Consider the following 57,671-nt stretch of genomic DNA (forward strand, 5'->3'; position numbering starts at 1 on the left):
AGCACCCAGCAACAGTCGCCATTTACCCATCTGCTCAAGCCCAAGGCCGGTGGCGTGGCGTTTGTGCTGGCGGCGATGGGCGAACAGCTGGATGCCATTCTTGACGTGACAGTGGTGTATCCGCAGCAGATGATTCCGGGTTTTTGGGATTTGATCAGCGGCAACGTGCCGAAGGTCATCATCGACATCCAGACCCGCGAACTGAACCCGGCGTTATGGCAGGGAGATTACGAGAACGATCCGGTGTTTCGCGAAACGGTCCAGAACTGGGTCAACCAGCTCTGGATCGACAAGGACCGGCGCATCGACGCGTTGCGCGCCGAGCGCCGCTGAATCAGCTACCGGAACCGGCGCCCCAGATACCGCCCAGGCTTTCCAGCAATGGACCGCCAACGCCCTGGCCGCCGAGGTACTGGAGGATCACCGGGGCAAATTGGCCGACCATCCCGCTGTCCATGCCCAGGGCGCTGAACGCACTGTTCAGGTCATTGGTGTTTTTCACGTTGCCCAAGGCATTTTCCAACCCCGCCGACTTACCGGACGAACCGAGCAATCCGCTGAGGGCGCCCAATTGACCGCCACCCGAGAGCTTGTCCAGCCCCGGTACGCTTTTGGCCAGTTGCGTGTAATCGGTGTTGCTCAGTTGATTCTTCGCCAGCCCCAGCATCGCCCCGGTGCCGCCGACGGCTTGCTGTGGGGTGACGTTCAATTGCGACGTCAGCGCGCCGAGCAGACCGGCGGTTTCCTGCGTCGGGGCGGCGGCAGTGGCGGCGTTACCACCCTGCATGCTCGAAGCCGCTTTGGTCACATCGTCCAGGCTGAACCCGGCGAAGACCGGGCTGGCCGCCAGGGTCATAAGCGAAGCCAGTACAAAACCGCGTGAAATCTTCATCGAGACAACCTCTTTAGGCATAAACCACCCACCCATGGGCGGCGAAAAACTGTGCGTTCGACTGGTATCCCCGAGGAATGTTCCCAACCCCCTGTGGGAGCGGGCTTGCTCGCGAATGCGGTCTGACATTCAACACACAGGGTGACTGACACAACGTTTTATGTAGGAGCTGCCGCAGGCTGCGATCTTTTGATCTTCAGCGCTGTCAGTTCCGCCCGACATCAGGATCAAAAGATCGCAGTCTGCGGCAGCTCCTACAGGGTGAGCGGTTGCCGTCAGAGCTGCGTGCTGAAAAAGAATGCCTGCGCGCCGCATCCAGTCTAGCCCCACCCACGTATATCAAGCACGGACAGACACCTCCGGCCGACTCCCACCCTCAAGGCCTCCCACGTGAATGGAACAACCGCGTGCCGTGAACTAACCTCTTCGCAACCCACCGTCGCGCCCTCGATTGCCTGGAGAACCGTTATTCCCATCGCCGACACCGATCAGCTCCGGCAGCTTCTGGCCCAGTGTTCACTCGGGGATCGCCGCGCGTTCGAGACGCTTTACCGCAGCGTCGGCCCGCGCTTGTATGGCGTTGCCCTGCGTTTCATGGGCCACCATGAACTGGCCGAAGAAGTGCTGCAGGAAAGCTTCGTGCGCATCTGGAATAACGCCTCGCGCTATGAATCGCACCTGTCGGCGCCGCTGACCTGGATGATCAACATTACCCGCAACCAGGCCATCGACCAGTTGCGCAAACACCGCGACCGGCCGCTGACCGATCTGGAAGAACTGGCGCTGGTGGATGAGAGCCCCTCGGCCCACGAATTACTGAACCGTTCCCGCGAGGCCAGCGCCCTGAACCGCTGCCTGGAAAGCCTCGAAGGCATGCAGCGCCAATCGATTACCGTCGCCTACTTTCAAGGGCTGTCCTGCTCGGAACTGGCCGAACATTTGGCCGCGCCGCTGGGTTCGGTCAAATCCTGGATCCGCCGGGGCATGGAGCGCCTGCGCAGGTGCCTTGAATCATGAACTACCAAACCCCGACTCTGCGCCGCGCCCTCGCCGCCGATTACGCCATCGGCTTGATGCCCGCTGCGGCTCGTCGGCGTTTTGAACAGTTGTTGCTGGAAGACGCGGCTTTGCGCGCAGAACTGGCGCATTGGCAGGACAGCCTCATCAGCCTGACCGAATCGCTGCCCGAGCAACCGGTGCCGGAACATGTGTGGCAGGGCATCACTGCGCGGATCGAACCGCAGCATCTGCATGTGCCCGAAAAGCGTTCGTTCTGGAACTGGATGCGGGTGACGGTGGCCGTGTGTTCGCTGGTGGTGGTCGTGTTCCTGAGCATGCTCTACAACCGCGATGAGGCTCGTTACAGCGCGACCCTGCTCAGCGCCAGCGCACAGCCTGCGTTGAAAGTTGAGGCTCACGAGAACTATCTGAAAGTCGAGCCGCTGACATTGGCAGCCGTAACACCGGAGCAAAGCCTGGAGCTGTGGGCAATTCCGGCGGATGGCAAGCCGATTTCCCTCGGCGTGATTCCGCGCGGCGGCAAGGGCAAGGTTGAGCTGAGCGAGGCGCAGAAGGCGTTGATCGGCAAACCGATTGCGTTGGCGGTGAGTCTGGAGCCGAAGGGCGGCTCGCCGACCGGACAGCCGACGGGGCCGGTGTTGTATCAAGGAGCGTTGGCGGCGCTTTGATGATTTGTGATCGACTGGAAAACCACCCCTCTCCCTAACCCTCTCCCCACAGGGGCGAGGGGACTGACCGAGGTGTTCCTGGAGCTGCATCGACCTGAAATACCGAGTCGAACTCAAGCTCTGGAAATACAATTTCGAGCCAAACATAAACATCGACAACACTGGAGATCGGCTCCCTTTCCCCCTCTCCCCTCTGGGGAGAGGGCTGGGGTGAGGGGTGGATTTCAAACACAACAAATGTCCAAAGCTGCAAACAAAAAACGGCGACCCAAAGGTCGCCGTTTTGCATTGCCGTAAAGCCTTACGCCGCGCTGAACAACTTGTGCGGATCGATCACAAACTTCTTCGGTACGCCGGCATCGAACTCGCCGTAGCCACGTGGCGCGTCATCCAGGCTGATGACTTCCACGCCGACGATGTCAGCAATGTGGATGCGGTCCCACATGATTGCCTGCATCAGTTGGCGGTTGTACTTCATCACTGGCGTCTGGCCGGTGTGGAAGCTGTGGGATTTGGCCCAGCCCAGACCGAAGCGAATGCTCAGGCTGCCCATTTTCGCGGCGGCGTCCACAGCACCCGGATCTTCCGTCACGTACAGGCCCGGAATACCGATTTTGCCGGCAACCCGTACCACGCCCATCAGCGAGTTGAGCACAGTGGCCGGAGCCTCGTGTTTCACGCCGTCATGGCCGTGGCCGCGCGCTTCGAAGCCGACGGCGTCGACGGCGCAATCCACTTCCGGTTCGCCCAGCAGCGCGGCGATTTGCTCGTGCAGCGGGGTGTCGAGGGACAGGTCAGCGATTTCGAAACCTTGAGCCTTGGCGTGGGCCAGGCGTACGGTATTGACGTCACCGATGATCACCACCGCCGCGCCCAGCAGGCGAGCCGAAGCGGCAGCGGCCAGACCGACCGGACCCGCGCCCGCGATGTACACGGTGCTGCCTGGGCCAACGCCAGCCGTCACTGCGCCGTGGTAACCGGTCGGCAGGATGTCGGAGAGGCAGGTCAGGTCGCGGATTTTTTCCATCGCGCGATCACGGTCCGGTAGTTTCAGCAGGTTGAAGTCCGCGTACGGCACCATCGCGTATTCAGCCTGGCCGCCGGTCCAGTCGCCCATGTCGACGTAACCGTAAGCACCGCCGGGGCGGGCCGGGTTGACGCTCAGGCAGACTCCGGTGTGCATCTCTTTGCAGGAACGGCAGCGCCCGCAAGCGACGTTGAACGGAACGGACACCAGATCGCCGATTTGCAGGTTCTCGACGTCGCTGCCCTTCTCGATCACTTCACCGGTGATTTCGTGCCCCAGGACCAGGCCGGTTTGAGCGGTGGTACGACCGCGCACCATGTGCTGATCGGAACCACAGATGTTGGTAGACACCACGCGCAGGATGACAGCGTGGTTAATCTTCCTGCCACGCGGGTCCTGCATTTTCGGATAGTCGATTTTCTGTATTTCGACCTTGCCATTGCCGAGATACACCACACCACGATTGCCAGACATGCTTTCACCTCGCTGTTGTTTTTATGTAGCGGTCGCGTCGCCAGACAGCGGCGGCGCGTTGATTGCTCTGGGTTGTGCTTGTGTCTTTGTCTTGTGTTGTTTGTCAGGGCCTCTTCGCGAGCAAGCCCGCTCCCACATTGAAGCTTGGGTGTGACTGAGATTTGGGGGCAGACACAAATCCCATGTGGGAGCGGGCTTGCTCGCGAAAGCTATCTAAAGAACGACGGTTCTGTTGGCGTTGAGGAAAACCCTGCGTTCAATGTGATAACCAACGGCCCGCGCCAACGTCAGCCCTTCAATATCCCGCCCCTTGGCGATCAGGTCTTCCGGGTAGTGACTGTGGTCCACGACCTCCACGCCCTGGGCGATGATCGGGCCTTCGTCGAGGTCGTTGTTGATGTAGTGCGCCGTGGCGCCGACCAGTTTCACGCCCTTGTTGTAGGCCTGGTGATACGGCTTGGCGCCCTTGAAACCCGGCAGCAGGGAGTGATGGATGTTGATCGCCTTGCCGTCGAGTTTGCGGCACAGCTCCGGTGACAGGACTTGCATGTAACGGGCAAGGATCACCAGTTCGGCGCCGGACTCTTCGATCACCTGCAACACCTGGCGCTCTTGCGACGGTTTGTCGTTCGGGTCCAAGGGGAAGTGGTAGTACGGAATCTGGTGCCAGTCGGCCAGCGGCTTGAGGTCCGGGTGGTTGGAGACCACAGCGGCAACGTCCATCGACAACTGGCCGATGCGCTGGCGGTAGAGCAAATCGTTGAGGCAGTGATCGGCCTTCGACACCATGATCACGACTTTTGGCCGGTAGTTCGGTGGGGTCAGTTCGAAGATCATGCCGAAGTTGGCGCCACGCTCTTCGAGCCCGGCGCGGAAAGCCTGTTCGTCGAAGCCGTCAGGCTGGCGGAACTCCACGCGAATGAAGAAACGACCCGAGAGCCGGTCATCGAAGGAATGGTGCTCGGTGACGTAGCAGCCCTGCTCGAACAGAAAGCGGGTCACCGCATCCACGGTGCCGAGGACGCTTGGGCAGTCGGCGGTCAGAATCCATGTGTCTGGGGCGCGGCTCATAGTGCGGTGACTCCTGTTCATTGTGCGGGGTGTCAGGGAAATCCACCCCTCACCCTAGCCCTCTCCCCAAAGGGGCGAGGGGACTGACCGAGTTGTTCTTGGCGCTACATCGACCTGAAACACCGAGGTGAACTCAGGCTCTTTAAAGTGATTTCATGTCGACAACAAACACCGAAAACACTGAAGATCGGCCCCCTTCCCCCCTCGCCCCTCTGGGGAGAGGGTTGGGGTGAGGGGTCGATCCAAAGCCAGCCTCAATAGCAAGGCCAACTCAAACTGCTTTAAGCTTGAACGCTCAGCCCGTACTCAGCCGCCGCATCCTGCAACCACAACCACCAGTAATCCGAGAAGCTGCGGCGAATCAACAGTTCCCAGGTGTCTTCGGCGGTGTGGCGGATCACCAGTTGCGACTTGGCGAACACGGTGCCCACAGCCTTGCCCACCGGGAAGCTGTTCGGATGCACGTCGTAGCTGGTGGATTTCATCAGCACCTGGCGCACGTTCGGGCCGCTCAGTTCGAGGATCTGCTGGCCGCCGCTGACGTTGACGATCTGGATGTGCAGGTCGCCCAGCGCATCACGCAGCTTTTGCTCGGCAGCGCATTCTTCACCGGTCGGCACGATCAGCAGCCATTCATCCGGCCCCATCCATTGCAGACTGGTTTCGCCTTTGACGATGACGCTCAACGCGCCGGGCAATTCGATACCCAAAGCCTTGTGCACGCCAGCGCTGAACGCGGCATCGTGGCCATCGCCACGAATGGTCAGGTGGCCGAGGAGTTTTTTCTCACGCACGATCACGCCGGCGTTTTTACGCCCCTTGCCCACCAGGCTGGCGAGGTCGGCATGATGCAGCGACGACTCGGCCTTGGCCCCGGTGGTTGGGCGTTGTTGGTACACATTGGCTGCGGTCATAAAGCACCTGTCCTGAATTCTGTTGTGCGGTTGGTCTCAACCCTTGTGGTGACTGGGCTGCCGTCTTCGCGAGCAAGCCCGCTCCCACATTGATTGATGCCTGACTCAAATTCTCTTAACGCCTCCGACCCTGTGGGAGCGGGCTTGCTCGCGAAAGCGCCAGCCAGCCCACCACAGGACCCGAGACCATCAGATGTTCTGGCGATCACCCTTAGGATCGAAGAACACCGAAGAAACAATCTCCGCCTCGATCACGCTACCATCGGCCAGCGGTGCGAACACCCGCTCGCCCATGCGCTTCAAGCCGCCCTTCACCACGCCCATGGCAAACGAATAGCCGAGGGAGTTGTGCGCATAGCTGGAAGTCACGTGACCGACCATGGTCATCGGGATGGTTTGCTTGGTGTTGAACACCAGTTGCGCCCCTTCCGGCAGCCATTTGGTCGGATCGATCGGCTTCAGGCCCACCAGTTGTTTGCGTTGATCACGCACGCAGTCTTCGCGATTCATGCCACGCTGGCCGATCCACGAGAACGGTTTGGTGCGACCGACACACCAGCCCATGTTCAAGTCGTCCGGGGTCATCGAGCCGTCGGTGTCCTGGCCGACGATGATGAAGCCCTTCTCGGCCCGCAGTACGTGCATGGTTTCAGTGCCATACGGCGTCAGGTTGTATTGCTTGCCGGCGGCGACGATTTTCTCGAGCACGCCCATCGCATAGTCGGCCTGCACGTTGACTTCGTACGACAGCTCACCGGTAAACGAAATCCGGAACACCCGCGCCGGCACACCGCCAACCAGGCCTTCTTTCCAGGTCATGAACGGGAAGGCTTCGTTGCTCAGGTCAATGTCGGTGACTTCGGCGAGCAGCTTGCGGCTGTTCGGCCCGGACAGGGTCATGGTTGCCCAGTGATCCGTCACGGAGGTGAAGTACACCTTCAGGTCTGGCCATTCGGTCTGTTGGTAGATTTCCAGCCATTGCAGCACGCGCGCCGCGCCGCCGGTGGTGGTGGTCATCACGAAATGGTTGTCGGCGAGACAGGCAGTTACGCCGTCGTCGAAGACCATGCCGTCTTCTTTGCACATCAAACCGTAGCGCGCCTTGCCCACGTCGAGCTTGGTCCAGGCGTTGGTGTAGATGCGGTTCAGGAACTCCCGAGCATCCGGGCCCTGGATGTCGATCTTGCCCAGGGTCGAAGCGTCCAGCAGGCCGACACTGTCGCGCACGGCTTTGCATTCGCGTTTGACGGCGGTGTGCAGGTCTTCACCGTTTTTCGGGAAGTACCACGGGCGTTTCCACTGACCGACGTCTTCGAATTCCGCACCGTTTTTCACGTGCCAGTGATGCAGCGCGGTGAAGCGTACCGGTTCGAAGATGTGCCCACAGTGACGACCGGCCACGGCGCCGAAGGTCACCGGCGTGTAGTTCGGGCGGAACATCGTGGTGCCCATCTGCGGGATGGTCACGTTCAGCGAACGGGCGGCGATTGCCAGGCCGTTGACGTTGCCGAGCTTGCCCTGATCGGTGCCGAAGCCCAGCGCGGTGTAGCGTTTGACGTGCTCGACCGACTCGAAGCCTTCGCGGGTCGCCAGTTCGATGGCGGCGGCGGTGACGTCGTTTTGCAGGTCGACGAATTGCTTCGGCGCCCGTGCGGTGTTCTTCTCGTGCGGTACCTGGAACAGCGCCAGGGTCGCCTCTTCGAGGCGGCTCAGGGCTTTCGGCAAGGTGCCTTCGACCACGCTGAAACCGGCTTCGCTGGCCGCGCGCACGCCGCCTTCAAAACCATCGGCCAACGAATCGCCGAGGCCATAGACGCCGTTGATGCCACCGACGCACACGCGTTTCTGCGGTGCTTCGCCCGGTACGAAACCGAGGATGTCTTCACGCCAGGTCGGCTTGCCGCCCAGGTGCGAAGCCAAGTGGACCACCGGGCTGTAACCGCCGGACGTCGCCACCAGATCACAATCGAGCCATTCGCCAGGACTGGTCACGGCGTGGGCCTTGACGTCTATCGCCGCGATGCGCGCCGCGGTCACGCGCTTGGTGCCACGCGCCTCGATCACGGCGCTGCCAGTGAGGATGCGGATGCCTTTGGCGCGCGCTTCTTCAACCAAAGCACCGCGCGGGTTACTGCGGGCGTCGGCGATCGCGACGACTTGCAGACTGGCATCAAGCCAATCCAGAGCCACGCGGTAGGCGTGATCGTTGTTGGTCGACAGCACCAGTTTCTTGCCCGGTGCCACGCCGTAACGGCGCACGTAAGTCGAGACTGCGCCGGCCAGCATGTTGCCCGGCACGTCGTTGTTGCCGTAGACCAGCGGACGCTCGCAAGCGCCGGTCGCCAGTACAACGCGTTTGGCACGAACCCGGTGGATGCGCTGACGCACCTGGCCAATCGGCGCGCGGTCGCCGAGGTGATCGGTCAGGCGTTCGTGAATGGTCAGGAAGTTATGGTCGTGGTAGCCGTTGACCGTGGCGCGCGGCAACAGCAGCACGTCCGGGGTGTCTTTCAGTTCGGCGATGACGCTGGCGACCCATTCGGTCGCCGGTTTGCCGTCGAGGCTTTCACGAGAGTCGAGCAGGCTGCCGCCGAACTCTTCCTGCTCATCGGCCAGGATCACCCGGGCACCGCTGCGCGCAGCGGCCAATGCAGCGGCCAGGCCAGCAGGGCCGGCGCCGACGATCAGCACGTCGCAGTGCTGGTTCATGTAGTCGTAGGTGTCCGGATCGTTCTCGGTCGGCGAGCGACCCAGGCCGGCGGCCTTACGAATGTACTTCTCGTAAGTCATCCAGAACGATTGCGGGTACATGAAGGTTTTGTAGTAGAAACCCGGCGGCATCAGCTTGCCGCCGACCTTGCCGAGAATCCCCATCATGTCGTTATTCACGCTCGGCCAGCCATTGGTGCTGGTGGCGACCAAACCCTGGTACAGCGCTTGTTGCGTGGCGCGCACGTTGGGGATTTGCGTGGCTTCAGTGGCGCCGATCTGCAGCACCGCGTTCGGCTCTTCGGCACCGGCGGCGAAGATGCCGCGCGGACGGGAATACTTGAAGCTGCGACCGATGATGTCGACGCCGTTGGCCAGCAGTGCAGCAGCCAGCGAGTCGCCTTCAAAGCCTTTGTAAGCCTGGCCGTTGAAGGTGAAGCTCAGCACTTTATTGCGGTCGATCCGTCCGCCGTTGGACAGGCGATTGATCTGGCTCATACCTTCTCTCCCAGAGCCGTGGCGGCCGCTTTCGGGCTGTCGGTCTTGTCGGTGAATTGTGGCTTGGTGCCGATCTTGTAGGTCTCGAGAATCTCGTAGGTCACGGTATCGCGGGTCGCGTTGAAGTACTGGCGGCAACCGGCGGCGTGGATCCACAGTTCGTGATGCAGACCGCGCGGGTTATCGCGGAAGAACATGTAGTCGCCCCACTCCTCATCGGTGCAGGAAGTCGGGTCCAGTGGACGCGGGATATGCGCCTGGCCGGATGCGTGGAATTCCTCTTCGGAGCGCAGCTCGCCGCAGTGAGGACAGAAGATATGCAACATGGGGATTTCTCCTGTTAGTGGGCAACCGCAGCAGCGCCGTGTTCATCGATCAACGCACCGTTGTGGAAACGGTCGATGGAGAAAGGTGCGGCCAATGGATGCATTTCACCCTTGGCCAGACTCGCGGCAAACACGTTGCCCGAGCCAGGTGTGGCCTTGAAGCCGCCGGTGCCCCAACCGCAGTTGAAGAACATGTTCGGCACCGGCGTCTTGGAGATGATCGGGCAGGCGTCCGGCGTGGTATCGACGATGCCGCCCCACTGCCGGTTCATGCGTACGCGGGACAGCACCGGGAACATCTCGACGATGGCCTGGATGGTGTGCTCGATCACCGGGTACGAACCGCGCTGGCCGTAGCCGTTGTAGCCGTCGATACCGGCGCCGATCACCAGGTCGCCCTTGTCGGACTGGCTGATGTAACCGTGCACGGCGTTGGACATGATCACGCTGTCGATAATTGGCTTGATCGGCTCGGACACCAGCGCTTGCAGCGGATGGGATTCGATCGGCAAGCGGAAACCGGCGAGTTTGGCCATGTGCCCGGAGTTACCGGCAGTGACCACGCCGACGCGCTTGGCGCCGATGAAGCCCTTGTTGGTTTCAACGCCGATGCACACGCCGTTTTCCTTGCGGAAGCCGATGACTTCGGTCTGCTGGATCAAGTCCACGCCCAAGGCGTCGGCGGCACGGGCAAAGCCCCAGGCCACGGCATCGTGACGAGCGACGCCGCCACGGCGCTGGACGGTTGCGCCCAAAACCGGGTAGCGCGTGTTCTTGGAGCAGTCGAGGTACGGAATCTCGTCGGCCACTTGCTTGGCATCGAGCAGTTCACCGTCCACACCGTTGAGGCGGTTGGCGCTGACCCGACGCTCGGAATCACGAATGTCTTGAAGCGTGTGGCACAGGTTGTAAACGCCGCGCTGGGAGAACATCACGTTGTAGTTCAGGTCCTGGGACAGGCCTTCCCACAGTTTCATCGCGTGTTCGTACAGGTGCGCCGACTCATCCCACAGGTAGTTGGAGCGAACGATGGTGGTGTTGCGCGCGGTGTTACCGCCGCCCAGCCAGCCTTTCTCGACCACGGCCACGTTGGTGATGCCGTGTTCCTTGGCCAGGTAGTAGGCGGTCGCCAGACCATGCCCGCCACCGCCGACGATGACCACGTCATAGACCTTTTTCGGGGTCGGCGTGCGCCACATTTTCTGCCAGTTTTCGTGATGGCTGAGGGAGTGTTTGAAGAGGCCGAAGCCCGAATAGCGTTGCATAGTCATTTACTCCAAAACCGCGCTCAGCGATAAACCGGGAAGTCCGCGCACAGGGCTGCCACTTGCTGCGCCACATTCGCTTCAACGTCGGCATCGCCGAGGTTGTCGAGGATGTCGCAGATCCAGCCGGCCAGCGTGACACACTGGGTCACCTTGAAGCCGCGCGTGGTGACCGCCGGGGTGCCGATGCGCAGGCCCGAGGTCACGAACGGCGACTGTGGATCGTTCGGCACAGCGTTCTTGTTCACAGTGATGTGGGCGCGACCGAGGGCGGCGTCCGCGTCTTTGCCGGTGAGGCCCTGACGGATCAGGCTGACCAGGAACAGGTGGTTGTCAGTCCCGCCGGACACTACATCGTAGCCGCGTTTGATAAACACGCCGGCCATGGCCTGGGCGTTGTCGATCACTTGTTGTTGGTAAGCCTTGAACGTTGGCTCCAGCGCTTCCTTGAAGCACACCGCTTTACCGGCGATGACGTGCATCAGCGGGCCGCCCTGTGCGCCGGGGAATACGGCGGAGTTGAGCTTTTTCTCGATCTCTTCGTTGGCCTTGCACAGGATCAGGCCGCCACGTGGACCGCGCAGGGTTTTGTGGGTGGTGGTGGTGACCACGTCGGCGTACGGCAGCGGATTCGGATACAGACCGGCGGCGACCAGACCGGCCACGTGGGCCATGTCGACGAACAGCAGCGCACCGACCTTGTCGGCGATCTGGCGGAAACGCGGAAAGTCGAGGGTCTTGGAGTAAGCGGAGAAGCCGGCGACGATCATTTTCGGCTTGCACTCGACGGCCAGACGTTCGACTTCGTCGTAATCGATCAACCCGGTCTTGGTGTCGATGCCGTACTGCACGGCGTTGTAGAGCTTGCCCGAGGACGACACTTTGGCGCCGTGGGTCAGGTGGCCGCCGTGGGCCAGGCTCATGCCCAGAATGGTGTCACCCGCCTGGATCAGGGCCAGGTAAACGGCGCTGTTCGCGGAAGAACCGGAGTGCGGTTGCACGTTGGCGTAATCGGCACCGAACAGTTGCTTGGCGCGTTCGATGGCCAGGGCTTCAACCTTGTCCACGTGCTCGCAGCCACCGTAGTAGCGCTTGCCCGGATAGCCTTCGGCGTATTTGTTGGTCAGGCCACTGCCTTGCGCTTCCATGACGCGTTTGCTGGTGTAGTTCTCTGACGCGATCAGCTCGATGTGATCTTCCTGGCGTTGCTCCTCGGCATTCATCGCCGCCAGCAGTGCATCGTCGTAGCCCTTGATCTGGTCTTGCTTGCTAAACATCGCGTCTCTCCCAGCGGCGGCTTGTGCGCCTTTCGTCTCGGTGAGGCACGTACCTTTCGGCAGTGCCCTTTGGATGCGATGGTATGACCGGCGCAGACAGGTCAAATGCCTATGGACGCCACGCAAAGGTGCGTTTACGACATGGGGTGAAATGGCTTCGCCGAACAGACAGAGATCCCCTGTGGGAGCGGGCTTGCTCGCGAATGCGGACTGACATTCAACACATGCGTTGACTGACACGACGCCTTCGCGAGCAAGCCCGCTCCCACAGGGGGTTAGGCGATGATTTGGCGTATTGCGAGCAGCAGTAAGAAGTGCGCGGGATAGAGCGCATACGCCCAGCGCCGCATCGGCGGTGGCTTGAGCCGCCCGGCATGGCGCAGTAGAAGCACGCCGGCCAGCGGCGCAACCAGACAAGCGGCAATTCCGAAAATCGCCGCGCCATTACCCATCCGCGCAGCGGCATACAACACCTGCCACTGATTCGCCACCACACACACCAACCCCGGCAACAGGCTGAAATACCAGGGACAGCGAATCACCAGCAGCATCGACAGCGGCAACAAAACCCCAAAGAAACCGAACATCAGTCGCTCCGGGAACAGCACCGCGAGCAACACGGCACCCACCGCCAACAGGCGCGATGGCAGAGTCGGCTGTTGCCAGCCCCGCGCCACCAGCAACCCGAGAACCAACGTGGGCATCACGTTTAAAGTGTCGGGATCAGGAATGAACAACCGGTAGGGAATTTCGCTGACCGCACTAAACAGCATCAACCAACCCAGATACCGCCACTGACCTTGCCCCATCACCGCGCGCGCCCGCGACAAGTTCGCCGCCATCGCCAGGCAAAACCACGGAAACGCCAGCCGACCCGGCACATACAGAAAATCGACGGAGTAACCGACATATCGCAGGTGATCGAGCACCATGCTCAGCAGCGCCAGCCACTTGAGCAGATCCAGCGCGCCGTCCCGTTGCGTCATGTGCATAATTGCCCGTCAATTGTGTAAATTTCTGACAGCATCACCGCGTGTGCTCCCCGGACGATCTTCGGTAAAGTGCGCACCATCATTGACCACAAGCCCCTTCACCATAAGGGGCTTGAACACGGAATCAGGCCATGACCGATAAGAGCCAACAATTTGCCAGCGACAACTATTCCGGTATCTGCCCTGAAGCCTGGGCAGCCATGGAACAGGCCAACCACGGCCACCAGCGCGCTTATGGCGACGACGAATGGACCGCTCGCGCGTCCGACGATTTCCGCAAACTGTTTGAAACCGACTGCGAAGTGTTCTTCGCGTTCAACGGCACTGCCGCCAACTCATTGGCCCTGTCGTCGCTGTGCCAGAGTTACCACAGCGTGATCTGCTCGGAAACCGCCCACGTTGAAACCGACGAATGCGGCGCACCGGAATTCTTTTCCAACGGTTCCAAACTGCTGGTCGCGCGCACCGAAAACGGCAAGCTGACCCCGGAATCGATCCGCGAAGTGGCCCTCAAGCGCCAGGACATCCACTACCCGAAACCCCGCGTCGTGACCCTGACCCAGGCCACAGAAGTCGGCAGCGTCTACACCCCGGAAGAAATCCGCGCCATCAGCGTTACCTGCAAAGAACTGGGCCTGAACCTGCACATGGACGGCGCGCGGTTCTCCAATGCCTGCGCATTCCTCGGCTGCTCCCCAGCGGACCTGACCTGGAAGGCTGGCGTCGATGTGTTGTGCTTCGGCGGCACGAAAAACGGCATGGCCGTGGGCGAGGCGATTCTGTTCTTCAACCACAAACTGGCGGAAGACTTCGACTACCGCTGCAAACAGGCCGGGCAACTGGCCTCGAAGATGCGCTTCCTCTCGGCACCGTGGGTCGGCATCCTCGAAAACCACGCCTGGCTCAAATACGCCAAACACGCCAACCACTGCGCGCAACTGCTGGCGGAACTGGTCAGCGACATCGAAGGCGTGGAACTGATGTTCCCGGTGCAAGCCAACGGCGTATTCCTGCAACTCTCCGAACCGGCCATCGCCGCCCTCACCGCCAAGGGCTGGCGCTTCTACACCTTCATCGGCAACGGCGGCGCCCGCTTCATGTGCTCGTGGGACACCGAAGAAGAACGCGTGCGGGAATTGGCAGCGGATATCCGCGAAGTCATGTCCCGCTAAGCAACACCCCAGCCCTGCAGGGACCTGTAGGAGCTGACGAGTGAAACGAGGCTGCGATCTTTTGATCTTAAAAAATCAAAATCAAAAGATCGCAGCCTCGTTTCACTCGGCAGCTCCTACGGGTCTACATTGTTTGTCGAGCCTTCGCTCACACAACAATAATCAGGAGCGCACGCATGTCCTTACAAGGCAAAACCCTGTTCATCACCGGCGCCAGCCGTGGCATTGGGCGCGAGATTGCGCTGCGTGCCGCGCGGGACGGGGCCAATATTGTGATTGCCGCCAAAAGCGCCGAGGCGCATGCCAAGTTGCCCGGCACGATTTTCAGTGTGGCCAAGGAAGTCGAAGCGGCGGGTGGCCAGGCGTTGCCGTTGCGGGTGGATGTGCGTGATGAAGTCGCGGTACGGGAGGCGCTGGCCCAGGCCAATGAGCATTTCGGCGGCATTGATGCGTTGATCAACAATGCCGGGGCAATCAAGTTGACCGGGGTTCAGCACATCGAGCTCAAGCGCTTCGACCTGATGCACCAGATCAACACCCGCGCCGTGTTGCTGTGCAGCCAGGCAGCCCTGCCCTATCTGAAAAAATCCAATGGTCACATCCTCAACCTGTCGCCACCGTTGAACCTGGCGACCAAATGGTTCGCGCAATACAGCCCCTACACCGTGACCAAATACGGCATGAGCATGCTCACATTGGGGATGAGCGAGGAATTCAAGAATTACGGGATCAGCGTTAATTCATTGTGGCCGCAGACGATGATCGCCACAGCGGCCATCGAATTTCAGCTAGGCTCGCGGGAGTCCTTCAAACACGCACGAACGCCGGCGATCATGGCGGATGCTGCGCACGTCATTCTGGACAGCAGTGGTCGCAGCATGACCGGGCGGTTGCTGATTGATGAGGAGATTTTGCGGGAACAAGGAGTGACGGAGTTTGAGGGGTATCGGTTTGAACCGGACTCGACCGACACGTTGATGCCTGACCTGTTTGTCGACTGAGTATTCACAACCGCCCTGTAGGAGCTGTCGAGTGAAACGAGGCTGCGATCTTTTGACTTTGATTTTTTAAAGATCAAGATCAAAAGATCGCAGCCTCGTTTCACTCGACAGCTCCTACATAGCTCCTACATAGTTCCTACAGGGTTATTGGGCGGCTATCAGAACTCGATCCGCACATCCCCCTTCGGCACGCTGCAGCACGACAGGATGTAACCCTCGGCTTCGTCTTCCTCGGTAATCCCGCCGTTGTGGTCCATCTCGACTTCGCCGCCCAACTTCAACACCTTGCAGGTTCCGCAGATCCCCATCCCGCAAGCCTTCGGAATCAGCAGACCCAGCTTGGCAGCAGCGGCGTGGACGGTTTCACCCGGCGCCACACGAATGCTTTTACCGGACGAGATGAATTCGACCTGGTGCAGGTCCGCCAGATCGACTTCCGGTGCGTCTGCGGCTTGTTCGGCTTGTTCCACCGCGTCGGCGCGGGCTTCCGGCGGTGTGGCGCCGAAGGATTCCTCGTGATAACGGGTCATGTCGAAACCGGCCGCTTCGAGCATGCGCTTGACTGCGTTCATGTACGGCGTCGGGCCGCAGCAGAACACTTCGCGCTCCATGAAGTCCGGGGACATCAGTTCGAGCATTTTGTGGTTCAGGTAACCGCGATAACCGGCCCACGGTTCGCCCAGGCCATGCTTCTCGCAGATCAGGTGCAGGCTGAAGTTGTCGATCCGCGACGCCATGTGTTCCAGCTCGCGGTGGTAAATGATGTCTTTGGGCGAGCGGGCGCTGTGGATAAACACCATGTCGACGTTGCCATTGGTGTCGTAGAACCAGCGCGCCATGGACATGACCGGTGTGATACCGACGCCGCCGCTGAGGTACAAAACCTTCGGCGCAGTGAAATCCATGGCGTTGAACAGCCCGACCGGCCCGTGCACCGCCAGCTCCTGACCTTCATGCAAGGTGTCGTGCAGCCAGTTTGAGACCTTGCCGCCCGGTACGCGCTTGATTGTCACCGAAAAGCTGTACGGCACCGACGGCGAACTGGAAATGGTGTAGGAGCGCATGATCGGCACGCCTTCGATTTCCAGCTCCAGGGTCACAAACTGCCCGGGCTTGAAGAAGAACAAAATCGGCTGATCGGCCATAAAACAAAAGGTGCGCACGTCCCAGGTTTCCTGGATGACTTTGACGCAACGGACGGTGTGTCGACCATTGGCCCAGGTCTGGGTGGTTACCGGATTCAGGAAGCTGTTGGACATGCTGTTCTCCACCGCCGATGGTCGGCCTTATGTTGGCGATTCTGCGTATAGCGCGAGCCACCCATTTACCTATCTGCGACATTCACATACTTATCGCGACCAGCCCCCAACTACCGGGGGTTGCGCGTCGGGAACAGATTGGGCCATGTCGCCCATGGATAAGGTTCTGGGCAGCGCCGGCCCCACACTCGCTCCATACCAAGACACATTCTTTACACCCTTGCGTAGCAAACCTGATTAGTCACTTTCGCCGGCCACACAGAATGGCCTTGAGGATCACATCGATGGACGTCACCGCAAAAATCAGCCTGGGCGATCCGCTGGAACCCGCACGCAAGGCCACCGCGCAGATGCTGCAAGAACGCGAGCGCACTTACTCGCTGCCGCAGCCGTTTTACTCTGACGAGCGGCTGTTTGATATCGATATGCAGGAGATCTTCCAGAAAGAGTGGTTGATCGCCGGCATGGCCTGCGAAATCCCGACCAAGGGCAACTACCTGACCCTGCAAGTCGGCAAGAACCCGATCATCGTGATTCGCGGCGCCGAGGGCGTGGTGCATGCGTTCCACAACGTCTGCCGCCACCGTGGCTCGCGTCTGTGCACCAGTGAAAAAGGCAAGGTCGCCAAACTGGTCTGCCATTACCACCAGTGGACGTATGAGCTGGACGGTCGCCTGCTGTTCGCGGGCACCGAGATGGGCGCCGACTTCGACATGAAGCAATATGGCCTCAAACCGGTGAATGTGAAAACCGCTGGCGGCTACATCTTCATCAGCCTGTCGGAGAACCCGCCGGCCATTGATGACTTCCTGTCGACGCTGAACCATTACATGGAACCGTACGACATGGAGAACACCAAGGTGGCGATCCAGACCACGTTGTTTGAAAAGGCCAACTGGAAACTGGTGCTGGAAAACAACCGCGAGTGCTATCACTGCAACGCGTCGCACCCGGAACTGCTGAAAACCCTGCTGGAATGGGACGACGTCACCGACCCGCGCGCCGACCAGGCGTTCAAGGACCACGTTGCCGCGTCCGCCGCCGCGTGGGAAGCCGAGAAGATTCCTTACGCCCACGCCAGTTTCGGCCTGCGTAACCGCATCGTGCGCATGCCGCTGCTCAAGGGCACTGTGTCGATGACCCTGGACGGCAAACAGGGCTGCGCCAAACTCATGGGCCGCATCAAGAACCCGGACCTCGGTTCGATGCGCATCCTGCACCTGCCGCACTCGTGGAACCACTGCATGGGCGACCACATCATCGTCTTCACGGTGTGGCCGATCAGCGCTCAGGAAACCATGGTCACCACCAAGTGGATCGTGCACAAGGACGCGGTTGAAGGCGTCGACTACGACGTGGACCGCATGCGCCAGGTCTGGGATGCGACCAACGACCAGGACCGTCGCCTGGCCGAAGAGAACCAGCGCGGGATCAACTCCACGGCTTACCAGCCAGGGCCTTACTCCAAGACCTATGAGTTTGGCGTGGTGAACTTTGTGGATTGGTACAGCGAGCGGTTGCTGAGCAATTTGGGGGCTGAGCCTGCGCCTTACCTCAAAGGGGTTCCGGTCCAAGGCTAACGTCAAAAGCTTCGCGAGCAAGCCCGCTCCCACAGTTGACCGTGTTGTTCACACAATTTGTGCACGACACAGATCCAATGTGGGAGCGGGCTTGCTCGCGAAAGCGGTTTCACATTCACCCCATCAAATGGAAGACCACCGCACACTCCCATCCTCCCCGATAAACGTCTCCTCGATGTTCTCCCCCACCAATCGCACCTTCACATAACCATTCAACACCCTTAACGGGTACGCCTCGTCCCGCGCATTCTGGGTTTCCGACCACAACACCCGCGAATGCCCATTCAACTCGCTGGCGTTGCCATACGGAATCGCCCCGTGCCCGGCGCAACGCGCATTTAACCGGCCCTGGGCGGCGTAGCAGATGCCGTTGTGCAAATGCCCCCAATACCAGTAATCCGGCTCACGCCCCAAGGCCTCACACACCGTTTTGAACAGCGGCGTGGTGTTGTGCCCGGAGATATCAAAGCCCTGGTGATGGCTGAGCACCATGATCTTCTTGCGCTGGGGCAAGTCTTTCATCCAGGCGATTTGTTCCTTGTTCAGCGTGCCGTCCATGTACAGGTTGATCGCGTCCGAGGCGTAGGCGCTGTCGAGCCCGATCACCAGCCAGTCGTCGTTGTACAACGCGAAATAACTGGTGCCCTGTTGCGTCGGGAAGCGCTTGGCCAATTCCTTGAAGTAGCCGTGGGCGCCGCTGTACATCTCGTGATTGGAATTGAGCGTGAACGAACCGTGCTTGCCCATCGGCCAGCCGACCATGTCGACGTCTTCCTGGGAGTGGGTGCCGGCGTAGTACACGTCCCCCAGGTGAATGGTGAAATCGGCCTGGGCCAGTTGCATCTGGTTGGCCACCGCCACCGCCGGGGCATGGCTGTCGAACGGTCCGGTGCCCCAGTCGCCGGCGATTGCCAGGATCACGTCGCTGTCCATTTTCATCAGCGCCGGCGTGGTGGCAAACGGCGCGTGATGGCGCAGGTTTTCGATCCACTTCAGCAGTGCTTCGCTCCACAGCAAATCCAGCAGTTCCCATTTGCGACAACCGAGCAGACTACCGTCCTTGAGCACCCGGGTTTGCAGGTCGTCGGTGGATTGCGGCAACGGCGTGGCGTTGCCGATGTGCAGGATCGACAAGCCGTGGGACAACTCCCACGGCACGCTCGGTTCATCGTCCGGCAAATCACCGTGTTTGAGCACGTATTGCGCCTGGTCGTGACCGCGTTGCAGCAGCGCGACGATGGCCTCGAACTCCTCCGGCTCCAGCTCGCTGATGAGTTTCTTCCAGGACATTTCCAGTCGCGTGAACAGCCCGTGCAGGCGAACCTTGACCTTGTCGTACTCATGTTCCCAATGACTGACTAATGACATGTTGGCATTCCTCCATCCGTAGTGGGATCACAGGGTTTTCATGAATTCGATGAGCGCCCGTTTTTCGATGTCCGACAGCTGCGTGCCGTACAAATGGCCGCTGTTGTGGTTACCCTCCAGTCGAGTGTCGTATTTGAAATCAGCCGACGCTTTCAACTGCGCCAGGGTGGTGACGAAGCCGACCTTCTCCTGGTCATAGACGTCCGAGCCGGTGACAAACACCTGCGGCCGCTGTTCCGGTGCTTGCAGCAAGTCCCATAGCGTCGGCACCGAACCGTTGTGCAGATACGGCGCGCGCATCCACACGCCATCGGTGGGCGTGTTGCTGTAACTCTGGGTCTTGCGGTACGCGTTGAAGTCGAACGGCGGTTTCTTGAAGCCGTGGAACGCCGCCACCAGACCGGTGGTGAACGAGTCCAGACGATGGGGATCGGTGCCCAGTTCATCGATATTGGTGGTGACCTGCCCGGTGTCGGTGCGGCCAAACTCATGGCAGCCGGCGCAGTTTTTGTCCCACACCGGTTTGCCCTGGGCGACCTTGGCCTGATCCAGCGCCCACGGCCATGCGGGCGGCTTGGTGCCGAGCAACCAATTGGTCACGCGATTGAAGCTTTCCGGCAGCACCGATTCCGGCGTCGCGCCCACGGCCATGGCTGCGGCGTAGTTGCGCTCATGGATATCGTTGTTGTTGCCGTCCCAGTGCAGGTACAGCGACTCCCGGGGTTTCTGGTTCCAGACTTGCGGCAGGTCGACGGTGCCGATGGTCGAATCATCCGGGAAGCCGAACACCACCATTTTCGTCGGGTTGAAGGTGTCGGTGCGCCCTGGTCCTTGGGGCGGCCGCAGTTTCTGCCAGGCGTAGGCTTGTTTCTGCGCGAGCAACGCGCTCTTGGCCATCGGGATGATCAGGTAACGGTTGTACAAGCGCTCGAAAAAGCCGAGCTGAAATTTGCCATTGATCGCGGTCATCACCGCATCGGTGGTGAATTTCGGATCACTGGCGCAATCGTAGGCGAACCACTGGAACGCTTGCAACTGCAAGGTGTTGGCCGGAGCGGTGGCCACCGGCGTGGCGACTTCGCCGGCATTCGCGCGGTAGGAGCCGGTGTGGCACAGGGCGCAGTTTGGCTCGACCGTCGGGTAACCGATCTGCCGCTTGGCCATGCCGATGGGCAGGTCCTTGCCGTTTTCGAAGAGAAAGCCGAAGACTTCGTAGCCACCGGGTTTTGGCAGTTTTTCCGGGCACATCTGCGGCAGCACGGCGAACAGGTAATACGGGATCCGCGCTTCGATACCGAGGCCGATGGCGGCGTATTTGTAGTGGTCTTCGTCGGACGCATATTTCTCCGCCGGCACCACCCGCAGCATCTGGTACCAGGTTTCGTAACCGATAAACCCGAGCAGCAGCACCACGATCAACGTGCCGACCTTGAAGCCGTGGCTCTGCCAGCGCAGCGCCCAACCGGCGCGCCATTCTCGCCAACCGTCGCAGAGCAACGCCAAGGGTCGGGTGGCCGGCGTGGTGCCGAGATACAGCAAAATCCCCAGGATCAGGAACATGCTCAGATCACCGAGGAACATCGGCACGAACACCGTGGCCTGGTTGCTGGTGTTGATCAGGTAGATCCAGAACGCCACGGCAATCAGCCGCGACAGCACGCACAACCAGGAATGCACCACGAACCGCGGCGCGTTGAAGCCCGACGGCATGTAGAACACGCTGATGCCCACCAGCAACATGCCGGCGTTTTCCAGCCACGGATCGGAGAGTTGCGGCGGCAGGCCGAGCATCGACGTCAGCAACGCCGGAGCGAACAGGGCCGGAATCGCGAAGAACATATTCATCACGATGCCTAGCCAGATGAAGCGTTGAAACCAGCGGATGTAACTGTCCATATCATCCATTTCCTTGTGCATGACCCGCGAGGTATAGCGCCTTGTAGATCGCCTTCGCGGGTAAGCCTCGCTCCTACAAAAGCGACGCAAAACCTGTAGGAGCGAGGCTTGCCCGCGAAGGGGTCGCCTCGGTCTACCGCCTAGCCGATAGCAGTTTTCTCCAGGTGTTGCAGGATGATCGGGTACACATCGACCACCGCATCCTTGCCGAACATGCAGTCGATATGGCCATAGCCCGGCACCACTTGCCGACTGTAGCGTTCCGGTCCATGGACCTTGCACACCCGCTCATAGGTCTTGAGCGTGCTTTCCGGCAGGTAGCACTGGTTGTCCGCGCCGCTGATAAAGCAGATCGGCATGCTCAACCGATCGAAGTGCGACATGTAGACGTCTTCACCCTTGAAGTTCACCAGATGCCCTTTGCGCACGATCAGCGCCAGGTGCTCGAAGGTCTGCATGTTCGACTCGCCGAACAGTTCGTGCAGGTTGTCGTGCAGGGTTTCGTTGAGGGTGTCGTGGCGGTACAGCGACGCGTACATGAAGGTGATGCGATGGCACACCGGGTTGGTGCAATAGCCCTGGGCCTCGATCCGCGCGTAACCGTTGAGGGCTTTGTCGTAGAGTTTGTTGAACCAGTTCTCCTTGTTGTCGGCGTAAGCGGTCAGGGATTTGACCCCGATGGCATCGAGCATCCCTGGCAAGTGCAAACCGGCCTTGAGCCCGGTTGCCGTCGCCACCACGGTGTCCGCCGCAATCTGCGAACAAACCACCGAGCGCACGCCTTGCAACCCGGCCAGCAGCGACATGAAGAAGGTCGTTGCGCCGTAGCAATGCACCACGCACTGCACGTCTTTCGCCTGGGTCGCTTGCCGGATCTGCGCGATGGCGGCCTTGAAGTCGTACTGGGCGATCTGGTCGCCATTCCATTCCTTCTTGCTCGCCGGCAGCAGGATGCTCACCCGCAAATCCAGCAGCCACACGTCGTACTCGTGCTTGCACAGGAATTCCAACAGGTTGGTCTGGATCGTGTCGGTGGAGAAAATATTCGAGCCCACGCCCAAACCATGCACCAGCATCACCGGGCCTTTAGTGCCGCCCTGATAGCGGGTCAGGCGCAGTTCGACTGCGTCCTCGGTCTGGAAGAAATGCACGCTCGGCGGTGGCGCATCCAGCGGGCGTTTCAGGCGTGGTGGTGCATCCGGATTGAAGTAGATATCGCCGGCAAACACCCCGCCATAACTCTCCCAGAGAATGCCGGCGAAGAACTTGCCGAACCGCGCCAGGCCTTCAATGCGCTCGCGTTCGTTGCGGGCGTTGAGCACTTTCATGGTGGTCATTTGCTTGGCGAAGTCGGTCGGGTGGATGTGCATCACGCCCGAGCCGATTACCGCGCCGGTTTTGTCCGGCCCGTTGTACAGCGTGACGTAGAGGGTGCTGGTGTCGTGCCAGATATTCAGCACGCCGTTGTCTTCGGGCACGGTTTTGAAGGCGCTGAAGAAATAGTCGTGACCGTCCTCGGCAGTCAGCTTCATGTCGTACTTCATGTGGCGCACGCCGACCTGTTCCTCGAATTGCTCGAACAGGTTGAACACGCCGGTGCTGGCGGTCAGCGGCTGCGGCGACAGGCCCGGCGCGTTCAGTGTGCCGACCAGAGTCGCGGCGTGTTCCGGTTCCTTGATCATGCGATTGAGGTCGTTGGCGGTGATGGTCAGGGTGAACTCGATAGGTGAGTTTTCCGATTCGCCACGGGTGGCGGCTGCTTCGTACAACTTGAGGTCGGTGCCCTGTGCCTGGGTGAAATCCTTGGAGAAGTAGCCCTTCATGGTTTCGGTGAACTGCACGCCGAGGGTCGGCGGCGCCACTTGTTTGCGCGGCGCCGAGGGCAGCGTGTAGTCGATCTGCCAACCGCGATCAGCCGCCAGCAAACCCATGTTGCGCTCGCTCACCGCCGAGATGGTCAGCAGCGGGTTGACCGCCAGGGACGTCGGGATCACCGCGCCGTCGGTCACGTACAACCCGGCGTACACATCGGTGCCGCTGGCACCGCTGAACACCTGGCCCTTGTGGTTGACCACGCCCTGCCCCGCGTCTTCGCCCATCACGCAACCGCCCAGCGGGTGGACCGAAACGATGCTGTGCTTGAGCAATTGGGTCCAGATCGGATTCTCGACCCAGATCCCGCCCAACGCTTTGGTGCTCAGGTGCAGACGCTCGTTGCCGAGCTTGACGTTTTCCTGCTCGCCGACACCCGGCCAGTCGATGCGCAGTTGATCCTTGCTGTCGAGCACCATGCGGCCCTTGCCGTCGTCGTGGCTCATGATCAAGTACGTCTGCATGTTGTGCAGCGCGCCGTAATACGGGCCGCGCAGGAAGCTTTCGGCTTCGCGCTCCTTGTATTTCAGCTTGCCGGTGAAGCTGTCGTCCGTCGGTTGACCTATCAGCTCGGCAAACCCGGCCATGCTCGGCACCATCGGCCGCCCGAGGGCGCCGGGGATCGAGCCCTCTTCGATGACCATGCGGCTGCGCCAGTCGCCTTCGGTGCGCATATCGATGATCGAGGTGATGCACGGGCCGACCGGGTGCAGTTCCTTGGCCGGGTGCGCGCCGAAACCGATGCCGTTAATCGGTTGTTCGCAGTTGTGGCCGAAACCGAGGATGTCGCCGTTGCCGCTCATGTTTTCGCCGAGCTGGTTGGACGTGGACAAACCTTTGTCCCGGGAGCGCAGGAGGATTTCCGTGGATCCCAAGGTGCCGGCGGATACCACCACAATGTCAGCTTTGACGAACAACGTCGGCGCCGAGAACATCTCGCGGCCGCTGTCCAGGTACTGAAAGTGCACGATCCAGCCATCGCCGTCACGCTCCAGATGCCGCACCTCGGCCTGGCAGAAAATCTCCGCGCCGTGGTTCCAGGCGTCCGGCAAATAGTTCATCAACGTGGTGTTCTTGGCCTTGTTGTTACAGCCCGACACGCAGTCGCCGCAGTTATTGCAGGGCAACTGCTCAACGCCAACGTGGTTGAGATTGTTCGGTAACTTGTCGAAGGTCACGTTGATTGGCGGCCGGTAAAAGTGCGCGCCTTGCTTCAGGTATTCCGCTGACTTCTTGTTGGCTTCAAGTTTCGGCAACACCGGCGAAGTGCTGGGATACGGCATCGGTTTGAGCATTTCCCGGGCCCGGGCGTAACCGTCCTTGAGTAAGGTGTCGCGGTGTTCACGCACCGCGAGTGGCCAGCGCGGATCGTCGAACACGCCGGGTTCCGGTTCCAGGGCGACGTTGGCGTTGATCAGCGACGTCCCGCCCAAACCGCAGCCGACCACCACGTTCTGCTGGGCGTTGACGTGCAGGTCGAACAACCCGGTGCGCGAGCCGATGTGGCCGTCCGGGTCATGCACCTGCAATTCCTCGGTGGCCGCGATCATGGTGTTGGGGTACTCGCCGGGCTGCATCTCCCGGCCCCGCTCCAGCAGGCAAACCCGCTTGCCGGCCCGGGACAGGCGCGAAGCCGCGATCCCGCCGCCATAGCCGGAGCCGATGACGATCACGTCGTAATGTTCCTTGATGTCGCTGATGGGCGTTGCGATCCGGGTCATGGGTCTTTCCCTCTATCAGGCTGGTGGGCAACTCTGCGGTTGCCTGCGATCAATGGACGAACGAACACGTGCCCACCGAGCGAACCCGGCGACAGCAAGCTGTATCAGTGGAAGGAGTTGGCGCTATAGACGCGCACGCTGATTGGTGGCCCGCCGATGGATTCGCTTTCGCAGCGAAGTCGCGGCGGCCGGGACGCAGGTCGTACAGGGAATGGGGTGCGAGCGGTGGGGCTGACTATCCATCACGCGTTCTCCCTGAACCAGATGTGGATAAGTGACGGCTGTCCTTTTGTAACTGGTTAGTGAAGACACGCGACAGATTGAAGTCAAGGACGTGCCTTAGAGCTGTATGAAATCTGATCTATTGCGTTTGGGCCTATGCAGGGCGCGGCTTGCAGGGTTTAGCGAACAAGTTATCCACACCTCCACCCACAGCTAATGGGGACAACTGTGGGTGTTTGCGGAATGGTGCTGATAAATAATGAAGAAAAACCGTGACTTATCCAGAAGCACGGTTTGCAGGAGTGATTGGGTGTTTTTTGATCAGATGCTTGTAAGGCACGGTTTGTATGGGCTGTAGAGGATGGCGAACACCTTATCCACAGAAGCGCCAACAGACTTTGGGGGCAACTTTATGGGATCTGTGGAAAACCGTGGAAAGCCGTGATTAATCGGGCTTTGCGAGGGGTTTGATGGGTTAAAACGGCGATTTGAGCGTTTTTTGATCAGGCGCTTGTAAGGCCCGTTTTATATGGCCTGTAGCGGACAGCGAACATCTTATCCACAGAAGCGCCAACAGAGATTGGGGGCAAGTATTAAAGTTGTTCTCGGAAAAAAGCTCGAAAAAACCGCAGGTTAGGCTGGTTGTTTTTTGTACGAAGGGTCGCAGGGCTTGGTTTGTATGGGGTGTAGCGAGGGGTGAACATGTTATCCACAGAAGTGATAACAGGGATTGTGGGTAACATCAGGATATGTGCGTGGCTTAGGATCGCCCCCTCACCCTAACCCTCTCCCCAGAGGGGCGAGGGGACTGACCGAGTTGTTCTTGGAGCTGCATCGACCTGAAAAAACCCAAGTCGAACTCAGGATTTGAACAGCTTGAAGATCGGCTCCCTTTCCCCCTCTTCCCTATGGGGAGAGGGCTGGGGTGAGGGGTGGATTTCGAGCCAAACACAAAATAAGCGCACCACGCCTCACGGCCGATACATCAGATAAGCCTCCCCCGTCACCCGAATCATCGGATGCGGCGTGATCTGGCAGGTATCCACAATCCGAAACCCATGCCGTTCATAAAATCGCCGGGCGCCGGTGTTGGCGGCGTAGTCGATCAGGCTCAAGCCATTGAGTCCCAACTGATTGGCGCGGTCATAGGCGTAGGCGAGAAATTGCTGGCCCAGGCCCTGATTGCGCCAGCCCTCGTGCAGGGCCAGGCTCGAGATATACAGGGTGTCGGGGATTTCCATCGTGGCATACGGCGCCAGCACCGGATCGGTCACGGGCGCCGCCAGCGGATCGTGGCGCATCACGTAGCTGTGCAGCATGCCGACGACCTGGTCCTCGGCCTGCGCGATCAGGCAGTTCTGGTACGAGAAGTCCACGTCGTCGCGGGCGTAGCGACTGGCCCCGACATCCAGTAAATCCTGACCGGGTTGTGCCAATTGGCTCCAGATGTAATCCGCCGCGCCTTCTGATGAAATCTGAAACAAGCGAGCAATCTCCCGCGCATCCGCGCGCAGGGCCGAACGAAATTCCACTGCCATTGTTTTCCCCTGTGGGAGCGGGCTTGCTCGCGAAAGCGGTGTGTCAGTCGCTATTTATGTCGCCTGACACTCAGCCTTCGCGAGCAAGCCCGCTCCCACATTTTTAAGATGTGTGCGGGTTATCCGTTAACGAACCACGCCTTCTTCGATCAGCAACTTGAGAATGGCCTCAGCCCCCGCTTGCGCCGTCACGCCTTTGAGCACCTGACCACCACCGCCACTGGCCTTCGCCGTCGCGGCTTTCATACGATCGGCGCCGCTCTTGGCCTTGATCACTTTCAAGCGTTTAGGCCGTGGCTTGGCCGGTTGCAGCGTGGCGACTGCCAGCAATTCATCGTCGATGACTTCGACTTCATCCGCCTGCAACACCCCACGCCGGGCCGGGCCGTAGGCGCTCTGCCGAGGTTTCGGCGCGGCGTTATCCACAGTCGCCAGAAACGGCAGCCGCACTTTCAAGCGACGGCGTTGACCGCGAGGCAATGCTTGCAGCACCAGGGCCGAGTTGCCGTCGATGGATTCGACCTGCGCCAACCCCACCACCAGCGGCCAGCCGAGGCTTTCCGCCAGCAGGAACGGCAACATGCCCGAGCCTTCGCCGGTTTCCGCCTGGCTGCCGGTCAGCACGACCTGTGCGCCGGCGTCGCGCAAATAAGCGGTCAACGCGGGTAACGCATCGGCGCCCGACGGTTGTTCCAGCACATGCAGCTGTTCCAGACCCATGCCCAGATAGGCCCGCAGCGCCGGTTCCGCGACGTCGCCGGCATGCAGCACTTGCAGGTTATCCCCAGCCAGTTGCAGGCCCAGTTCCACGGCGCGCGCGTCCTGCTCGGCACGGCGGGGCCGGCCGGAGGTCGGGTGGGCGCCGATGGACACCAGGCTGATGACGTTCGTACTCATGACCCTTTCCTTCCCTTAAGCCGCATCGCGCTTGGCCTCGTTGCGATAAGCCGCTATCGCATCGATCAAGGCTTGAAGAATCTCGGCGCTCTCGCCGATCACCGACAGGTCGGCCCGTTTGATCATGTCGCAGCCAGGGTCGAGGTTGATCGCCACCACCTTGTCGCAGGCTCCGATGCCTTGCAGGTGCTGGATCGCCCCGGAAATCCCCACGGCCACATAAACCCGTGCGGTGACCCAGGTGCCGGAAGCGCCGACCTGACGGTCGCGGGCCATGAAGCCATCGTCCACCGCCACCCGGGATGCGCCTTCGGTGGCGCCCAACGCTTCGGCAGTCCTGTGGAAAAGTCCCCAATCCTTGACCCCGTTGCCGCCGGAGAAGATGAATTCGGCTTCGGCCATTGGAATCGCCGCCGGATCCACCGCCACCGCGCCCAAATCCTCGATACGCGACAGACTGCGCGCTACGCCTGTGGATAACTCCACCGGCAAGGCTTCGTGACGGGTTTCGCTGACCGGTTCGGCGCACTCGACGGCGGCCAGAATCAGGCGCGCCACCGGGCGCGCGAGGTCCTGCAAGCCAGCACCGGCGCGGCCGATGCATTCCTGATCCTTGACCTGCCAGACCCGCGTGGCCGGGCGTTCGCCGAGTGCAGCGGCAAAGCGTCGACCCAGTTCGCCACCGCCGCTGCGACTGTCCGGCAGCAACCAGTGACGCGGGTTGAACTGGTTATCCACAGCCCGCAGGCCCTGGACTCGTTGTTCCGGTGCATAACCGCTGAATGCTTCGCCCTCCAGTACCAGCAAGCGATCGACGCCCGCCGTGGCGAAGGCATTTTCCTTGTGATCGCCGAAGACCACGGCCAACACCGCGCCGTCCTTGCCGGCCAGTTGATGAGCCAGGCCGAGCAAGTCGCGGTCGTGGCTGCTCAAGCGGCCGCCGACCATGTCCGGCACCACGCTGATGTAGAACGCCGGAGCCGGCACTTGATGCAGCGGCAATTGCACTTCAACGGCGGCCGAACGTTTGCTCGCCCCGCCCTGCTGCGCGCCACTGCGGTCGATACGCTTAATGCCGTTGGGGCCGATAAAACCGATGCCGTGCAGGTTCTTGCGGATGACGCCATTCGGCCCCATCCAGCTGTGTTGCGCCGGTTGCATCGCCGCGTGCAGCGGGTGCAAGCGGTTACGGGCAATCCATTCAGCGCGGGGGTCGCGGCGGATAATGTCGCTCATCAGTGGGCCTCCGCAGGTTCACGTTTGGCCGGGGTGTTTGGCTTGCTCGGCGCAGCGTCTTCGAGCAATGCGTCGGCCACCAGTTCGGCAATGTCCTTGATCAACGGACGGGGTTCGACCACGCCTTCAAGCATCGCGGTGCATTGCGGGCAACCCACGGCCACCAGTTCGGCGCCGGTTTCGCGGATGTCGTCCATGCGCATATCGGGGATCCGTTGCTTGCCCGGAATGTCGGTGATCGGCGCGCCGCCACCGCCGCCGCAGCAGCGCGAACGGAAACCGGAGCGTTGCATTTCCTTCACTTCGATGCCGAGGGCACGCAGCACTTCGCGCGGCGCCTCGTATTCGCCGTTGTAGCGACCGAGGTAGCACGGATCGTGATAGGTCACGCTGGTGCCTTTGTGCTGACTGAGGTTCAGCGCACCGGCACCGATGATTTCCGCCATATAGGTGCTGTGGTGCTGCACCAGGTAGTGGCCGTCGAAGGCGCCGTACTCGTTTTTCAGCACGTGGAAGCTGTGCGGGTCGCAGGTGACGATGCGGTTGAAGCTGTATTTGGCCAGGGTCTGGATATTGCGTTTGGCCAACAGTTGGAACGTTGCTTCGTCGCCCAGGCGTCGTGCCACGTCGCCGCTGTCGCGCTCTTCAAGTCCGAGTACCGCGAAGTCGACCTTGGCCGCTTTCAGCACTTTGACGAAGGCGCGCAAGGTGCGCTGGTTGCGCATGTCGAAAGCACCGTCGCCGACCCAGAACAGCACGTCGACAGACTTCTTCTCGCTCATCAGATTCAGGTTCAGATCCGCCGCCCAGTTCATCCGCCCGCCCGGCGCAAAGCCGCCCGGGTTGTCGGTGGCGATCAGGTTTTCCAGGACTTCGGCGCCCTTGTTTGGCGTGGCGCCAAGTTCCAGAGTCAGATGGCGGCGCATGTCGACGATGGCATCGACGTGCTCGATCATCATCGGGCATTCCTCGACGCAGGCGCGGCAGGTGGTGCAGGACCACAAGGTTTCAGCGTCCACCAGACCGTTGACGATCGGTTGATGCGGGTTGCCAGCGTGCTCGCCGATGGCTTTGCCCGGATACGGGCTGCCGGCGAATTTGGCGTCGGTGCCGCCAGCGAGGCCGACCACCATGTCTTGAATCAGTTTTTTCGGGTTCAGCGGTTGGCCGGCAGCGAACGCCGGGCACGCCGCTTCGCATTTACCGCACTGCACGCAGGCGTCGAAACCGAGCAGTTGGTTCCAGGTGAAATCCTTGGGTTTTTCCACGCCCAGCGGCGCGTTTGGATCGTTCAGATCCAGCGGTTTCAAACCAGTGGAGCGGCCGCCACCAAAGCGTTCGGCGCGACGGTGCCAGGCCAGGTGCAAGGCACCGGCGAAGGCGTGCTTCATCGGCCCGCCCCAGGTCATGCCGAAGAACAACTCGCTAACGCCCCACAGCACACCGACGCCGAGGATCGCCGCGACGACCCAGCCACCGAAGTTTTCCGGAAGGATGCCGGCGACCGGCAGGGTCAACAGGAAGAAGCTCGCCGAGAACGCCAAGAGGCTTTTCGGCAGACGCATCCATGGCCCTTTGGACAGGCGAGCCGGTGGGTTGCGACGGCGCAAGAACATGAAGATTGCACCGACGAACATCACCGCCGAGGCAATCAACAGGGCAACACCGAGAATGCGATTGTGCAGGCCGAAACCGTGAACCAGGATCGCCAGCACAATCGACGCCACCGCACCGCCAGCCGTGGCGACGTGAGTGTTGGCGATGTATTTGTCCCGCGCCACCACATGGTGCAAGTCGACCATGTAGCGCTTGGGCATGGCCAGCAGGCCGCCGATCAGGTCGACCTTCGAGGCACGGCCCCGGCGCCACATAGCCACCCGCCGCAACGCGCCAAGGACAGCAAGTCCGGTGGCTGCGAACAGCAGGATTGGAAGAAGGGTGTTCAACATGTGGAGCTCCCAAAGACCGCAGGGTCTTGCAGGCCAAACTACCTGGATGCCTTGCTCGATCCCTGTGGGAGCGGGCTTGCTCGCGAAAGCGGTGGGTCAGTCGACATCAATGGCGGCTGACAGATTGCATTCGCGAGCAAGCCCGCTCCCACAGGGTTATCCACAAGCTCTTAGAAATCCTTGCACAACCGCAGGGCGTCGTAGATCGCCGCGTGTGTGTTGCGCTGGGCCACGCAGTCGCCGATGCGGAACAGCAAGTAGCCGTCACCCGGTTGGCTCAGCGATGGCTGCGGCTTGATCGCGAACAAGGCTTCGATGTCCATCTGGCCCTTGTTGCGCGACGCTTCCTTCAGCGCGTAGTAGATTTCTTCGTCCGGACGCACGCCGTTTTCGACGACGACCTGGTCCACCACCCGCTCCTCTTTGGCGCCGGTGTATTCGTTTTCCAGCACCGCCACCAGTTTGTCGCCTTCGCGGTAGACCTTCTCCAGCATCATGTCGCCGGTCATGATCACTTCTTTCGGGTACATGCTGCGGTAGTAGGTCGGGAACGATGTGCCGCCAATCGCCACGCCCGGCTTGATGTCGTCGGTGACGATCTCGACCTGGCTGCCCTTGTCGGCGAGGAAGTCCGCCGTCGACATCCCGGTGAATTCGCAAATGGTGTCGTAGACCAGCACGTTCTTGCCCGGCGCAACCTTGCCGTCAAGGATGTCCCAACTGCTGACCACCAGGCCTTCCGCCGCGCCCCAGTGTTCGTTCTGCTCCAGGAATGGATGACCGCCAACGGCGAGCACCACCACGTCCGGACGTAGGTCGAGAATGGTCGCCGCATCGGCGGCCACGCCCAGGCGCAGGTCGACTTTCAACCTCGCTAGCTCAAGCTGGAACCAGCGCGTGATACCAGCGATCTGGTCCCGTTGCGGGGCTTTCGACGCAGTGGTGATCTGCCCGCCGATGAATTCTTTCTTCTCGAACAGGGTCACGTCGTGGCCACGTTCGGCGGAGACGCGAGCGGCTTCCATCCCCGCAGGACCGGCACCGACCACCACGACTTTGCGTTTCACACCGGTCGATTTCTCGATGATGTGCGGCACGCCCATGTATTCACGGGAGGTCGCGGCGTTCTGGATGCACAGCACGTCCAGGCCTTGGTACTGACGGTCGATGCAATAGTTGGCGCCGACGCATTGTTTGATCTGGTCAACCTGGCCCATTTTGATCTTGGCGATCAAGTGCGGGTCGGCGATGTGGGCACGGGTCATGCCGACCATGTCCACGTAGCCGCCTTCCAGAATACGGGTCGCCTGGTTCGGGTCCTTGATGTTCTGCGCGTGCAGCACCGGGGCCTTCACCACTTCCTTGATACCGGCCGCCAAGTGCAGGAACGGCTCCGGTGGATAACTCATGTTGGGGATAACGTTGGCCAGGGTGTTGTGGGTGTCGCAACCCGAACCAACCACTCCGATGAAGTCGATCATGCCGGTGTCGTCGTAGTACTTGGCGATCTGTTTCATGTCTTCGTGGGACAAGCCGTCCGGGTGGAACTCGTCACCGCACAGACGGATGCCAACGCAGAAATCCGGGCCGACTTCCGCGCGCACAGCCTTCAATACTTCCAGGCCGAAACGCATGCGGTTTTCGAAGCTGCCGCCCCATTCGTCGGTGCGTTTGTTGACCCGTGGGCTCCAGAACTGGTCGATCATGTGCTGGTGCACTGCCGACAGTTCAACGCCATCGAGGCCACCGGCCTTGGCCCGCGCGGCGGCGCTGGCGTAGTTGCCGATCACCCGCCAGATTTCTTCCGGCTCGATGGTTTTGCAGGTCGCGCGGTGCACCGGTTCACGGATGCCCGACGGCGACAGCAGGGTTGGCCAATGCTCGCCGTCCCAACGCGAGCGTCGGCCCATGTGAGTAATCTGGATCATGATCTTGGCGCCATGCTTGTGCATGGCATCGGCCAGGTTCTGGAAGTGCGGAATGATCCGGTCGTCGGCCAGGTTGACCGATTTCCACCAGCCTTGCGGGCTGTCGATGGCCACGCTGGAGGAACCGCCGCAAATCGCCAGGCCGATCCCGCCCTTGGCTTTCTCTTCGTAATACTTGACGTACCGGTCGGTGGTCATGCCGCCGTCGGTGGCATACACCTCGGCGTGCGCGGTGCTGAGCACGCGGTTGCGGATGGTCAGTTTGCCGATCTGGATCGGCTGGAACATTGCTTCGAAAGCCATGGCGGGATCCTCGACTTACAACGGCTTGACGGTGAACAGGCCGTCGTCGTGGCCTTCTTCGGAGCCACCGTAGACTTGCTCGGCAACGGTGCGAATCTTGCTGCCACGAGCCTCAAGAATCTGGTCCATGGCCCCGGCAAACCAACCGGTGAACATGTAGTCGACCTTGCGCCCGACCTTGCCGTACACGTAGACGAACGCCGAGTGTTCGAGCTTGACGCTGGCGGTGCCTTTGTCGAGGTCGATGTCCTGGATCTTGAACAGGCCCCAGCCACGTTGCGACAGGCGCTTCATGTAGTGCTCGAACACCGCGACGCCTTCCAGGCCGTGGCATTCGGCTTCTTTTTCACACCAGTGCCAGGCGGATTTGTAGCCGGCCTTGTAGAGAATCTCGGCATAGGCGTCAACGCCCAAAACCTCTTCGATGCCCATGTGGTTGTTGACGAAGAAGTGACGCGGTACGTAGAGCATCGGCAGGGCGTCGGAGGTCCAGACACCGGTTTCGCTGTCGACTTCGATTGGCAATTGCGGGGCGATCTTGGCCATGGAAACTTAACTCCAGAAAAATTCGTTATGTTGGTGTGCCGTAGCATCCGTAGCAGCTGCCGAGGCACGAGGCTGCGTTGGGCTGCGAAGCGGCCCCCGAGGGCGGTCCTGCGGACCGCAACGCAGCCTCGTGCCTCGGCAGCTGCTACAACAGGAATCGTTGTGTAACCCGGGCTTATTCGCCCCAGACGTCCTTGAGGACGTTGACCCAGTTCTCGCCCATGATCTTGCGCACGACTCGCTCGGAGTGGCCGCGCTTGAGCAGGGTTTCGGTCAGGTTCGGGAACTCGCCGACGGTGCGGATGCCCAGCGGGTTGATGATCTTGCCGAAGCTGGTCAGACGGCGGGCGTAGCCCTTGTCATGGGTCAGGTATTCGAAGAAGTCCTGGCCATGGCCCTGGGTGAAGTCGGTGCCGATGCCGATAGCGTCTTCGCCAACGATGTTCATGGTGTATTCGATGGCTTCGGCGTAGTCGTCGATGGTCGAATCGATGCCCTTGGCCAGGAACGGCGCGAACATGGTCACGCCGACGAAACCGCCGTGATCGGCGATGAACTTCAGTTCTTCATCGGATTTGTTGCGCGGGTGGATTTTCAGACCCGACGGCAGGCAGTGGGAGTAGCAGACCGGTTTCTTGGATTCGAGGATGACTTCTTCGGAGGTCTTCGAACCGACGTGGGACAAGTCACACATGACACCGACACGGTTCATCTCGGCGACGATTTCACGACCGAAGCCCGACAGGCCGCCGTCGCGCTCGTAGCAACCGGTGCCGACCAGGTTCTGGGTGTTGTAGCACATCTGCACAATACCGACGCCGAGTTGCTTGAACACCTCGACATAGCCGATCTGGTCTTCAAAGGCGTGGGCATTCTGGAAGCCGAACAGGATGCCGGTCTTGCCCTGCTCCTTGGCCTTGCGGATATCGGCGGTGGTGCGCACCGGAATCACCAGGTCGCTGTTCTCGCGGATCAGCTTCTGGCTGGCGGCGATGTTATTGACGGTGGCCTGGAAGCCCTCCCACACCGACACGGTGCAGTTGGCCGCGGTCAGACCGCCCTTGCGCATGTCTTCAAACAGCTCGCGGTTCCACTTGGCGATAATCAGCCCGTCGATAACGATGCTGTCGGCGTGCAATTCGGCTGGGCTCATCAGGCTGTCCCCTATTAGCGATTCATGCGCCGAATCGTGTGCCGGCGCTTTGGGGCCAGCATATGCCTGAGGACCGGGGCAGCCGGGTGCAAAAACGACAGGGGGTTTGCCGAAAGCGTCAATCTGCGACAAAGGGTCGTTGTCGGGCCATCTGTTCAGCGTTGCCGCCATCGCATGCTCTATTGCGTTGCAGCCACGCGCGCCTCCAGAATCACGCAGCGTTCAGGGACAAATTCAGTCGAACAGGAGTTGATCAATGCATCGTTTTACGGTTTGGCGTTACCTTTCGTTGGAAAAATTCGAATGGCTGCTGGCTGATAACGGTTTGTATTTCAGTCGTGCTGATCAGCAGGAGGATCCAGATGAGGGGGGCTACCACGAAAAGCAGATGATCGCCGATTTGAATTCAGCGACGGAAGATAAGTATCTGAAAGAAAACGTTGTCATGCGGCATCGGAACATCCGTGAGCTCAATCGCAGAACGACTTATCTCAGCTGCTGGCATAAGAACTCACAGGAAAATCAAGCCATGTGGGATAAATTCGCCCCTGAAGGCGCTGATGTGGTCATTCAGTCCAATCTAATGTATCTGATTACGCAAATTCCCAAGGGGCTAACAGAGGTCATCACCCCCGATGACTGCGACTATGACAAAAGCAAAGCAGGCGTCGGCAACCAGCGCAACTTCAAATTCAAAGACGAAAAATACGCGCCGGAAAATGAGTTTCGCCTCTACATAGACTCCGGCACCCTGTATTACAAAACCAACATCAGATTCGATAACGCATTGATGGTTGAAGTTGGCAATCAAACGGCCTACGCCGCCGACTACTCGGATAACGTGACAGCCCCGGGCACCATTTTTAAAAAAAACGAATACGGGTTGGTCGTCGCTTACAATCTGCAACGACTGATCAACAGCGTGCACACATCACCCAATGCCACCGAGGCACAGAAAAACCACATCAGGCAGCTTTTGCATAAGGCGGGCCTGGACATTCCAGTGGTCTCTTCCTCGCTCCAGGCAAACCCAATAGCGTAAGCAAACCAGCGCCCGTTGATATGCCATCAGGCCTCTGTTTTTTGCTCGACTGCTGAGCGAGAATCGGCGCGCCTCTTCAAAACGCCGTATGGGAAGGAAATCGCAGATGAAATCAATGTTATGCCTCGCCGCCCTGCTGGTGCTGTCCTTCGGCGCTCATGCGGCTGAAGACGACAGTTCGCCCTGCGACGCGGTCGAAAACGACGTCCAGACCCTGGAATGTTCGGCCTATAGCAGAACCACCGCCGAACAACTGCTCAAAGACAACTACCAGGGCCTGAATGAACGCCTGCAAACCGTTTACGGCAAAAACAAGGCGCAACTGAGCGACATCACGGAAAAGCTCAAGGTTGCCCAGCAGCAATGGCTCAAGACACGTGATGCGGATTGCGCGGTGGAAGCGTTTCCGGCGACGAGCGGTAGCAAGGCGTTCACGATTGCGCAGAATGATTGTGTGGCGCGGATGAGTGATGAGCGGTCGGAGTTTTTGGAGTCGATTTCGCAGGAGTGAGGCTGTAATGGAAAACAATCTGATCCCCCATGAAGTAGTCATCCGTATCTTCGACGGCGCGCTCCCGGTTCAGGCCTGGCGCGAATACCTGAACCTTACTCAGGATGAAGTTGCCGAACGCATGGGTGTTTCACAATCGGCTTTTGCCGAGCTAGAACGCGTTTCGAAGCCCCGCAAGCAAACCCGCGTGAAGATTGCCGCAGCATTTGGCATCAACGCCGATCAGCTTGAGCTGTAAGCTGCACGCCATCAGCCAGTGAAGGAACTCCAATGAACATCTGCGGCATCGAAATCAAAGGCAGCGAAGCGATCATCGCCGTGGCCTCTCTCGACGGTCAGGCCCTGAGCCACGTCGCCCTGGCCACCAAGAAAATCGCCCTGGACGATGACGACGAGGCTGCCAACGTCAAGGTCTTCGCCGCTCAGGTTGCATCGTTTGTGCGTGAGAATTCCATTGACCGGATTGCGATCAAGAAGCGCAGCAAGAAGGGTGAGTTTGCCGGCGGGCCGACGACGTTCAAGATCGAAGGGATTTTTCAGTTGCTGGAGAATTGCGAGGTGACGCTGTTGTCGCCGCAGACGATCAATGCCCAGGCCAAGAAGCACAACTTCGAACTGCCGGGGACGCTGAACAAATATCAGCATGAGGCGTACAAGGCGGCGTGTTCTGCTTTGGTTAAAAGCAACTAAATCGTTCAGCACTCACAAGGAAGTTAGAAACATGTCGCAACCGACACCGTCGAACAAAGGGGCAAGCGTTCAGCCGAACAAGTTGAATTTGCGTACGGCCCGAACGCTGACGGAGTTTATGGACCTGATTGATGAGTTCAAGCCGGAAATCCCCGGAACGCTCTGGTTTCGCGGCCAATCGAACGCGAGCCATGAGCTCATTCCCGGCGTGCTACGCAACATCATCACGACCAGCGACTCAATGGGCCGGAGTATCAAACAGGGTCAAATTCAGGTGTCCTCTGGCGGCGGAGCATCCGGGCTCAGCACCAAGCGCTTGCTACAAACATTTAAACGCCATGCACGACCCTTTCTGGATCACGCCCCAGCCAATGATTTTGAGTGGATGTTCATCGCTCAGCATCACGGTATGCCGACGCGTCTTTTGGATTGGTCGACCAATGCGTTAGTCGCCCTGTTCTTTGCCGTGCAACGGGCCGAGGTTCGCCAGGGCGATGGCATCGAGCAGTGCAATGCCTTTCTGGAAGATCCATCCAATGAGGACGGCTTCGCAATATTTGTCATCGACCCGGAAAAAATAAACCGCGAAGCTTACAAAGTTCCTGGCCCCATCGATGTGGCTGCCAACCCGGAAAAATGGTCCGACTGGGTAAACCCAATGGAATCAAGCAAGGCCATAGATTTCCCGATTTGTGTCTGCGCGCCCCACATGACAAACAGAATCAGAGCTCAGTCGGGCGCATTCACCTTGCATGGCAGATTCACTCACGCGTTGGACTACTACTCGCCACTAAAGCCGCACATAACCAAAATATTCATTCCTTACACATCTACTGCGGCCATCCGAGATAGTTTGGCCCAGGTCGGCATAACGGAAAGTTTCATCTACCCCGAACTGGACACTGTCGTGCGGGATATCGTGCGAACGGAAACAGCCAGGTTCAAGCACTGGTTGTCTCATCGCTCACTGGACGACCAGGACGAGTGACGACACCTTGAGGCCCATGGCGTTCGCCAGTTTGCGAACCCCATGGCTCAAACCAGCTCCCGCCCATCCCCCAACCGCCGCCGATCCTCACGCGGACACCGCTCAAACCGCGCCCGATAACTGCGGGTGAAATACGACGGTGATTCAAACCCGCACGCAATGCTCACTTCCAGCACGCTCATGTCGGTCTGGCGCAGTAACTGCCGCGCCTTTTCCAGCCGTAACCGCAGGTAGAAATTGCTCGGCGTGTCGTTCAGGTGCAGGCGAAACAACCGCTCCAATTGCCGCCGCGTCACTTTGATCGATTCCGCCAACGCCAGCGTACTCAGCGGCGGTTCGCTGTGTTGTTCCATCTCGCCAATCACGTGCACCAGTTTCTTGTTGCTGATGCCATAGCGCGTGGCGACCTCCATACGCTGGTGGTCTTTGCGCGGGCGGATGCGCCCGAGTACGAATTGTTCGCTGACCTGGATCGCCAGTTCCGGGCCGTGGGCCTGGGCGATGAGGTCGAGCATCAGGTCGATGGAGGCGGTGCCGCCAGCCGAGGTGATGCGGCGGCGGTCGATCTCGAACAGCTCCTGGGTGACGCTGAGCTTTGGATAAGACTCCTTGAACGCGTCGATGGCTTCCCAGTGCAGGGTCAGGCGATGGCCGTCAAGCAGGCCGGCTTCGGCGAGGACGAAGCTGCCGGTGTCGATGGCACCGAGGGTCACGCCTTCGTTATCCAGTCGGCGTAGCCAGTGCTCCAGCGCGGGGGTGGCGAATTTCAGTGGTTCGAAACCGGCGACCACCAGCAGCGTCGCGCCTTTCTTCAGCGGTTCCAGCGCCGCGTCGGCGTTGACCGACATGCCGTTGCTGGCCAACACCGCCCCGCCATCGGCGCTCAGCACATGCCAGCGATAGAGTTCGCCGCGAAAGCGATTGGCGACCCGCAACGGCTCGATGGCCGAGATAAAACCAATGGCCGAGAAACCCGGCATCAACATGAAGTAGAAATCCTGGGACATGGAGCGCACTCGATAGGCGGGTCACGTGAGGGCGGGTAGCGTGTGGACGTTGATACGCCACTTGTCGCAGGCATTCAAGAGGTCAGGTCGCTGCAGTGCAAGAGCTGGTCGCCGTAGTGCGTTTGTACAGGGGCTTAGCTGCGTAACTTGGTCATCACCGGCGCACGAAGATGCCGGGATCCACAATAACGACCTGCCGAGGAACCCACCATGAAACGACTGATCAGCAGCTGTGTTCTTGCACTCAGCGGTACCGCTTTGTTGAGCGCCAGCGCCATGGCCGCCGACCCCGCCGCGTGCCAGAACGTGCGCATGGGCGTAGTGAACTGGACCGATGTGATCGCCACCAGCGCCATGACTCAGGTATTGCTCGATGGCCTCGGCTACAACACCAAACAAACCAGTGCGTCCCAGCAAATCATCTTCGCCGGGATTCGCGACCAGCGCCTGGATATGTTCCTGGGCTACTGGAACCCGCTGATGACCCAGACCATCACCCCGTTCGTCGATGGCAAGCAGGTCAAAGTGCTTGAAGCGCCAAGCCTCAAGGACGCCCGCGCCACCCTCGCCGTGCCGACTTACCTCGCCGACAAGGGCCTGAAAACCTTCGCCGACATCGCCAAGTTCGAAAAAGAACTGGGCGGCAAAATCTACGGCATCGAGCCTGGTTCGGGCGCCAATACCCAAATCAAGGAAATGATCGCCAAGAACCAGTTTGGCCTCGGCAAGTTCCAGTTGGTCGAGTCCAGTGAAGCCGGGATGCTCTCGGCGGTGACCCGCGCCACCAAGCGCAACGAAGCCATCGTGTTCTTCGGCTGGGCGCCGCACCCGATGAACGTCAACGTGAAAATGACCTACCTCACCGGCAGCGAAGACGCTCTGGGGCCGAACGAAGGCATGGCCACGGTCTGGACCGTCACTTCGCCGAACTACGCACAGCAATGCCCGAACGTCAGCCGTTTGCTGAGCAACCTGACCTACACTGCCGAAGACGAGAGTCGGATGATGCAGCCGCTGCTGGATCACAAGGACGCCTTCGAATCGGCCAAGCAATGGCTGAAAGATCACCCGCAAGACAAGCAACGCTGGCTCGAAGGTGTGACCACGTTCGATGGCAAACCAGCGGCTGAAAACCTGCAATTGACCAGTAAATAAACCCGAAATGAACCACTGATTCGCAGCCCTGTATGGGCTGCGGACAGCTAAATCACGCCTGTAAGGAACCCGCCTAATGAACCACGACGTCATCATCACCTGCGCACTCACCGGTGCTGGCGACACGACCGCCAGAAGCCCACACGTGCCGGTCACCCCGAAACAAATCGCTGCAGCCGCCGTGGAAGCCGCCAAGGCTGGCGCCACCGTGGTCCACTGCCACGTCCGCGATCCCGAAACCGGCAAGTTCAGCCGTGACGTCGCGCTGTACCGCGAAGTGATGGAGCGTATCCGCGAGGCGGATGTGGACATCATCGTCAACCTCACCGCCGGCATGGGCGGTGACCTGGAAATCGGCGCGGGTGAAAACCCGATGGAGTTCGGCCCGAACACCGACCTGGTCGGCCCGCTGACCCGCCTCGCTCACGTTGAAGAATTGCTCCCGGAAATCTGCACCCTGGATTGCGGCACCCTGAACTTCGGCGATGGCGACACGATTTACGTGTCCACCCCGGCGCAACTGCGCGCGGGCGCCAAACGCATTCAGGAGTTGGGCGTGAAGGCCGAGCTGGAAATCTTCGACACCGGTCACCTGTGGTTCGCCAAGCAGATGATCAAGGAAGGCTTGCTCGACAACCCGCTGTTCCAGCTGTGCCTGGGCATCCCGTGGGGCGCACCGGCCGACACCACCACCATGAAAGCCATGGTCGACAACCTGCCGGCCGACGCGGTCTGGGCCGGGTTCGGTATCGGTCGCATGCAAATGCCGATGGCCGCGCAAGCGGTACTGCTGGGCGGCAACGTGCGGGTCGGGCTGGAAGACAACCTGTGGCTGGACAAAGGCGTACTGGCGACCAACGGCCAACTGGTCGAACGCGCCAGCGAAATCCTCAGCCGCCTCGGCGCCCGCGTCCTGACGCCAGCGGAAGGTCGGGCAAAAATGGGCCTGACCAAGCGCGGTTAACCCACACCACACACTTCACCTGTGGGAGCGGGCTTGCTCGCGAAAGCGGTGGTTCTGACGCAAGAGATCTGTCGGATGTACCGGCCTCTTCGCGAGCAAGCCCGCTCCCACAAGGGATCACCGAATTCTTTTAGGACGACGCCATGAGCTTTATCACCGAAATCAAAACCTTCGCCGCGCTGGGCAGCGGTGTCATCGGCAGCGGTTGGGTCTCGCGCGCCCTCGCCCATGGCCTCGACGTGGTGGCCTGGGACCCGGCGCCCGGTGCCGAAGCGGCGCTGCGCAAGCGGGTCGCCAATGCCTGGGGTGCGCTGGAGAAACAGGGCTTGGCACCCGGCGCCTCGCAAGATCGCCTGCGCTTTGTCGCGACCATTGAAGAATGTGTGCGCGATGCGGATTTCATCCAGGAAAGCGCCCCGGAACGCCTCGAACTGAAACTCGAACTGCACGCAAAAATCAGCGCGGCGGCCAAGCCCAATGCATTGATCGGCTCCAGCACCTCGGGATTGTTGCCGAGCGAGTTTTACGAAGGGTCGACCCACCCGGAACGCTGTGTGGTCGGGCATCCGTTCAACCCGGTTTACCTGTTGCCATTGGTGGAAGTGGTCGGCGGGAAGAACACTGCGCCGGAGGCCATTCAAGCGGCGATCAAAGTTTACGAATCCTTAGGGATGCGTCCGCTGCATGTACGCAAGGAAGTGCCGGGGTTCATCGCCGACCGTTTGCTCGAAGCGCTGTGGCGTGAGGCGCTGCACCTGGTCAACGACGGGGTGGCGACTACCGGCGAAATTGACGATGCGATTCGCTTCGGTGCCGGCCTGCGCTGGTCGTTTATGGGAACATTCCTGACCTACACCCTCGCAGGTGGCGATGCGGGCATGCGGCACTTCATGGCGCAATTCGGGCCGGCGTTGCAGTTGCCTTGGACTTACCTGCCAGCGCCGGAACTGACCGACAAGCTGATTGATGACGTGGTGGATGGCACCAGCGATCAGTTGGGCACGCACAGCATCTCGGCGCTGGAGCGCTATCGTGATGATTGCCTGCTGGCGGTGCTGGAGGCGGTGAAAACCACCAAAGAGAAGCATGGGATGGCGTTTGCCGACTGATAGTCATCGGCTTGAGATTCACCCTCACCCTAACCCTCTCCCCAAAGGCGCGAGGGGACTGACCGAGGTGTTTAGTCGAAATACTGCGACCCGAAAACCCGAGTCGAACTCAGGCTTTGAAACGCATGGAGATCCGCTCCCTTTCCCCCTCTCCCCTCTGGGGAGAGGGCTGGGGTGAGGGGTGGATTTTGAAACTACCACCAGCAACTGGACCGACACCATGCCCGCTCTAACCACCTACCAAACCAAAATCATCCCCGACTGGGTCGACTACAACGGCCATCTGCGCGACGCCTTCTACCTGCTGATTTTCAGCTACGCCACCGACGCGTTGATGGATCGTCTGGGCATGGACAGCAACAACCGCGAAGCCAGCGGCCACTCGTTGTTCACCCTCGAACTGCACCTCAACTATCTGCACGAAGTGAAGCTCGACGCCGACGTCGAAGTGCACACCCAAATCATCGCCCACGACAGCAAACGCCTGCACCTCTATCACAGCCTGCACCTGGTGGGCGGTGACAAGGAACTGGCCGGCAACGAGCAAATGCTGCTGCACGTCAACCTCGCCGGGCCGCGCTCCGCACCATTCAGCGAAGAGACTCTGGGCAAGCTGCAAACTATCGTCGCCGAACAAACCGACCTGCCCGCCCCTGACTACGTTGGCCGAGTGATCGCACTGCCTCCAAAAAAATAACAAGGAGATCGCCATGAACACCGCCGCCGCTTTTGCCGACTTCCGCACCTACCCGTTGATCAGCGCGTTAACCGCCGTGCAAACCCTGGCGGATCGAGTTCAAGTGACATGGGCCGATGGCCGCGTCAGCCCCTTTCATCACCAATGGCTGCGGGACAACTGCCCGTGCCCGTTGTGCGTCTACAGCGTGACCCGCGAACAAGTGCTGGAAATCGTCGATGTCGCTGAAGACCTGGCGCCCAGCGCCGCGCAAATCGAAGCCGATGGCTGCCTGCACATTGACTGGCAGGACGGCCACCTCAGCCGCTTCGATCCGGGCTGGTTGCGGGCGCATGCCTATGACGATGAATCCCGCGCCGAACGGCGTGCGGCTAAACCGAAATCCCGCCTGTGGCGCAGCGATTTGCAACTACCGGTGTTCGACTATCAGGCCCTGATCAACGACAACGACGCGTTATTGCAATGGCTGTTGGCTGTGCGGGATATCGGCCTGACCCAGGTTCGTGGCGTGCCCACCGAACCCGGCTCGTTGATGCTGATCGCCCAGCGGATTTCCTTTATCCGCGAGAGCAATTTCGGCGTGCTGTTCAACGTGCAATCCAAGGCCGACGCCGACAGCAACGCCTACACCGCCTTCAACCTGCCGCTGCACAGCGACCTTCCGACCCGGGAGTTGCAACCGGGGCTGCAATTCCTGCATTGCCTGGTCAATGACGCCGAAGGTGGCGAAAGTATTTTCGTCGACGGTTTTGCCATCGCCGAGGCGTTGCGGGTGGAAAGTCCGGAGTCGTTCCAGGCCCTGTGTGAAATCCCCGTGGAATTCCGCAACAAGGACCGCCACAGCGACTACCGTTGCCTGGCGCCGATCATCGCCCTCGATGCCTTGGGGCAGGTCTCGGAAATCCGCATGGCGAACTTTCTGCGTGGGCCGTTCGATGCGTCGATCGACGACATGCCCAAGCTGTATCGGGCCTATCGGCGCTTGATTGCCATGACCCGCGAAGCGCGGTTCCGGGTGATGACGCGGCTCAATCCGGGTGAGTTGTGGTGCTTTGATAACCGCCGCACCCTCCACGCCCGCAACGCTTTCGACCCTGCTACTGGCGCCCGGCATTTCCAGGGATGTTATGTGGATCGGGATGAGTTGTTGTCGCGGATTTTGGTGTTGCAGCGTTAGACCGCGTCATCGTTCATCGCGGGCAAGCCACGCTCCCACAGGTTTCGCGGCGGTCGCCAAACCTGTGGTGACCCCGATCCTGTGGGAGCGTGGCTTGCCCGCGATAGCGTCCGCACATACAACACAAAAATCCCGGATTCCCAGACAAAAAAAAGCCCCGATCAAGCCGTGACAGGATCGAGGCACAAGGTACTGTTGAGGAGCCGTTGCGCGAGGGTGACCAAACCTTCGTGAAGCCAGCTGAATCCAGTGTGCCCACTCCCACCCGTGGCAAGTTAGCCGAAAACGACCTGTTCATAGGTATCGCGGCCATTGCGACAAATCGTCCTTGCCGCCACCCCGTACCCCTACCAGAATCGAGCCACGACACCGTTCCCTGAAGAAGGATTGCGTCATGATGTACGCCGATTTGATTGACCAGGAAGACCTGTTGGGCCAGCTGAAGTCGTTGGGTTTTCCAATACCGACCGGTGCTACAGCCGAGCAGGCTTGCGAGTGTGCGGTGCGAGGTTTGAACGACGAGCGGGCGATCGTGCTGCGCACCATGGTCAAGCAGATGTACACCAGCAGCGCGACCATCCTGCCGGCGGTGCGCCAGGCGATCGACAAGCAACTGCTGCCGGCGTTGGCGGAGTATCAGCAGAGCCGTAGCGCCTGATAAAAGAAAAAGATCGCAGCCTTCGGCAGCTCCTACACCGATCCCTGTAGGAGCTGCCGAAGGCTGCGATCTTTTTCTAAAGGTCCCTCGGTCTAGAGCCTTACGCTGGCAAACGTCGATTCATTCCGCGCCTGACTCAACGCCGACAACGGCCCGGACAGCGGCGACAGCACCAACGCTTGCGGCAACGGCATCATCGCCACCTGTTGTGTGGTGTTCGAGCCTACGCGCTCGTCACGCGGCGGAATGCCGAAGTATTCGCGGTAGCACTTGGAGAAGTGCGGCGTAGAAACAAACCCACACACCGACGCCACTTCGATGATCGACATCGGCGTTTGCTTGAGTAGCTGCCGGGCACGGATCAGGCGCAGTTTCAGGTAGTAACGCGATGGTGAGCAGTGCAGGTATTTCTGGAACAGTCGCTCGAGCTGACGGCGCGAAACGGCGACGTACACCGCCAGTTCGTCGAGGTCGATCGGCTCTTCCAGGTTGGCTTCCATCAGCGCGACGATTTCCTGCAACTTCGGCTGGTTGGTGCCAAGCATATGCTTGAGCGGCACGCGCTGGTGATCCTGTTCGTTGCGGATACGTTCGTAGACAAACATCTCCGAAATCGCCGCCGACAGTTCACGCCCGTGATCGCGGCTGATCAGGTGCAGCATCATGTCCAGCGGCGCGGTGCCGCCAGAGCTGGTGAAACGGTTACGGTCGAGGGTGAACAACCGGGTGCTCATGGCCACGCGCGGAAACGCTTCCTGCATCGAGGCCAGGCATTCCCAGTGCACGCTGCAATCGAAGCCGTCCAGCAGGCCGGCGCAAGCCAGGGCCCAACTGCCGGTGCAGACCGCGCCGAGGCGGCGGGACTGACGGGCCTGGCTTTGCAGCCACGACACGTGTTCGCGGGTCACGGTGCGCTGGATACCGATGCCGCCACAGACAATGATGGTGTCCAGGGCCGGTGCTTTGTGCATGGAGCAGTCGGGGGTGATCTGCAGACCGTCACTGGCCCAGACCTGGCCGCCGTCGACGGTGAGGGTGGTCCAGCGATACAGCTCGCGGCCGGACAATTGGTTGGCCATGCGCAGGGGTTCTACTGCGGAGGCCAGAGAAATAAGCGTGAAATTGTCCAGCAGCAGAAAGCCGATGGATTGAGGCGCACGGTTCTGGGGTTGAGCCCCGGAGTTGAACGTCGTCATCGCGGTATCTCCTCACACAAAGCGGGTGATGGCCTCAGGCGGAGGCTCTTGTTATTGCCATCGTTCTCGCGTGGGAGACGGGCTTTGTAATGACAGAGCAATTGCCATGCCTAAAGTTGAATGGTCATTCAATAACTCCTGAAAACGACGTCGCGGCGTGTCTATATAAGCCGTGCGCAGAGTGGGGGTTATAAGTGCCATCAAGATGAGCAAATGCTCTGTGTTGCAGGGTGTGAGCAAATCGGTAGCACTTGTGGGAACAGGGGCTGCGAGGTGCTGGAGAAGAGTGTCACCACAAGCACAGGTGACAGGCGGTAATGGCCAACCTGGATCCCGGATCTCGGGAAGTGCGCTTGTCTGTTAGCGACGCGCTAAAAGGTGGCGTGTTTTTGTGGCGGTGTTCACTTAGCGCGCAGTTTTGACTGGTCTGGCCTCTTCGCGGGCAAGCCTCGCTCCTACAGGTTTGCATTGTCCTTGTAGGAGCGAGGCTTGCCCGCGAATGAAGGCGACTCGGTCTCAGCACTCCACCGCACTCACCGCCAACCCACCCCGCGATGTCTCTTTGTATTTGTCATGCATGTCGGCGCCGGTATCACGCATGGTGCGGATCACCCGATCCAGCGAGATAAAGTGCTGACCATCGCCCCGCAACGCCATCTGCGCCGCGTTGATTGCTTTCACCGCGGCAATCGCGTTGCGCTCGATGCACGGCACTTGCACCAGCCCGCCCACCGGGTCGCAGGTCAGGCCGAGGTTGTGTTCCAGGCCGATTTCCGCCGCGTTGCACAACTGCTCGGGCGTGGCGCCGAGAATCTCCGCCAACCCGGCCGCCGCCATCGCGCAGGCCGAACCGACTTCACCCTGGCACCCGACTTCGGCACCGGAGATGGACGCGTTCTTCTTGCACAGAATCCCGACCGCCGCGGCGCTGAGGAAATAGTCGACCACGTTGGCCTCGGTCACCACTTCGCTGAACTTCATAAAGTAATGCAACACCGCCGGGATGATCCCCGCCGCGCCGTTGGTCGGTGCCGTGACCATGCGCCCGCCGGCAGCGTTCTCTTCGTTGACTGCCAGGGCGAACAGGTTGACCCATTCCATCGCGCTCAGGGTCGAGCCGATCACGTTGGGCTTGCCCAGCTCTTGCAGACTGCGATGCAACTTCGCCGCGCGCCGACGCACATTCAATCCGCCGGGCAGGATGCCCTCGTGCTTGAGGCCTTGTTCGACGCAATCCTGCATGGCGCGCCAGAGTTTCATCAGGCCGGCGCGGATTTCATCCTCGCTGCGCCAGACCTTCTCGTTGGCCAGCATCAGCTCGGCCACGCGCAGGTTGTGCTTCTGGCACAGCTCAAGCAGCTCAACCGCACTGGAGAAGTCGTACGGCAAAACGGTTTGATCCAGGTCCACCACGCCGCTGGACGCTTGCGCCTCATCGACTACAAAACCGCCGCCAATCGAATAGTAGGTGTCGCGGTGCAGCTCACCGTGATCGCCTTCTACAATTAATGTCATGGCATTCGGGTGAAAGGGCAGGTTTTCATCGATCAGGCGCATGTCCCGAGCCCAGATGAATGGCACCGATAAACGACCGTCGAGCAACAAGGTGTGGGTTTCGCGCAGGGTTTCGATATGCAGGCCGATTTGCGACGGATCGATTGCGTCCGGCCACTCGCCCATCAGCCCCATGATCACGGCGTTATCGCTGCCGTGACCGATGCCGGTGGCCGATAACGACCCGTAAAGCTGAACTTCGACCCGCTTCACTTGTTCCAAAAGACCCTGCTCACGCAAACCTTGCACGAACAGCGCCGCCGCCCGCATCGGGCCGACGGTGTGCGAACTGGAAGGGCCAATGCCGATTTTGAACAGGTCGAAAACGCTGATAGCCATTACTGCCGAACTCCTGGATGTGCCAACTCCAGACGCAAAAGCGCCCAGTGACGGAGCTGCTACGCTCAAGCTGCAATCCGCCAGATTGGCTGCATCATCAGGCTTTTGCGGTGTCGTTCGACGTCTCACACCGACGCACTCATGTCCACTAACGCCGCGGGTCTTTGACGCTGCGTTTTCGCCGTTTTTTAGCGGATCAGAGGGGCAAAAGGGGCTGAAAAAATCTGTAAACGACGTCACCGACACTGGATGCGACCATCCCTGTACTGGTTACGACGCACCCTGTAGGCGTCAGATTTTCACTGGTACATGATCGTATCGACTCGATTGCAAGGCGCCGTGGTAGAGCTGTCTCCAAAACGCCATCCAACCGCAACCTATAAGTGCGGTGGTCCAGTCGGAACACTGCCAAAAAAAACACCAAGGAGTCCACCCATGAAAGGTTCCCCGTCGTTGTTGTTGGCCGCCATGCTGAGTCTGCCGTTACTGGCTCAAGCCGCAGAACCCGCTCAGTGCAGCACCGTGAATTTCTCTGATGTCGGCTGGACCGACATCACCGCGACTACCGCGACCACCAGCGTTGTCCTCGACGCCCTCGGCTACAAAACCAAGACCACCATGATTTCCGTGCCTGTGACCTACAAGTCCCTGGCCGACGGCAAGAACATGGACGTGTTCCTCGGTAACTGGATGCCGACCATGGAAAACGACATCAAGGCCTACCGCGACGCGGGCACCGTGGATGTCGTGCGCACCAACCTCACCGGCGCCAAGTACACCCTCGCCGTCCCGCAAGCGCTGTACGACAAAGGGCTGCATGACTTCGCCGACATCGCCAAATTCAAGAAAGAACTCGACGGCAAGATCTACGGCATCGAGCCGGGCAACGACGGCAACCGCCTGATCCAGACCATGATCGACAAGGATGCCTTCGGTCTCAAAACCGCCGGCTTCAAAGTCGTCGAGTCCAGCGAAGCGGGGATGCTGTCCCAGGTCGACCGCGCCCAGAAACGCGATACCGCCGTGGTCTTCCTCGGCTGGGCACCGCATCCGATGAACAAGCGCTTCAAGATTCAATACCTGACCGGTGGCGATGACTTCTTCGGCCCGGATTTCGGTGCGGCCACGGTGGCCACCAACACCCGCAAGGGCTACGTCCAGGAATGCAGCAACGTCGGCACTCTGCTGAAAAACCTGGAATTCACCGTAGACATGGAAAGCTCGCTGATGGGCAACATCCTGGACGACAAGATGAAGCCTGACGCAGCTGCCAAGGCCTGGCTGAAAAAGAATCCACAGGTGCTCGATACCTGGCTCGCTGGCGTGACCACCATTGACGGTAAACCAGGCCTGGAGGCCGTGAAAGCCAAGCTCGCGCAGTAATCGCTTACGCCGGGCGGCTTCGGCCGTCCGGGCTGTTTATTTCCTTGCATGCGGACGTTCACTACCATGCTGATTGATCAGAAAATCCCCTTAGGCCAGTACATCGCGGGCTTCGTTGAATGGTTGACGCAACACGGCGCCAACACCTTCGACGCAATCGCCGTGACACTGGAAACGATGATCCACGGCGTGACGTTCGCGCTGACCTGGTTCAACCCGCTGGCATTGATCGGCCTCATCGCGCTACTGGCACACTTCATTCAACGAAAGTGGGGGCTGACCGTTTTCGTCATCGCCTCCTTTCTGCTGATCCTCAATCTGGGGTACTGGCAGGAAACCATGGAAACCCTCGCCCAGGTGCTGTTCGCCACCCTGGTCTGCGTGGTCATCGGCGTGCCGTTGGGCATCGTCGCCGCGCACAAACCGATGTTCTACACACTGATGCGTCCGGTGCTCGATCTGATGCAGACCGTGCCGACCTTCGTGTACCTCATTCCGACCCTGACCCTCTTCGGGCTGGGTGTGGTCCCGGGCCTGATCTCGACGGTGGTGTTCGCCATTGCCGCGCCAATCCGCCTGACTTACCTGGGTATCCGTGATGTTCCCGCAGAATTGATGGACGCCGGCAAAGCCTTCGGCTGCTCGCGCCGCCAACTGCTCTCTCGTATCGAACTGCCCCACGCCATGCCAAGCATCGCGGCCGGTATCACCCAGTGCATCATGCTGTCGTTGTCGATGGTGGTGATCGCTGCACTGGTGGGCGCCGATGGCCTGGGCAAACCCGTGGTCAACGCACTGAACACCGCCGATATCGCCCTAGGCTTCGAAGCCGGGTTGGCAATCGTACTGCTGGCGATCATGCTCGACCGTATCTGCAAACAACCCGACGCTAAAGTAGGGGGTGACGCATGAGCATTATTCGCTTCGAAGACGTCGACGTGATCTTCTCCAAAGATCCGCGTGAGGCGCTCAAACTCCTCGACCAGGGCATGACCCGCGACCAGATCCTGAAAAAAACCGGCCAGATCGTCGGCGTTGAAAAAGCCAGCCTGGACGTTGAAAAAGGCGAAATCTGTGTGCTGATGGGCCTGTCCGGCTCCGGCAAATCCAGCCTGCTGCGCTGTATCAACGGCCTTAACACCGTCAGCCGTGGCAAGTTGTTCGTCGAGCACGAAGGCAAGCAGATCGATATCGCTTCCTGCACCCCGGCAGAGCTGAAAATGATGCGCACCAAGCGCATCGCGATGGTGTTCCAGAAGTTCGCCCTGATGCCTTGGCTGACGGTGCGCGAGAACATCAGTTTCGGTCTGGAAATGCAGGGTCGTCCGGAGAAGGAACGCAAGAAACTGGTCGATGAAAAACTAGAGCTGGTGGGCCTGACCCAGTGGCGCAACAAAAAGCCCGACGAGCTGTCCGGCGGTATGCAACAGCGTGTGGGCCTGGCCCGCGCGCTGGCAATGGACGCCGACATTCTGCTGATGGATGAGCCGTTCTCGGCCCTCGATCCGCTGATCCGCCAAGGCCTGCAGGACGAACTGCTGGAGCTGCAAACCAAGCTGAGCAAAACCATCGTGTTCGTGAGTCACGACCTCGATGAAGCACTGAAGCTCGGCAGTCGTATTGCGATCATGAAGGACGGCCGGATCATCCAGTACAGCCGTCCAGAAGAGATCGTCCTGAACCCGGCGGACGATTACGTGCGGACCTTCGTGGCCCACACCAATCCGCTGAACGTGCTGTGCGGTCGCAGCCTGATGCGCACCCTCGACAACTGCAAACGCATCAACGGTTCGGTGTGCCTGGACCCGGGTGGCGATTCGTGGCTGGACCTGGCCGAAGGCAACACCATCAAGGGTGCTCGCCAGAACGGCGCGAGCCTGGACCTGCAGAACTGGGTACCGGGGCAAGCGGTTGAAGGTCTGGGCCGTCGTCCGACGCTGGTGGACTCCAACATCGGCATGCGCGATGCGCTGCAGATTCGTTACCAGACCGGCAACAAACTGGTGCTGCACGACAACAACCAAGTGGTCGGGATTCTCGGCGACAGCGAGCTGTACCACGCGCTGCTCGGCAAGAATCTGGGCTAAGGCAACAGACACAAAAACGCCGCGAGAGGATCGCGGCGTTTTTGTTTGTGGGATATCGGGTCAAGCAGCTTTACGGCTGATGGCCCCTTCGCGAGCAAGCCCGCTCCCACATTGGATTTGTGAACGACTCAGATCAAATGTGGGAGCGGGCTTGCTCGCGAAGAACGCGACGCGGTGCTTCAGACAGAGACACCGCGCCCTTGATTACTCAGCTATAGACACGGCCAAGGAGCTGCCGATGGCTTTCAAACTGATCGAGCACGTCACGGGTGATCTGATCCTGAGTGAAGCCCATCAAGTCATAGTCCTGGCTGCCGTTGTGCAGATAGACCTCGGCGCGGTAGTAGCGCGCACGCGGTTCCTCAGCGCTTTCAGCCGACACCGTGTCGCTCGCCCCCGCCAGATAGCCGTCCAGGCTCACTTCGTAGACGAAAGGGTTGCCCTCTTCCATCTCGATGCGTACGCCCATGCAACGCTTCGATTTACCCAGCAACGTTTGCACGTCCAGGCCCTGAGCGCGCAATTGCACCGCCGCATCTTCCAGCGCCGGACTCACTTGCTTGTCCATGAAACGCTGCACGATCGACTGGTTCGGTTGCAGGTCCAGTTGGGTCAGACGCTCGCTGAAACCACGACGACCGCGTGCAGCCAGCTCCGCTTGCTCCTGTTCGACCTGCACGTCTTGGCGCATCTGCTTGTGCAAGCCGAACATGAAGAACACCAGCACCACCGAGAACGGCAGACCGGCCAGCACCACCATGGTTTGCATGGCTTCGAAGTTACCGGCGAACAACAAGCCGATGGTCACCAGGGTAATCACCGCCGACCAGAAGATCCGCAGCCAGTGCGGCGCATCTTCGTCAACGTTGCCGCCCTTGCAGGAAAGGTTGGCCATCATCACCGCGCCGGAATCCGCCGGGGTCAGGAACAGCACGAAACCGACGAAGATCGACACGCCGATCACAATCTTCGACGCCGGGTAGTGCTCAAGCAGTTGATAGATCGCCATCGACGGCTGTTCCAGCGCCGTCTTCCCGAGCTCCACCGCCCCATGGTTCATCACCAGGTCCAGGGCCGAGTTACCGAAGATCGACAACCACGCCAGGGTGAAACCCAGCGGGATCAGCAGCACGCCGGCCACCAGCTCGCGCACGGTACGACCACGGGAAATACGCGCGATGAACATGCCCACGAATGGGGCCCAGGAAATCCACCACGCCCAGTAGAACAGGGTCCACAGGCCCAGCCAGCGGTCGGACTTCTCACTGTCGCCTTCGTACACGTACAGGTCGAAAGTCTTCAGCACCACACCGTTCAGGTAGTCACCGATGTTCTGCACGAAGCCGTTGAGCAGGTGCAGGGTCGGGCCGAACAGCAGCACGAAAATCAACAGGCCGCTGAACAGCACGATGTTGAGGTTGGACAGACGACGAATGCCGTTTTCCACGCCCGACACAGCCGCGATGGTCGCCACGGTGCTCATTACGATGATCACGATCAGCAGGTTGGTGTTGCTGTGTTCCATACCGAACAGGTTTTCAAGGCCCGACGACACTTGCAGCGAACCAATCCCAAGGTTCGTCACCAGGCCCAGCAGGGTCACGAACATGCCGAAGCCGTCCACCGCATGCCCGGCCGCGCCTTTGACCCAACGCTCGCCCACCAGCGGATACAGCGCCGAACGCAGCGCCAGCGGCTGGTTATGACGGTAAGCAAAATAAGCAACAGCCAGACCGACCAACGCGTAGATCGCCCAACCATGCAGGCCCCAATGCAGGAACGTCAATTGCACAGCCTGACGGGCGGCCATGTTGCTGGCGGCCACGCCTTCTGGCGGGTTGAAATAGTGGTCCAGCGGTTCGGAAGCGCCAAAGTACAGCAGCGAGATGCCGATACCCGAAGAGAACAACATCCCCGCCCAGGCGCCGTAGCTGAAATCCGGGGTGTCGTCCTTGCTGCCCAGTTTGAGTTTGCCGTAGGACGAAAACGCCAGGCCGACGACGAATACCAGATAGGCGGCAATCACCACCATGTAGTACCAGCCGAAGCTGCGGGACAACCAGGCCTGAGCGATGCCGAGCAACCGGCCCGCCTCTTGCGGGGCGATGATCAGAATGGCGGTCAACAACAGGATCAACGCGGTAGAGGTGTAGAACACCCAACCGTTGACCGTCACCTTCTCGGGTGGGGTCTTTATTAGAGAGGCAGAACTCATGGCACAGAGGCTCCGGGCAGTGCGGGAGAAGAACACAAGGCAACGCGTTACCCGACCAATCGGTTAGTTGGCAGCCGACCGGCGGGTGATATAAAGACAGCCCGAAAAAAGCCCGAAGCCCTGAAGCGCCAGTGCGCGGGGGTTTCGAGCGTTTTCAGATGTCGTTTTTCCGCCCGCTACACGTAGGAAAAACCCGTAGGCAGCGACGAATTGTCGCAGATCTTATTCTTTGTTGATTGAACGTTCAATCAAAACAAAATAGACTGGCCCTCAATCCGATAGACGTTTTTCGTCCGTCGGAAGGCCTAAGGAGATGTGCAAGATGCCCAAGGTCGGTATGCAACCCATCCGCCGCCAGCAATTGATCGAAGCCACATTGCAGGCGGTCGATCAGGTCGGAATGGGGGACGCCAGCATTGCGCTGATCGCCCGTTTGGCCGGTGTCTCGAATGGCATCATCAGTCACTATTTTCAGGACAAGAACGGCCTGATCGCTGCCACGGCGCAGTACCTGATGAGTGTCCTCAGCGAGAACGTCACCGCGCGTCGTCAGGCGCTGGAGGACAGCAGCCCAAGGGCGCACCTTCAGGTGATTATCGAAGGCAACTTCGACGCCAGCCAAGTCAATGGCCCGGCAATGAAAACCTGGCTGGCCTTCTGGGCCACCAGCATGCACCACCCGTCTTTGCACAGGTTGCAGCGGATCAACGATCACCGCCTGTATTCCAACCTGTGCTGCCAGTTCCGCCGTGTATTGCCGCTCGATGATGCGCGCAGTGCAGCCCGGGGCCTGGCAGCCCTCATTGACGGTTTGTGGTTGCGCGGCGCCCTGTCGGGAGATGCTTTCGACACTGAGCAGGCGCACCGCATCGCTTACGAATACATGGATTTCCAATTGGCCAAGCAGGTGAGCTAGAGCACACATAACCGCTCAGCCCCTGAACCGTCACTGACCGCCAACGCTCCACGGCACCGTCAGCGACCAACGCCAACCACTTATGCACTTGCGAGGACACTATGGCCCGTTTCGAACTGCAAAAACTCTACATCGATGGCGGCTACTCCGACGCCAGCAGCGACGCCACTTTCGAAGCCATCAACCCGGCTAACGGTGAAGTCCTCGCAAAAGTACAGCGTGCGACGTTCGACGACGTCGAACGCGCCGTGGTCAGCGCTGAAAAGGGCCAGAAAATCTGGGCCGCCATGACCGCCATGGAGCGTTCGCGCATCCTGCGTCGTGCCGTGGACATCCTGCGCGAGCGCAACGATGAGCTGGCCGCCCTGGAAACCCTGGACACCGGCAAATCGTTCTCCGAAACCAAGTACGTCGACATCGTCACCGGCGCTGACGTGCTGGAATACTACGCAGGCCTGGTGCCGGCCATCGAAGGCGAGCAGATTCCGCTGCGCACCACCTCGTTCGTCTACACCCGTCGCGAGCCGCTGGGCGTCGTGGCCGGCATCGGCGCGTGGAACTACCCGATCCAGATCGCCCTGTGGAAATCCGCACCGGCCCTGGCCGCCGGTAACGCGATGATCTTCAAGCCAAGCGAAGTCACCTCGCTGACCACCCTGAAACTGGCCGAGATCTACACCGAAGCCGGCGTTCCGGCGGGCGTGTTCAACGTGCTGACCGGCAGCGGCCGTGAAGTCGGCACCTGGCTGACCGAGCACCCACGCATCGAAAAAATCTCCTTCACCGGCGGCACCGACACCGGCAAGAAGGTCATGGCCAGCGCTTCGAGCTCTTCGCTCAAAGAAGTCACCATGGAACTGGGCGGCAAATCCCCGCTGATCATTTTCGACGACGCCGACCTCGATCGCGCCGCCGACACCGCGATGATGGCCAACTTCTACAGCTCCGGTCAGGTCTGCACCAACGGCACTCGCGTGTTCGTACCGACGCATCTGAAAGCCGCTTTCGAAGCCAAGATCGCCGAGCGCGTTGCGCGCATCCGCATCGGCAACCCGGAAGACGAAAACACCAACTTCGGCCCGCTGGTCAGCTTCGCCCACATGGAAAGCGTGCTCGGCTATATCGCCAAAGGTAAGGAAGAAGGCGCTCGCGTGCTGTGCGGCGGGACTCGCCTGACCGAAGGCGACCTGGCCAAAGGCGCATTCGTGGCACCGACCGTGTTCACCGACTGCACCGACGAGATGACCATCGTTCGCGAAGAAATCTTCGGCCCGGTCATGGCGATCCTGACCTACGACACCGAAGAAGAAGTGATCCGTCGCGCCAACGACACCGACTTCGGCCTGGCCGCCGGCATCGTCACTAAAGACCTGAACCGCGCTCACCGCGTGATTCACCAATTGGAAGCCGGTATCTGCTGGATCAACGCGTGGGGCGAGTCCGACGCCAAGATGCCGGTCGGCGGCTACAAGCAGTCGGGCGTGGGCCGTGAGAACGGCATCACTTCGCTGAACAACTTCACACGCATCAAATCGGTACAGGTCGAACTGGGCGATTACGCCTCGGTTTTCTAAGCAGACGCTGAAACCCTGTAGCAGCTGCCGAGGCACGAGGCTGCGTTGCGCGTCCGCAGGACCGCCCTCAAGGGGCCGCTGCGCGACCCAACGCAGCCTCGTGCCTCGGCAACTGCTACGGGTGACCTGACCACTTTCAATGAGGGTGCATTTAATGTCCCAAGAATACGATTACATCATCATCGGTGCCGGCTCGGCCGGTAACACCCTGGCGACCCGTCTGACTGAAGACGAAGGCGTCACCGTTCTGCTGCTCGAAGCCGGCGGCCCGGACTACCGCCTGGACTTTCGCACGCAAATGCCGGCCGCTTTGGCGTTCCCGCTGCAAGGCCGTCGCTACAACTGGGCCTACGAAACCGATCCAGAGCCACACATGGACGGTCGCCGGATGGAATGCGGTCGCGGTAAGGGCCTCGGCGGTTCCTCGCTGATCAACGGCATGTGCTACATCCGCGGCAACGCGATGGACTACGACAACTGGTCGAAGCTTCCAGGTCTTGAAGACTGGGACTACCTCAACTGCCTGCCCTACTTCAGAAAAGCGGAAACTCGGGACATCGGCCCGAACGACTACCACGGTGGCGAAGGTCCGGTCAGCGTGACCACGCCTAAGGCCGGCAACAACCCGCTGTTCCACGCGATGGTTGAAGCCGGCGTGCAGGCCGGTTACCCGCGCACCGAAGACCTGAATGGTTACCAGCAGGAAGGTTTCGGCCCGATGGACCGCACCGTGACGCCGAACGGCCGTCGCGCCAGCACCGCGCGCGGTTACCTGGACATTGCCAAGAAGCGTTCGACGCTGACCATCGTCACCCACGCCCTGACCGACAAGATCCTGTTCGAAGGCAAGCGTGCGGTCGGCGTGCGTTACCTGATCGGCGCCGCTGAAGAGCGCGTTGAAGCCACGGCGCGCAAAGAAGTGCTGCTGTGCTCCGGCGCCATCGCTTCGCCGCAGATCCTGCAACGCTCCGGCGTCGGCCCGGCCGAACTGCTGAAAAAACTCGACATCCCGGTGGTCCACGACCTGCCAGGCGTCGGTGAAAACCTGCAGGATCACCTCGAGTTGTACCTGCAATACGCGTGCACCCAACCGGTGTCGCTGTACCCGTCGCTGCTCTGGTACAACCAGCCAGCCATCGGTGCCGAGTGGCTGTTCAACGGCACCGGCATCGGCGCCAGCAACCAGTTCGAAGCCGGCGGTTTCATCCGTACCCGCGAAGAATTCGATTGGCCGAACATCCAGTACCACTTCCTGCCGGTGGCGATTAACTACAACGGCAGCAACGGCGTGAAAGAACACGGCTTCCAGGCGCACATGGGTTCCATGCGTTCGCCAAGCCGTGGTCGCATCCAGGCCAAGTCCAAGGATCCGCGCGATTACCCGAGCATCCTGTTCAACTACATGGCCACCGAGCAAGACTGGCAGGAGTTCCGCGACGGCATCCGCCTGACCCGTGAAATCATGCAACAGCCTGCTCTCGATGCGTTCCGTGGTCGCGAAATCAGCCCCGGCATCGACGTGCAAACCGATGAACAGCTCGACCAGTTCATCCGCGAACACGCCGAAACCGCGTTCCACCCGTCCTGCTCTTGCAAAATGGGCACCGACGACATGGCCGTGGTTGACGCTGAAGG

Annotated in this window: 46 protein-coding genes and 1 pseudogene (2 of these 47 cut by a window edge); 23 read left to right on the forward strand and 24 right to left on the reverse strand. The window is 60.2% G+C overall.

Features of this window, described 5'->3' with window-relative positions; genetic code table 11:
• Positions 1–333, forward strand: partial view of an acyltransferase gene (locus HB680_RS20055; RefSeq protein WP_213940259.1) — the 3' portion only. 555 nt of this gene lie to the left of the window's left edge; the window shows 333 of its 888 coding nt (coding positions 556–888); its start codon lies beyond the left edge, outside the window; the stop codon is at positions 331–333.
• Between the two features lies 1 nt (position 334).
• Here HB680_RS20055 and HB680_RS20060 read toward each other — a convergent pair whose 3' ends face one another.
• Positions 335–892, reverse strand: a complete 558-nt coding sequence (locus HB680_RS20060; protein ID WP_213940260.1) for a DUF2780 domain-containing protein — start codon at positions 890–892, stop codon at positions 335–337.
• A gap of 390 nt (positions 893–1,282) precedes the next feature.
• Between HB680_RS20060 and HB680_RS20065 the strand changes: the two genes are divergently transcribed.
• Complete coding sequence (locus HB680_RS20065) at positions 1,283–1,909, forward strand: sigma-70 family RNA polymerase sigma factor (protein ID WP_213940261.1); 627 nt, start codon at positions 1,283–1,285, stop codon at positions 1,907–1,909.
• Complete coding sequence (locus HB680_RS20070; RefSeq protein ID WP_213940262.1) at positions 1,906–2,580, forward strand: anti-sigma factor; 675 nt, start codon at positions 1,906–1,908, stop codon at positions 2,578–2,580. Before HB680_RS20065 ends, HB680_RS20070 begins: the two co-directional genes overlap by 4 nt.
• Positions 2,581–2,881: 301 nt before the next feature.
• Here the strand turns inward: HB680_RS20070 and fdhA are convergent, their stop codons facing one another.
• From fdhA to HB680_RS20110, 8 genes are all read right to left on the reverse strand, one after another.
• Entirely contained in the window at positions 2,882–4,081 is a 1,200-nt protein-coding gene (gene fdhA, locus HB680_RS20075) for a formaldehyde dehydrogenase, glutathione-independent (RefSeq protein WP_007947729.1), read from the reverse strand.
• Between the two features lie 213 nt (positions 4,082–4,294).
• On the reverse strand, positions 4,295–5,152 hold the full coding sequence (gene purU, locus HB680_RS20080; protein WP_213940263.1) for a formyltetrahydrofolate deformylase: 858 nt from the start codon (positions 5,150–5,152) through the stop codon (positions 4,295–4,297).
• A 281-nt stretch (positions 5,153–5,433) separates the two neighbouring features.
• Entirely contained in the window at positions 5,434–6,066 is a 633-nt protein-coding gene (gene soxG, locus HB680_RS20085; protein WP_213940264.1) for a sarcosine oxidase subunit gamma family protein, read from the reverse strand.
• A 189-nt stretch (positions 6,067–6,255) separates the two neighbouring features.
• Complete coding sequence (locus tag HB680_RS20090) at positions 6,256–9,273, reverse strand: sarcosine oxidase subunit alpha (protein WP_213940265.1); 3,018 nt, start codon at positions 9,271–9,273, stop codon at positions 6,256–6,258.
• A complete protein-coding gene (locus HB680_RS20095) occupies positions 9,270–9,599 on the reverse strand; it encodes a sarcosine oxidase subunit delta (protein WP_045059910.1) in 330 nt (109 codons plus the stop codon). The genes HB680_RS20090 and HB680_RS20095 overlap by 4 nt, the downstream gene beginning before the upstream one ends.
• A gap of 14 nt (positions 9,600–9,613) precedes the next feature.
• Positions 9,614–10,864, reverse strand: a complete 1,251-nt coding sequence (locus HB680_RS20100; protein ID WP_123410388.1) for a sarcosine oxidase subunit beta — start codon at positions 10,862–10,864, stop codon at positions 9,614–9,616.
• A 23-nt stretch (positions 10,865–10,887) separates the two neighbouring features.
• Complete coding sequence (gene glyA / locus HB680_RS20105; protein ID WP_213940266.1) at positions 10,888–12,141, reverse strand: serine hydroxymethyltransferase; 1,254 nt, start codon at positions 12,139–12,141, stop codon at positions 10,888–10,890.
• A 275-nt stretch (positions 12,142–12,416) separates the two neighbouring features.
• A complete protein-coding gene (locus tag HB680_RS20110; protein ID WP_213940267.1) occupies positions 12,417–13,133 on the reverse strand; it encodes a TraX family protein in 717 nt (238 codons plus the stop codon).
• Between the two features lie 131 nt (positions 13,134–13,264).
• Between HB680_RS20110 and HB680_RS20115 the strand changes: the two genes are divergently transcribed.
• Together HB680_RS20115 and HB680_RS20120 are read left to right on the forward strand one after the other, a co-directional pair.
• A complete protein-coding gene (locus HB680_RS20115) occupies positions 13,265–14,305 on the forward strand; it encodes a low specificity L-threonine aldolase (RefSeq protein ID WP_213940268.1) in 1,041 nt (346 codons plus the stop codon).
• A gap of 176 nt (positions 14,306–14,481) precedes the next feature.
• Positions 14,482–15,306, forward strand: a complete 825-nt coding sequence (locus HB680_RS20120) for an NAD(P)-dependent oxidoreductase (RefSeq protein WP_213940269.1) — start codon at positions 14,482–14,484, stop codon at positions 15,304–15,306.
• A gap of 158 nt (positions 15,307–15,464) precedes the next feature.
• On the opposite strand, the gene gbcB is transcribed toward HB680_RS20120, so the two are convergent.
• Complete coding sequence (gbcB, locus tag HB680_RS20125) at positions 15,465–16,565, reverse strand: hybrid-cluster NAD(P)-dependent oxidoreductase (RefSeq protein ID WP_213940270.1); 1,101 nt, start codon at positions 16,563–16,565, stop codon at positions 15,465–15,467.
• A gap of 284 nt (positions 16,566–16,849) precedes the next feature.
• On the opposite strand from gbcB, the gene gbcA reads away from it, so the two are divergent.
• Positions 16,850–18,145, forward strand: coding sequence for an aromatic ring-hydroxylating dioxygenase subunit alpha (gene gbcA, locus HB680_RS20130; protein ID WP_213940271.1), 1,296 nt, complete (start codon positions 16,850–16,852; stop codon positions 18,143–18,145).
• Between the two features lie 123 nt (positions 18,146–18,268).
• On the opposite strand, the gene HB680_RS20135 is transcribed toward gbcA, so the two are convergent.
• The 10 genes from HB680_RS20135 to HB680_RS20180 form a co-directional block, all read right to left on the reverse strand.
• On the reverse strand, positions 18,269–19,513 hold the full coding sequence (locus tag HB680_RS20135; protein WP_213940272.1) for a metallophosphoesterase: 1,245 nt from the start codon (positions 19,511–19,513) through the stop codon (positions 18,269–18,271).
• 27 nt (positions 19,514–19,540) lie between these two features.
• Complete coding sequence (locus HB680_RS20140; RefSeq protein WP_213940273.1) at positions 19,541–21,409, reverse strand: hypothetical protein; 1,869 nt, start codon at positions 21,407–21,409, stop codon at positions 19,541–19,543.
• A gap of 140 nt (positions 21,410–21,549) precedes the next feature.
• Positions 21,550–25,002 carry an alpha/beta fold hydrolase gene (locus tag HB680_RS20145; RefSeq protein ID WP_213940274.1) on the reverse strand — a complete coding sequence of 1,151 codons (3,453 nt, stop codon included), beginning with the start codon at positions 25,000–25,002 and terminating at the stop codon, positions 21,550–21,552.
• A 1,193-nt stretch (positions 25,003–26,195) separates the two neighbouring features.
• A complete protein-coding gene (locus tag HB680_RS20150; RefSeq protein WP_213940275.1) occupies positions 26,196–26,762 on the reverse strand; it encodes a GNAT family N-acetyltransferase in 567 nt (188 codons plus the stop codon).
• A gap of 126 nt (positions 26,763–26,888) precedes the next feature.
• Positions 26,889–27,659: an electron transfer flavoprotein subunit beta gene (locus HB680_RS20155; RefSeq protein WP_213940276.1), complete on the reverse strand. Its 771-nt coding sequence runs from the start codon at positions 27,657–27,659 to the stop codon at positions 26,889–26,891.
• Between the two features lie 15 nt (positions 27,660–27,674).
• A complete protein-coding gene (locus tag HB680_RS20160; RefSeq protein ID WP_213940277.1) occupies positions 27,675–28,895 on the reverse strand; it encodes an electron transfer flavoprotein subunit alpha/FixB family protein in 1,221 nt (406 codons plus the stop codon).
• Positions 28,895–30,844, reverse strand: a complete 1,950-nt coding sequence (gene dgcB, locus HB680_RS20165; protein WP_213940278.1) for a (Fe-S)-binding protein — start codon at positions 30,842–30,844, stop codon at positions 28,895–28,897. The genes HB680_RS20160 and dgcB overlap by 1 nt, the downstream gene beginning before the upstream one ends.
• A 170-nt stretch (positions 30,845–31,014) precedes the next feature.
• Positions 31,015–33,075 (reverse strand): NADH:flavin oxidoreductase, encoded by a 2,061-nt coding sequence (gene dgcA / locus HB680_RS20170; protein ID WP_213940279.1) that lies wholly within the window; start codon positions 33,073–33,075, stop codon positions 31,015–31,017.
• A 15-nt stretch (positions 33,076–33,090) separates the two neighbouring features.
• The gene (locus tag HB680_RS20175; RefSeq protein ID WP_213940280.1) at positions 33,091–33,621 is read right to left on the reverse strand and encodes a DUF5943 domain-containing protein; all 531 of its coding nucleotides are present in this window, start codon (positions 33,619–33,621) and stop codon (positions 33,091–33,093) included.
• Between the two features lie 175 nt (positions 33,622–33,796).
• The gene (locus HB680_RS20180) at positions 33,797–34,774 is read right to left on the reverse strand and encodes a dipeptidase (RefSeq protein WP_008033250.1); all 978 of its coding nucleotides are present in this window, start codon (positions 34,772–34,774) and stop codon (positions 33,797–33,799) included.
• Between the two features lie 256 nt (positions 34,775–35,030).
• On the opposite strand from HB680_RS20180, the gene HB680_RS20185 reads away from it, so the two are divergent.
• The 5 genes and pseudogenes from HB680_RS20185 to HB680_RS20205 all read left to right on the forward strand — a co-directional run bounded on the left by HB680_RS20185 (position 35,031) and on the right by HB680_RS20205 (position 38,005).
• Positions 35,031–35,816, forward strand: a complete 786-nt coding sequence (locus HB680_RS20185; RefSeq protein ID WP_213940281.1) for a hypothetical protein — start codon at positions 35,031–35,033, stop codon at positions 35,814–35,816.
• Positions 35,817–35,922: 106 nt separating this feature from the next.
• Positions 35,923–36,327: a lysozyme inhibitor LprI family protein gene (locus tag HB680_RS20190; RefSeq protein WP_213940282.1), complete on the forward strand. Its 405-nt coding sequence runs from the start codon at positions 35,923–35,925 to the stop codon at positions 36,325–36,327.
• Between the two features lie 7 nt (positions 36,328–36,334).
• Positions 36,335–36,565, forward strand: a pseudogene (locus HB680_RS20195) (helix-turn-helix transcriptional regulator); the annotation flags it as partial.
• A 32-nt stretch (positions 36,566–36,597) separates the two neighbouring features.
• Positions 36,598–37,017 (forward strand): DUF3010 family protein, encoded by a 420-nt coding sequence (locus tag HB680_RS20200; protein WP_213940284.1) that lies wholly within the window; start codon positions 36,598–36,600, stop codon positions 37,015–37,017.
• Positions 37,018–37,048: 31 nt separating this feature from the next.
• Positions 37,049–38,005 carry an FRG domain-containing protein gene (locus HB680_RS20205; protein WP_213940285.1) on the forward strand — a complete coding sequence of 319 codons (957 nt, stop codon included), beginning with the start codon at positions 37,049–37,051 and terminating at the stop codon, positions 38,003–38,005.
• Positions 38,006–38,052: 47 nt separating this feature from the next.
• On the opposite strand, the gene HB680_RS20210 is transcribed toward HB680_RS20205, so the two are convergent.
• Positions 38,053–39,012, reverse strand: a complete 960-nt coding sequence (locus HB680_RS20210; protein WP_213940286.1) for a GlxA family transcriptional regulator — start codon at positions 39,010–39,012, stop codon at positions 38,053–38,055.
• Positions 39,013–39,222: 210 nt separating this feature from the next.
• Here HB680_RS20210 and choX point away from each other — a divergent pair, with 210 nt between their 5' ends.
• The 6 genes from choX to HB680_RS20240 all read left to right on the forward strand — a co-directional run bounded on the left by choX (position 39,223) and on the right by HB680_RS20240 (position 44,772).
• On the forward strand, positions 39,223–40,167 hold the full coding sequence (gene choX, locus HB680_RS20215) for a choline ABC transporter substrate-binding protein (RefSeq protein WP_213940287.1): 945 nt from the start codon (positions 39,223–39,225) through the stop codon (positions 40,165–40,167).
• Between the two features lie 76 nt (positions 40,168–40,243).
• Positions 40,244–41,131, forward strand: a complete 888-nt coding sequence (locus HB680_RS20220) for a 3-keto-5-aminohexanoate cleavage protein (protein ID WP_054616877.1) — start codon at positions 40,244–40,246, stop codon at positions 41,129–41,131.
• Positions 41,132–41,274: 143 nt separating this feature from the next.
• Positions 41,275–42,240, forward strand: a complete 966-nt coding sequence (locus tag HB680_RS20225; RefSeq protein WP_213940288.1) for an L-carnitine dehydrogenase — start codon at positions 41,275–41,277, stop codon at positions 42,238–42,240.
• Positions 42,241–42,460: 220 nt separating this feature from the next.
• On the forward strand, positions 42,461–42,937 hold the full coding sequence (locus HB680_RS20230) for a thioesterase family protein (RefSeq protein WP_213940289.1): 477 nt from the start codon (positions 42,461–42,463) through the stop codon (positions 42,935–42,937).
• 13 nt (positions 42,938–42,950) lie between these two features.
• The gene (locus HB680_RS20235) at positions 42,951–44,114 is read left to right on the forward strand and encodes a gamma-butyrobetaine dioxygenase (RefSeq protein ID WP_213940290.1); all 1,164 of its coding nucleotides are present in this window, start codon (positions 42,951–42,953) and stop codon (positions 44,112–44,114) included.
• 394 nt (positions 44,115–44,508) lie between these two features.
• Positions 44,509–44,772, forward strand: a complete 264-nt coding sequence (locus HB680_RS20240; protein WP_163911099.1) for a hypothetical protein — start codon at positions 44,509–44,511, stop codon at positions 44,770–44,772.
• 92 nt (positions 44,773–44,864) lie between these two features.
• Here HB680_RS20240 and HB680_RS20245 read toward each other — a convergent pair whose 3' ends face one another.
• Both HB680_RS20245 and HB680_RS20250 read right to left on the reverse strand, forming a co-directional pair.
• Positions 44,865–45,968, reverse strand: a complete 1,104-nt coding sequence (locus tag HB680_RS20245; protein WP_201198415.1) for a GlxA family transcriptional regulator — start codon at positions 45,966–45,968, stop codon at positions 44,865–44,867.
• Positions 45,969–46,484: 516 nt separating this feature from the next.
• On the reverse strand, positions 46,485–47,861 hold the full coding sequence (locus tag HB680_RS20250; RefSeq protein ID WP_213940291.1) for an L-serine ammonia-lyase: 1,377 nt from the start codon (positions 47,859–47,861) through the stop codon (positions 46,485–46,487).
• Between the two features lie 435 nt (positions 47,862–48,296).
• On the opposite strand from HB680_RS20250, the gene HB680_RS20255 reads away from it, so the two are divergent.
• The 3 genes from HB680_RS20255 (at position 48,297) to choV (ending at position 51,331) form a co-directional block, all read left to right on the forward strand.
• On the forward strand, positions 48,297–49,244 hold the full coding sequence (locus HB680_RS20255) for a choline ABC transporter substrate-binding protein (RefSeq protein ID WP_213940292.1): 948 nt from the start codon (positions 48,297–48,299) through the stop codon (positions 49,242–49,244).
• 66 nt (positions 49,245–49,310) lie between these two features.
• Positions 49,311–50,156: a choline ABC transporter permease subunit gene (choW, locus tag HB680_RS20260; protein WP_213940293.1), complete on the forward strand. Its 846-nt coding sequence runs from the start codon at positions 49,311–49,313 to the stop codon at positions 50,154–50,156.
• Positions 50,153–51,331 (forward strand): choline ABC transporter ATP-binding protein, encoded by a 1,179-nt coding sequence (choV, locus tag HB680_RS20265; RefSeq protein WP_213940294.1) that lies wholly within the window; start codon positions 50,153–50,155, stop codon positions 51,329–51,331. Before choW ends, choV begins: the two co-directional genes overlap by 4 nt.
• Positions 51,332–51,539: 208 nt before the next feature.
• Here choV and HB680_RS20270 read toward each other — a convergent pair whose 3' ends face one another.
• Positions 51,540–53,489 carry a BCCT family transporter gene (locus tag HB680_RS20270; RefSeq protein WP_346657412.1) on the reverse strand — a complete coding sequence of 650 codons (1,950 nt, stop codon included), beginning with the start codon at positions 53,487–53,489 and terminating at the stop codon, positions 51,540–51,542.
• A 379-nt stretch (positions 53,490–53,868) separates the two neighbouring features.
• On the opposite strand from HB680_RS20270, the gene betI reads away from it, so the two are divergent.
• The 3 genes from betI to betA form a co-directional block, all read left to right on the forward strand.
• Positions 53,869–54,462 carry a transcriptional regulator BetI gene (gene betI, locus HB680_RS20275; RefSeq protein ID WP_010466984.1) on the forward strand — a complete coding sequence of 198 codons (594 nt, stop codon included), beginning with the start codon at positions 53,869–53,871 and terminating at the stop codon, positions 54,460–54,462.
• Positions 54,463–54,563: 101 nt separating this feature from the next.
• A complete protein-coding gene (betB, locus tag HB680_RS20280; RefSeq protein ID WP_213940296.1) occupies positions 54,564–56,036 on the forward strand; it encodes a betaine-aldehyde dehydrogenase in 1,473 nt (490 codons plus the stop codon).
• Positions 56,037–56,190: 154 nt separating this feature from the next.
• Positions 56,191–57,671, forward strand: the 5' portion of a protein-coding gene (betA, locus tag HB680_RS20285) for a choline dehydrogenase (protein WP_213940297.1). The gene runs 223 nt beyond the window's last position; 1,481 of the gene's 1,704 nt are visible here — the first part of the coding sequence; the start codon lies at positions 56,191–56,193; its stop codon lies off the right edge, out of view.

This window comes from Pseudomonas sp. dw_612, from assembly GCF_018449725.1.
Taxonomy (GTDB): Bacteria; Pseudomonadota; Gammaproteobacteria; order Pseudomonadales; family Pseudomonadaceae; genus Aquipseudomonas.

Excerpts from the sequence above, each read along its gene's own strand:
- HB680_RS20060 (WP_213940260.1), bottom strand. The coding sequence starts at position 892 with ATGAAGATTTCACGCGGTTTTGTACTGGCTTCGCTTATGACCCTGGCG.
- HB680_RS20070 (WP_213940262.1), top strand. The coding sequence starts at position 1,906 with ATGAACTACCAAACCCCGACTCTGCGCCGCGCCCTCGCCGCCGATTAC.
- fdhA (WP_007947729.1), bottom strand. The coding sequence starts at position 4,081 with ATGTCTGGCAATCGTGGTGTGGTGTATCTCGGCAATGGCAAGGTCGAA.
- purU (WP_213940263.1), bottom strand. The coding sequence starts at position 5,152 with ATGAGCCGCGCCCCAGACACATGGATTCTGACCGCCGACTGCCCAAGC.
- soxG (WP_213940264.1), bottom strand. The coding sequence starts at position 6,066 with ATGACCGCAGCCAATGTGTACCAACAACGCCCAACCACCGGGGCCAAG.
- HB680_RS20090 (WP_213940265.1), bottom strand. The coding sequence starts at position 9,273 with ATGAGCCAGATCAATCGCCTGTCCAACGGCGGACGGATCGACCGCAAT.
- HB680_RS20095 (WP_045059910.1), bottom strand. The coding sequence starts at position 9,599 with ATGTTGCATATCTTCTGTCCTCACTGCGGCGAGCTGCGCTCCGAAGAG.
- HB680_RS20100 (WP_123410388.1), bottom strand. The coding sequence starts at position 10,864 with ATGCAACGCTATTCGGGCTTCGGCCTCTTCAAACACTCCCTCAGCCAT.
- glyA (WP_213940266.1), bottom strand. The coding sequence starts at position 12,141 with ATGTTTAGCAAGCAAGACCAGATCAAGGGCTACGACGATGCACTGCTG.
- HB680_RS20110 (WP_213940267.1), bottom strand. The coding sequence starts at position 13,133 with ATGCACATGACGCAACGGGACGGCGCGCTGGATCTGCTCAAGTGGCTG.
- HB680_RS20115 (WP_213940268.1), top strand. The coding sequence starts at position 13,265 with ATGACCGATAAGAGCCAACAATTTGCCAGCGACAACTATTCCGGTATC.
- HB680_RS20120 (WP_213940269.1), top strand. The coding sequence starts at position 14,482 with ATGTCCTTACAAGGCAAAACCCTGTTCATCACCGGCGCCAGCCGTGGC.
- gbcB (WP_213940270.1), bottom strand. The coding sequence starts at position 16,565 with ATGTCCAACAGCTTCCTGAATCCGGTAACCACCCAGACCTGGGCCAAT.
- gbcA (WP_213940271.1), top strand. The coding sequence starts at position 16,850 with ATGGACGTCACCGCAAAAATCAGCCTGGGCGATCCGCTGGAACCCGCA.
- HB680_RS20135 (WP_213940272.1), bottom strand. The coding sequence starts at position 19,513 with ATGTCATTAGTCAGTCATTGGGAACATGAGTACGACAAGGTCAAGGTT.
- HB680_RS20140 (WP_213940273.1), bottom strand. The coding sequence starts at position 21,409 with ATGGACAGTTACATCCGCTGGTTTCAACGCTTCATCTGGCTAGGCATC.
- HB680_RS20145 (WP_213940274.1), bottom strand. The coding sequence starts at position 25,002 with ATGACCCGGATCGCAACGCCCATCAGCGACATCAAGGAACATTACGAC.
- HB680_RS20150 (WP_213940275.1), bottom strand. The coding sequence starts at position 26,762 with ATGGCAGTGGAATTTCGTTCGGCCCTGCGCGCGGATGCGCGGGAGATT.
- HB680_RS20155 (WP_213940276.1), bottom strand. The coding sequence starts at position 27,659 with ATGAGTACGAACGTCATCAGCCTGGTGTCCATCGGCGCCCACCCGACC.
- HB680_RS20160 (WP_213940277.1), bottom strand. The coding sequence starts at position 28,895 with ATGAGCGACATTATCCGCCGCGACCCCCGCGCTGAATGGATTGCCCGT.
- dgcB (WP_213940278.1), bottom strand. The coding sequence starts at position 30,844 with ATGTTGAACACCCTTCTTCCAATCCTGCTGTTCGCAGCCACCGGACTT.
- dgcA (WP_213940279.1), bottom strand. The coding sequence starts at position 33,075 with ATGGCTTTCGAAGCAATGTTCCAGCCGATCCAGATCGGCAAACTGACC.
- HB680_RS20175 (WP_213940280.1), bottom strand. The coding sequence starts at position 33,621 with ATGGCCAAGATCGCCCCGCAATTGCCAATCGAAGTCGACAGCGAAACC.
- HB680_RS20180 (WP_008033250.1), bottom strand. The coding sequence starts at position 34,774 with ATGAGCCCAGCCGAATTGCACGCCGACAGCATCGTTATCGACGGGCTG.
- HB680_RS20185 (WP_213940281.1), top strand. The coding sequence starts at position 35,031 with ATGCATCGTTTTACGGTTTGGCGTTACCTTTCGTTGGAAAAATTCGAA.
- HB680_RS20190 (WP_213940282.1), top strand. The coding sequence starts at position 35,923 with ATGAAATCAATGTTATGCCTCGCCGCCCTGCTGGTGCTGTCCTTCGGC.
- HB680_RS20200 (WP_213940284.1), top strand. The coding sequence starts at position 36,598 with ATGAACATCTGCGGCATCGAAATCAAAGGCAGCGAAGCGATCATCGCC.
- HB680_RS20205 (WP_213940285.1), top strand. The coding sequence starts at position 37,049 with ATGTCGCAACCGACACCGTCGAACAAAGGGGCAAGCGTTCAGCCGAAC.
- HB680_RS20210 (WP_213940286.1), bottom strand. The coding sequence starts at position 39,012 with ATGTCCCAGGATTTCTACTTCATGTTGATGCCGGGTTTCTCGGCCATT.
- choX (WP_213940287.1), top strand. The coding sequence starts at position 39,223 with ATGAAACGACTGATCAGCAGCTGTGTTCTTGCACTCAGCGGTACCGCT.
- HB680_RS20220 (WP_054616877.1), top strand. The coding sequence starts at position 40,244 with ATGAACCACGACGTCATCATCACCTGCGCACTCACCGGTGCTGGCGAC.
- HB680_RS20225 (WP_213940288.1), top strand. The coding sequence starts at position 41,275 with ATGAGCTTTATCACCGAAATCAAAACCTTCGCCGCGCTGGGCAGCGGT.
- HB680_RS20230 (WP_213940289.1), top strand. The coding sequence starts at position 42,461 with ATGCCCGCTCTAACCACCTACCAAACCAAAATCATCCCCGACTGGGTC.
- HB680_RS20235 (WP_213940290.1), top strand. The coding sequence starts at position 42,951 with ATGAACACCGCCGCCGCTTTTGCCGACTTCCGCACCTACCCGTTGATC.
- HB680_RS20240 (WP_163911099.1), top strand. The coding sequence starts at position 44,509 with ATGATGTACGCCGATTTGATTGACCAGGAAGACCTGTTGGGCCAGCTG.
- HB680_RS20245 (WP_201198415.1), bottom strand. The coding sequence starts at position 45,968 with ATGACGACGTTCAACTCCGGGGCTCAACCCCAGAACCGTGCGCCTCAA.
- HB680_RS20250 (WP_213940291.1), bottom strand. The coding sequence starts at position 47,861 with ATGGCTATCAGCGTTTTCGACCTGTTCAAAATCGGCATTGGCCCTTCC.
- HB680_RS20255 (WP_213940292.1), top strand. The coding sequence starts at position 48,297 with ATGAAAGGTTCCCCGTCGTTGTTGTTGGCCGCCATGCTGAGTCTGCCG.
- choW (WP_213940293.1), top strand. The coding sequence starts at position 49,311 with ATGCTGATTGATCAGAAAATCCCCTTAGGCCAGTACATCGCGGGCTTC.
- choV (WP_213940294.1), top strand. The coding sequence starts at position 50,153 with ATGAGCATTATTCGCTTCGAAGACGTCGACGTGATCTTCTCCAAAGAT.
- betI (WP_010466984.1), top strand. The coding sequence starts at position 53,869 with ATGCCCAAGGTCGGTATGCAACCCATCCGCCGCCAGCAATTGATCGAA.
- betB (WP_213940296.1), top strand. The coding sequence starts at position 54,564 with ATGGCCCGTTTCGAACTGCAAAAACTCTACATCGATGGCGGCTACTCC.